A 56,386-nucleotide genomic window follows, 5' to 3' on the forward strand; every position below is an offset into this window, starting at 1 on the left:
TTCGGGGCCCCCTTTTGGGGGGCCGCCCGGGCCCCCGCCCGGGCGCCCCCGCGTCTGACCTCCCGTGATGAATCCGCTTAAAGTGCCGTCAGAACGAGAGTCGCTCAGCTCTCGCCATCCCCAGCCGCAAGTCGCCGTCCACCGCCGTGCCGAGCACTGCCGATTCGGCGAGCTCATCCGGCTCCGCGGTGAGGGGGTCGAGTTCGAGGAAGGTGAGGTCGGCCCGCTTGCCCACGGCGATGGAACCCGACTCGCCCCAGGCGCCGGCGGCCCGTGCCGCATGCGAGGTGTAGCCCTCGAGGGCCTGACGTGCGGTGAGCGCCTGCGACGGCAGGATGGGTTCGTCGTGGGTTCCTGCCCGGCGGCGGAGCTGGGCGTCGGCGATGATCGGCAGCGGCGGGAACGGGGCGATCGGCCAGTCCGAACCGAGCGCGAGCGTCGTGCCCAGATCGCGTAGGTCCCGGCATCGCCAGGCGCGCCGGGCGCGGACCGGTCCCAGACGGACGCTCCAGTTGTCGCTCTGGTCGGCGCGCGAGTAGTGGGTGCAGTGGGTCGGCTGCATCGAGGCGACGACGCCCGAACCGATGAAGCGTTCGACGACGGCGTCCGGCACCGTCTCGATGTGCTCGATGCGGTGAACCGCGCGTCCACGGACCACGGGCTTGAGGGCGAGGAGGGCATCGAGCACATGGCCGACGCCCGCATCGCCGATCGCGTGGGTCGCGGTCGGGATGCCGCGCTCCGCGAAGAACGCCACCGCCCTGGAGTATTCCGCGGGGTCCGGCCAGTAGGCAGCCGTGGATTCGCCGAGCGTGTCCTGTTCGTACAGCCAGGCCGTGCCGTTGTCGATGGTTCCGTCGATGAAGAGCTTGATGCCGGCGACCTCCCATCGTCTCCCGCCGATGCCGATTGTGGCAGCTAGGGCTGCCCAGGCGTCGGGGCCGGTTCCGGGGGAACACCATGGGGAACAGCGGAGACGAACCGGGAGCTCGCCGCGTTCCTCAAGCGCCCGGTACAGGGCCGCGGACTCCTCCGAGTGGTCCATGACGTGAACCCCCGTGAGGCCTGCTGCCGCAAACCCCTCAAGCACCTGGGCGAGACGATCGCCGCGCTGCTCAAGCGTCTCTGCCGGCAGATGGCGGGCCACGAGTTCGCACGCGGGGAACTCCAGGAGCAGCCCTGTCGGCCGCCCGTCCGCGTCACACACAACAGATGCCGCGCCGTCGAACGACCGAGGGCCATCGATGCCGGCGACCTCGAGCGCCCGCGAACTCGCAAGCGCGGAGTGGCCGTCGAACAGCCGGACGAACGCCGGCCTGCCGCCGAGGACGCCCTCGACCGCCTCGGCGGTGACGGGCACGCCCCCGAACGCGTTCGGGTCGAGGCCCCACGCCTGGATCCACTCGCCGGGGCCGAGCCGGGACGCCTCCGCCGCGAGCCGCCGTCGGACCTCGTCGAGATCCTGGACGCCGCTCAGGTCCGCGCCCGCAGTGATGTCGAGGCCGAACACTGGGTGCGCGTGCGCATCGACGAGCCCGGGCACTACGGTAGCCGACCCCAGGTCCAGGATCTCGGTACCGGCGGCCGCCCACGAGCCGGCGTCGTCGCGCGTTCCGAGCGCGGTGATCCGGCCGCCGCTGGTGGCGATGGCCTGCACTGGCCCGCGGTGCCCGGGTTCGAGGGTGTGGATGGTGTCGGCAAGGATGATGCGATCAGGCGTCATGGGCTTCAGTGCTCCCACTCTCAGTGCTTCCAATTCGTGCGTAGGCGGCCGGGCGGGCACGTCGCAGCCACCGCGCCAGGAGGAGGCCGACGGCGAAGACCACCGGCGCGATGGACATGAGGACCGCGTTGGTCACTGCGTCGGCGAATGTGAGGAGCTCGATGTTGACTCCGATGAGGACCACGGCCGCGAACAGCAGGACGGCGCTCGCAGCGGTCAGCGGCACGGTGAGCCGATTGCGGATCGCCTCGGGGTGGCGGCGGAAGTAGACGAGGGCGGCGATCGCGACCAGGCCCTGAAGGCCCACGATGCCGAAGATGCCCGGAGTGTTGACCCAGATGAGGAGCTGCTGGTACGGGTCCGCGCCGAGCGCCGCACACAGGCCGATCACGACGGCTGCCAGCACCGTCTGCACCTGTCCCGCGCGGTACGGGGACTTGTGCTTGCGGTGCGTGCGGCCGAGGAAGGCCGGGAGCACGCCGTCCTGGGCGAGCATGTAGACGTAGCGGTTGATCGCGTTGTGGAAGGCCAGCTGCGACGCGTAGACGCTCGTCACGATGAGGATGTACATCGCGACCTCTGCCCACGGCCCCACGTACTGGGCGATGGTCGCGAAGAACATGCCCTGCTGCTGGCTGTTGGCGGCGTCGACCGCGCCTGCATCCCCGTAGGCCTGGACGACGGTCCAGACGATGAACGCGTAGAACACCGACATGAAGCCGACCGCGATGAAGGTCGCCCGCGGGACGGCCCGGTCCGGGTCCTTCGCCTCGCGCCGGTACAGGACGGTCGACTCGAAGCCCATGAACGCGGCGAAGCAGATGCCGAGGATCGCAAGGACCCCCGGGCTGAACATGGCCTGCGGGGCGAACGAGCCTGCGGTAACGCCCGAGGCGCCGCCGTGCGCAAGGATCCCGACACCCATGACGGCGAGGATCGCCGTCTCGGCGGTGAGCAGGACCGCGAGGACCTTGGCGCCGACGTCGATCCCTCGGTATCCGAGGAACCACACCGCCACAATGGCGGCGAACGCGACGATCGGCCACGGGACGTTGAGCCCGAACACGAAGGAGAGCATCGCCTGGGTCTGGACGGCGAAGAGGCCGTAGACCCCGATCTGGAGGCAGTTGTACGAGACGACGGCGAGGATCGCCGCTGCGAGCCCGACGGTCTTGCCGAGGGCGATGGTGATGTAGGTGTAGAAGCCGCCCGCGGCCTTGGCGTGCTTGGTCATCGCCATGAAGCCGATTGCGAAGAGGGCGAGCACGATGCCGGCGGCGAGGTAGCCGACGGGGGCGCCTATGCCTCCGCGGCTGATCGCCACAGGGGCGACGCCAGCCATGACAGTGAGCGGTGCTGCTGCTGAGATGACGAGGAATGCGATGCCGAAAGTTCCGATGGCATTGCGTTTGAGGCCGTCGTTGGGCGCGGCTTCCGTTGCCGCTGTGGTGCCCGTGCTGGTCTCTGTATGGGCCATGGGGAGTCCTTGGGAGTGGGTCTGATGGGGGATGGTCGAGATCTCGGAGCCTAAAACGAAAGGCTTTCGGTTTAGTATGCGGCAAGGTGACGTGGAGCACAAGGGCGGCATGGGAGCAGGGCGGCATGTGGCACAGAGAGTGCCGGCTGAGCAGAGCGGGCCCGGTCAGGGGAGACGGGGTAGGGTCGAGGGAATACCCGACCAATCCAGCCGATGGGAGCTGACGTGGCCCGCCCCTCCGAGCCCCTCATCACGGTCGAGGCCGTCACCGACGCGGCGCTCGAGCTCGTGGACGAGAGCGGCGACTTCAGCCTCCCTCGGGTCGCGAGGCGGATCGGCGTGACGCAGTCGTCGATCTACCACCACGTGAAGGGGCGGGACGAGATCGTCGAGCTCATGCGTCGGCGCGTCATCGAGACGGCGGCACCGCGCGCCGTCGTCGGCGACCTCCCCTGGGACGACGCCCTGCGCACCCTCGTGCGCGCCTACCGCGACGGGTTCGCCCGGCACCCGCGGCTCGCTCCGCTCCTCGTTCAGCAGACGGTCCAGGACGACCTCGTGATCGGCCTCTACGAGGACATCGCGCTCACCCTCGAGCGAGCGGGCTTCGCTGGGGGCGAGGTGCTCGCGGCGATTTCCACCGTGGACGCCTTCGCGATCGGCGCCGCCCTTGATCTGGCCGCGCCCGACGTCGTGTGGGCGCCTCCCGGGGAGGGGTATCCGACGCTTGCACGGGCCCTCAGCCACGCCCCGGCCCCGGCGCAGCGCGCGGAGGACGCCTTCGAGTTCGGCCTCGACATTCTCGTCGAGGGGCTGCGGGCCCGACTCTCAGCCCGCCGGGGCTAAAGGCTCGGGGCCAACGAAAAGCACCGCCCCGAGAAGTCCTCGGGAGCGGTGCCTCAGGTGGATGCTGCGCCGGAAGGGGACTACGCCTGCTGGATCCGGACGGTGTTGCCCGCAGGGTCGCGGAGGGCGGCGTCGCGCACGCCCCACGGCTGGCTCATCGGCTCCTGCAGCACCTCGACGCCCGGCGCTGCGGCGGCCTTCTCGAACGTCGCGTCGAGGTCTTCGGCGCTGAAGTTGATGCCGCCGAGCTCGCCCTTCGCGAGCAGCGCGGAGATGGCCTCGCCGTCCTCCTTCGAGCGGCCGGCCTGCGGCTGCGAGAGGACGATCTGGATTTCGGGCTGATTCGGGGTGCTGAGGACAACCCAGCGGAAGCCTTCGCGGGCCACCTGGTTCTGGACCGTCAGGCCGAGGGTGTCGCGGTAGAAGGAGATGGCCGCGTCGGGATCATCGACGAGGACGTGAACGGTGCTGAGGGAGACTGTCATGGAACTGATGCTAGGCCGACGCCTTGACGAGCGCTTCTCCGAAACTGCTTGAATCCCGGCTGGCGCCCCCGGTCTTCCGGGGCCGCGACACGACCATGATGTGGCAGCTCGGGAGGACCCGCCAGTCCTCGTGGTCCCGCGCCCGGTACGCCGACGGCGATTCCCCGACGAGTTCCGTGAACCGCGACGAGAAGGAGCCCAGACTCGTACACCCGACCGCGAAGCAGATCTCGGTCACGCTCAGCTCCCCGTAGCGAAGGAGGGCCTTCGCCCGTTCGATGCGCCGCGTCATGAGATAGGCGTACGGCGTCTCCGAATACGCCTCCCGGAAGCGGCGGCTGAAGTGCGCAGTGGACATGAGCGCTGTGCGGGCGAGGGCCGAGACGTCGAGCGGCTGCGCGTACTCGCGGTCCATCCGGTCGCGGGCACGGCGCAGCCGCTTCAATTCGTCGAGATCAACAGCCATACGACCAGTGTGCCTGTGGGCCCGGGAGATTGACTACACGCCCAGATACACCGTCTTGCCCCACGTGTAGAACTCGATCGCCGTCCTGCCCTGCTCCCGGAACGTGTTGGTCGAGGAGTCTTTGATGCCGCCGAACGGCACGTTGAGGTCGAGGCCCGACGTGGGCCGGTTGACCTTCACGACGCCCGCCTGCGCCCGCTCCGCGAAGTCCGTCGCGAGCGCGAGCGAATCGGTGCAGATCCCCGCGGTGAGTCCGTAGCGGGAGGCGTTGACGGACGCGAGGCCGGCCTCGTAGTCGGGCACCTCGAGCACGACCACGACGGGGCCGAAGATCTCGTCGGTGACTACGGGGTCGTCCGCGTCGACGTCGGCGAGCACCGTCGGAAGGAAGAACAGGCCGCCTCGGGAGGGCTCGCCGTCATCCGTTCCCGTGAGGAGGCGCGCCCCGCGCTCGACGGCGCCGCGCACCGCCGCGGCGTCCTGGCGCAGCTGAGCCTCGCTCACCACGGCACCCATGCGCGCGCCGTCGAGCCCGTCACCCGGCGCGTAGGCCGCGGCCTGGTGGACGAGCGCGTCCACGAATTCGCCGCGTACGCCGGGGGTGACGTACACGCGGGACGTCGCGGTGCAGGCCTGGCCCGTGAGCCCGAATGCGCCTGCGGCGACCACCGCAGCAGCGGCTTGGGGAGCCGCGTCGTCGAGCACGAGCACAGCGTTCTTGCCACCCATCTCGAGCTGCACGCGGGCGCGCCGTGCATCGAGGATGCCGTTGAGGTGGAGTCCCACGGCGGTCGAGCCCGTGAACGACAGCCCGGCCACGCGCCCGTCCCGCGCGAGCGCTTCGCCGACCACACGGCCCTTCCCGTGCACCACGTTGAAGACACCAGCGGGGAGCCCGGCGTCATGGAGCGCTCGGGCGAGGTGAGTCGCCGAAAGCGGGGTGAGCTCGGCGGGCTTGAGGACGACGGCGTTCCCCGCAACGAGCGCAGGCGCGGCCTTCCACGCGGGGATGGCGAGTGGGAAGTTCCAAGGCGTGATGAGCGCGAAGACGCCGAGCGGCTCGCGGCGCGTGGTGACGGTGGTCCCGGGCAGAGAACTGGGCAGCACCTCGCCCGAGGCCGCCCATCCGAGGGAGCCGAAGAACCGCAGCACGTCGGTGGCACGCCTGACCTCGCCCGAGGCCTCGGCCAAGGTTTTGCCCTCCTCACGCACGAGGTCAGTGGCGATCCCCTCCGCCCGCTCCTCGAGCAGCGAGGCCGCCTTGATCAGAATCGCGCCGCGCGCCGGGGCGGGGAGGCTCGCCCATGCCGGCTGCGCGCGGACCGCGGCCGCCACGGCGGTGTCGGCGTCGGCGGCCGTGCCCGCGGGGGAAAGCGCCGCTATCTGGTCGAGGCGCGCGGGGTTCCGGCGCTCGACGCTTGGCTCGCCTGCCCAGGATCCGCCGATGAGGTGGTGGGCGAGCGCAGGCGGCGCCGCGGTACCGGGGTTTCGCGGGGTTTCCGTGGTGAAGGAGGTCATTGAGGTGTCCTTGGGTGTCGGGGGTCAGAGGCTTCGGATGAGTCCGCCGTCGCAGCGCAGGGCGACGCCGGTGATGTACGACGCCGGCGCGCTGCACAGGAATGCTGCCGCCGCCCCGAACTCCTCGGGTGCGCCGTAGCGGCGGGCGGGAATGGTCTTGCGGGACTCGAGCTGCACCTCGTCGAGGGAGATTCCCCGGCGCTTGGCCGCGGCCGCGTCGAGCTCGGCAACGCGGTCGGTCGCGATGCGGCCGGGGAGGAGCAGGTTGACGGTCACGGCGTCGAGGGCGACCTCGGCGGCGAGCGTCTTCAGGTATCCGGCGAGGGCGGCGCGGCCGGTGTTGGACATCGCGAGATTCGGCAGCGGCGCCACGATGCCGCTCGAGCCGACCGCGAGGATCCGGCCCCAGCGGCGCTGCCGCATGCCGGGGAGGACGCGGGAGACGAGGGCATGATGCGGGCGCACCAGCAGGTCGAACGCGCCCGCGAGGTCCTCGGCGGAGAGGCTGGCGGCCGCGCCCGGGCGTGGGCCGGGGCCGTTGAGCACTGCGATGTCGATCGGGCCCAGCTCCGCCTCGGCCTGGCCGACGGCCTCGCCGACCGCGTCCGGCTCGTGGAGGTCCACAGCGATGGCGACAGCCCCGGGAAGGGACGCCGCGACCTGCTCGGCGAGCTCCCGGCGTCGCCCGGTGATCGCGACGCGGGCCCCTTCGGCGGCGAGGGCCCGCGCGACGGCGAGGCCGAGGCCGCCCGTGGACGCCGCGACGAACGCGGCCTTTCCTGCAATTCCGAGGTCCATCAGCCGATTCTCACTGCCGTGTCGAGGAGCGTGAGCGCGCTCCGGGCGCCGTCCAGCTGCTCGCGCAGGATCGGCAGGAGCTCGTCCGGAAGCGGCGCGGACGGGGGGCGGACCGCGGCATCCGCGATGAGCCCGCGCTCGCGGAAGAGGGTCTTGCGGAGCGCGAGGGCGAGGCGTGGCTGCTGCTCGAGGTTGACCAGTGGCAGGAACGGCGCGAAGGTCCGCCGCGCGGCGGCCGGTCCGCCCTCCACAAAGGCCCGCACCGTCGCGACGAGCGCCTCGGGGCACGAGAACCCCGTCATCGCGCCGGCCGCGCCTGCCGCGAGTTCGTCGAGGAGCCCCTGGCCGCCGAGCCCGCCGAACACGGGAACCTCGAGTAACGCAGTCAGCCGCGCGATCGCGAGCGCCGTGGGCGGGGCCTCGGCCTTGACCGCGGCCACGAAGGGGGCGCGGCGCACGGCGTCGGCAAGCGTTGCAGCCGGGACGGCGACGCCGCTCGCGGCCGGGTAGTCCTGCACGACGACGGCGGCGCCCGTGGCCCGGTGGATCGCCTCGAGATGGGTGGCGAGGACGTCGGGATCCGGCGAGTTCGCCTGCACCATGACCGCTTTGAGCCGCCGGCCCAGGACCTGCTGCGCGGCGGTGGCCTCATCGATGGCCGGCCGGGTCGCGAGCGCGGCCACCCCGGCAACGATCGGCAGCGAGCTCGCCTCCGCTGCGGTCTCGAGGACGAGCGACTTCTCGGCGATGCTGAGCGCGGCCGCTTCACCGAAGACGCCGAGCACGGTGAGTCCGACGGCGCCGACGGCTTCGTAGTGCTCGACGAGCCCGGCAAGGCTGCCCGTGTCGACATCGCGGGCGCTTCCCGCAAACGGCGTCGGGACGACGCCCCACACACCCCGCTCGAGCGGTGCCGCGTGCTCCTGTCCGATCGTCATGAATCCTCCTATTCTCCGGGCCACACGGGCGGGCGCTTCTCCTGGAACGCGAGCACGCCCTCGGCCGAATCCTTGCTGTCGAGCGCCGCCATGAGGGCGGGAAGACGCATCGCGCGGGCCTCCGTGGCCGTCAGGTGCGCCGTGCGCGTGACCATCTGCTTCACGGCCCTGACCGATGTCGGCGCGCACGTCCTGATCTGGTCGAGCCACCGTTCGACGGCGGTGTCGAGCTCGTCGCCGGGGACGACCTCGTTGACGAGCCCCATGGCCGCCATCTCCGCAGCTCCCGCCATGCGCCCCGTGAGCAGCATCGACATGGCCTGCGTGTAGGGGACGCGGCGCACGAGCTGGTGGATGCCGCCGTCGAGCGCCAACCGCCCGACGCGCGGTTCCGTGAGGCCGAACCTCGCGTTCTCGGCCGCTACGACGATGTCCGCGCCGAGGACCATCTCCATGCCGCCGCCGAGAGCGTAGCCGTTGACCCTCGCGATCACCGGGACGTCGAGTGTCTGGCGGAGGCTCAGGCCGCCGAAACCGTTCGGATCGAGGTCCGCCCAGTACTCGAGCCCGGTCTTGTCCACGGCCGAGGCGGACATGTCCGCACCGACGCAGAACGCGCGCTCGCCGGTGCCCGTGACGACGACGGCGCGGACGGTGCGATCCGCCTCGACGCTCGCCCAGACCTCGTTGAGCCGCGCCGTCGTCGGGCCGTCGACGGCGTTGAGCACGTGCGGACGGTCGATCACGACCCAGGCGACACCCTCGCGAACGTCGAACCGCACGCCGTCGACCGACTCCTGCGCGTCGGCCCGGGCGTTCATCGCAGCACCCCGAGGTCCTGAAGGCGCGTGATCGTCTCGTCGTCGAAGCCGTTCTCGCGCAGGACCTCGGCGTTGTGCTCGCCGAGGCGGGGGGCGACGCGCCGCACTGACGCCGGGGTCTCGGAGAGGCGGATCGGTGCGTTGAGCATGCGCACGGTGCCTACGCTCGGGTGCTCGGCCTCGACGATCATGCCGTTCACCCGCGTCTGCTCGTCCGCGAGGGTCTGCTCGAGCGTGTGGACCGGGGCGTTCAGGAGCCCTTCGCGCTCTAGCCTGTCTGTCCAGTACGCCGTGCTGCGGGTGGCGAAGCGCTCACGGAAGATGGCCTGGAGCGCCGGCTTGTTCTCGAACTGGCGCTCGAGATCGGCGAACTCAGGCCGCTCGCTGAGATCCTCGTCGAGGCCGAGCGCGATCGAGATGTGCCGTAGCGGGTCGGCGGTGAAGCCGCCCACCATGCACACTGCGCCGTCCGTCGTCTCGAAGACGCCGCTCAGCGGCATCGCACCCCAGTTGACCTCGTACCCGCGGTTGAGCTGCATGCACGCTTCTTGCATCTGCAGGTGCAGCATCGAGTCGTACATCGTGACCTCGACCTTCTGGCCGACGCCCGTTTCGTCGCGGGTGCGGAGCGCGAGCAGGATGCCCTGGAGAAGGTGCATGCCCGTGATGTAGTCGCACAGCGTGGTCGGATAGATCGACGGAGGGAGGTCCTCGCGGTCCCTGCGCCACATGACACCCGAGTACGCCTGGGCGATCGCGTCCTGGCCGCCCTTGTGCGAATACGGCCCTTCTGTGCCGAACCCGGTGCCCGAGGCCCAGATGGCCCGGGGGTTGGTGCGGCGGACGTCCTCGTACCCGAAGCCCATGCGCTCCATCACGCCGGCGCGGAAGTTGCTCACCACCACGTCCGCGTCCGCGATGAGCCGAGCTATGACCTTGCGTCCCTCCTCTGTCCGGGTGTCGACGCTGATGCTGCGCTTGTTCCGGTTGATCGAGAGGAAGATCGGGTTGTCCTGCCCGTCCGGGTCCGGGAACGAGTTGCGGGAGATGTCTCCCGCGCCGGGCCGCTCGATCTTGATGACGTCGGCCCCGAAGTCCCCTAACAGCTGCGTGCAGCTCGGCCCCATGAAGACCTGAGTGAAGTCGACGATCTTGATGCCGGCGAGGGGGAGACCGGCTGCCGGGGCCGGGGCAGGAGGCTCCTGCGTGGCGGGTGCGGTGGCGATGCTCATGCCCCCACCCCCGCAAGGCTGGAGCCCGCGCCGGCGGGGATCACGCCGTCGAGCGTCGCGTTGGGGGACGGGATGTCGCCGGGGTCGGCGCCATGCTCCCGCATGCGGGTCTGGATCTCGCTGGCCTTGACGTCGCGCACGAGGTCGCCATTCGATGCGGCGAGTGCGGCGGCGACGCCCACCGCTTGGCCCATGGCCATGCACGGCGGGATCTCGCGCGACATCTTCTGCGCCTCAGGGGTGGCGGAATAGTGCCTGCCCGCGACGAGCAGCTGGTCGACCTCCCGCGGCAGGAACGAGCGGTAGGGGTAGTAGTAGTCCCGGCCGCGGGCCACGGTGTCGGCGAAGTGCCGGCGGGCGATTACATCGTCCTTCGTCATGACGTACTCGCCCTCGAGGAGGCGGGTCTGGCGGACCCCGAGCTGCGGCGCCGCATCGAGGAGGAAGGCGTTCCGGAAGCCGGGCAGGTTCTCCTTGATGTACGCGACCGCCTCCGTGATGCGGTCCCGGGCGGCGAACTCGGCTGCCGTGAGATCGGCCGGGTCGACGCCGTCGTAGCCGGACATGTGCGGCGCGTTGCACCAGACGACGCCCTCAAGCGGAGTCTTGAGCCACCACAGCTCCCAGGCGCCGCCGAGCAGGCGCTTGATGCGGCGGTTGATGGCACGCGCCTCCTTGGGATTCTCCTGCTCGAAGCGCTCGGCCTCGCCCGTGTCGACGCCGCCGAGACGGAAGACGAGCGTCGTGATGTAGGAATCGTGGGCGTGCTTCGCGCCAGCGCGGGAGGCGACGTCGATGTCGCCGGTCGTGTCGATGACGATGTCTGCGAGGTAAGCCTGCGGGCCCGCCTTGGTCTCGACGACGACGCCCTTGATGACGCCGCGGCCGTCGAGGCCCTCGTCCACGATGGGCCGCGAGAACCACGAGTGCAGCCGCAGGGTCACGCCCGCCTCGCGGACCAGGTCATTGGAGACGCGCTTCCAGCCGTCCGGGTCGAAGGCGGCCGCGTAGCAGATGGGCTTGGGGGTCGAGTGCGAGTGGAAGTCGAATGTGCCGTAGCGGCCCCACTTGTTCCACAGCTCCTGGGACGTGCGGCGGTCCTCGGCGGGCGGGACGACCGCGAGGCCGGCCGCCTGAAGGCGCTCGACGTATTCGGAGACGATGCCCGTCACGGTGATCTCGGTCCCGTTCACCATGTCGTCCAGCACGAGCACCATGCCGCCCGAGGCGAGGCCGCCGAGGTACGAGTACCGCTCGAGAAGCGTCACGCTCGCCCCGGAGCGGGCCGCGGTGACGGCGGCGGCCACACCGGCCGGCCCGCCTCCCACAACCAGCACCTGCGAGCGGTTGACGACGGGCGCGGCGAGCTCTTCAGAGCGGACACGCAGATCAAGGCTTTCCATGGTTTTCCTTACTTGCCGACGAAGAGGCCGGACGAGCGACGGGCGAGGACGTAGAAGATGACGCTGAGTGCGGAGAGGACCGCGACGTAGGTCGGGAAGACCCAGTTGGCATGCAGGGACTGGAACCATACGAGCAGGTACGACGCCGTGCCGCCGAAGAGGGCGACGCCGATGCCGTAGCCGAGGGCCACCCCGGTGCCGCGGACAGGCTTGGGCATGAGCGACGTGCTGACCACGTTGTAGATCGTCATATTCAGGACCAGGACCACCGATCCGCCGAGGAGGACGGCCGCGAAGCCGCCGATCCCGGGCTGCACGTAGAGCAGCATGAGGAACACCGAGGGGATCGCGAGGAGCCGCGTCACGATGAACCAGCGGGACATCGCCGTGCCGTCCGTGAGCCGCCCGACCACCCAGCTGCCGACCACGAGGACGACGGCGAGTGCCGTGGTCAGCGCGAAGACGGCAGTGGGGTTCTCCTTGAAGTTGCTGCGCGCCGCCGTCGGGAGTCCCGTGTTCCACGCGTAGTTGTAGGCCTGGGCCGCGCCGACCACGAACACGATCGCGAGGACGCCGAGCCAGTGCCGGCGGAGTCCCGCCCACACGCTTCCGGTGGAGTTCTCGGCGATCTCTTCAGGCCGCATCGTCTCGGGCAGCGTGCGCCGCAGGTACAGGACCACGAATCCGAAGACGGCGCCGATCACGAAAGGAACCCGCCAACCCCACGCAGCCATCGCCGCCCCGTTGAGGGTGAGGCTGCACAGGAAGCTCACGAGCGAGGCCATGAGGATGCCGAGGTTCACATAGAGGCTCATCATGCCCGCGACCATGCCCTCGCGCCCCTCCGGGGCGAGTTCGACAGCGTGCGAGGTCGAGAGCGGAGCCTCGATGCCGGTCGAGATCCCCTGGACGATCCGGGAGACGACGAGGATGACCCCGGCGGCCGGGCCGATCACGGCATAGCTCGGCGTGACGGCGATGACCAGCGTCGTCGCCGCCATGAGCAGGATCGAGAGCAGCATCACCCGGCGGCGGCCGATGCGGTCGGCGAATACGCCGAGGAGCACGCCGCCGAGGGGCCGGAACGCGAAGCCGACGGCGAAGACGGCCAGCGCGTTGAGGGTCGCCGAGAGTGGGTCCCGGTCGGGGAAGAAGTTGGGGCCGATGAAGGCCGAGAGGAGGCCGAAGACCATCCAGTCGTACCATTCGAGGGCGTTTCCGAGTCCTAGGCCGAGGAGGCCGCGGCGGACTTGGGGGGAGAAGCGCCGTGGGTTGGTGGGGTCGACTTTGACCGCGTTTTCGAGCATGGGAGGTCCTTTGCCGGGCCCTGGCGGGCGCGCGAGGGTATGACGCATCGCCGGGCGACGCGAGGGGGATGGGTGGCGGGACGTGCTCTCGGCGGGGCGCTTACCACGCGCGCGGAGCGCTGACCCAGATAGCTACGCAGACCTCTTCGTAGCTGTTTGCATACCAGTGGGGGATTTCGGAGGAGTAGGTGATGGAGTCGCCTTCGCTGAGGCTGTAGCGCACTCCGTCGAGGTAGACATCCTTCCTGCCCGAGATGACGAGGCAGAATTCCTCGCCGCCGTGATGGAAGGGGGTGCTGCTCGTGTCATGTCCCGGGGGCGTGACGATCCACTGGACCTCGAGCGCGCCGTCCGTGCTCGGGGTCAGGAGCTCGTGGACGGCTTCGCCGACCGATTCACGGGTGATGCCCCGCAGATTGCGCCGCTCGGAGCGCCGGACGACGGGCGAGGACGTCTCGGGCTGGCCCGCGAAGAACCTGCCCACGGGAAGGTCCAGTCCGTGGGCGAGCTGCGCCAAGGTGGTGAACGACGGGTTCGCGAGGCCCCGCTCGATCTGGCTCACGATCGCCTGGCTCAGGCCAGTGGCCTCGGAGAGCTGGGCGAGGGTCATCCCGAGTTCCTTGCGGCGAGCGCGGACCTTCGCACCGACGGACGCCAGCAAGGCGCTCGTTGTCGCTGAGGCAGGCGCCGGTGTGGTGGCTGCCGCGCTCTCCGTGGTCATCGTGGTTCCTTTTGGTTGGTGACCTGACTCACACAACTATAGTGAAGATCTTCAGTGGATCAAGAGATCTGCAGCATTATTCTGAATTTCTTCACTGCATGCGCTCTTCCGCACCCGAGACGCGCTCTTGCGCACCCGAAGAGCCCTGCCGCTCGAGGGCCGCCGTCAGCTGGGCGACCTGTCTCGTGAGCGCCTCGACTTTCGCCTCGAGCGTCTCGTCGACGGCCTCGACCTCGGCCTCCACCTCCGCCTCGACCTCGGCGACGGTCTCGGAAGTGATGTTCTCGACAAGCCACGCTGCGATGGACGCAGTCACGACGCCGAGCACGGCGATTCCGGCGATCATGAGCACGGCCGCGACGCACCTCCCCACGAACGTCACGGGATAGTGGTCGCCGTACCCGACGGTCGTGATGGTCTCGAGAGCCCACCAGATGGCGTCGCCGAAGGACCTGATGTTGGACCCGGGGTCGTTCTGCTCGACGTCCTCGACCGCGAGCGCGCCGCAGTAGACGAGCATTCCCGCGGCGCCGAAGACGTAGAGGAGCAGCCGCCCGCGCAGCGCGTCGCCCGCCCGGTTCTGCAGCACCCGCAGGAACGTCACGAGCCGGAGCAGCCGCAGGGGACGGAGCGCCGGAAGCGCGAGGATGGCGAGCTCGTGCAGATTGCGGATGAACCACCGGCCCCGGTTGGGGGCGAGGGCGAGTTGGACGAAGTAGTCCACGATGAACACGGCCCAGGACGCGAAGACGAGGACATCGGCCCAGATGCCCTCCCTCTCGGGCAGGTTCGCGATGACCTGAACCGAGTACGCCACGAGGAAAACGACGGCCGCGCCGATCATGGGCCACTCGGACAGCCTCCGCCACCGCTCCAGAGTCATGGCCGCAGGGTACTCCTGCGGGGGCCGGATGGCTCGTTGTGGAATGGCTGGCCGAGCGAAGCTGCGGTCCGGCCGGAGGGAGAACCGGCTGACCCTATCCAAGGTGGTGCACCCGTCCTAAGGTTCCCGTATGAGCGGCGTGGACGCTGAGCTGTTCACTCGTCTCCTCGCGCTCCGGGCAGCGTTGAGGACCCATGAACGCTGGAGTCCCGCACGCATCGCCTTCCATCAGATTGAGGGCTTCCAGCGGCTCAGGGCTTTCGCCGTCGCCCGCTCGCCGTTCTACCGCATGCGCTACGAGGGCCTCGAGCGCGCCCCGCTCGGCGCCCTGCCACCGGTGACGAAGGACGAGCTCATGGACCACTTCGACGAGGCAGTCACCGCGCCGAGCCTGCGCCTCGTCGACATCGAGGCCCACCTCCGCGAGCTGGTGGAGCAGGACGCCGACCCGTCACTGGCGTGGCGCGGCCGGTGGTGGACGGCGGCGAGCGCAGGGACGACTGGGCGGCGTGGGATCTTCGTCTGGGACCACCGCGAATGGGCGTCCGTCATCGCCTCCTACACCCGCGCGTTGACCTGGGCAGGGCTCCCCGGCCGGGTGAGCAGGCCGGTGCGCGCGGCGATCCTGATGACGAGGCGCCCGAGCCATCAGTCCGCGGTCATCAGCGCGACGTTCAATTCGATGCTGTTCCCGACCCTGCGCCTCGATGCCGGCGACAGCCTCCGGGATCTCGCCGCGCGCCTCGGAGCCTTCCATCCCGATCTCCTCATCGGCTACCCGTCGGCGCTCCGCCCCCTTGCGGCCGAGCAGCTGGCAGGGCGCCTCGGCATCGAGCCCCGCGCGGTGCTCTGCGCGGCCGAGGTACTGGACCCGTCGGCGTCGGGGGACATCGAGGCGGCGTGGGGGAGCCCTCCCGTGGACATCTACGGCACGACCGAGACCGCGGGCATCGCGTCCACGTGCGCGAGCGGCCGCCGGCACGTCTACGAGGACCTCGTGATCGTCGAGTCCGTCGACGCCGACTACCGACCTGTGCCCCCCGGCACCACCGGGGAGCGACTCCTCGCCACGGTCCTTTTCTCACGGACGCTCCCGCTCATCCGCTACGAGATCTCCGACCGGGTCCGGCTCGACGGGAGCGGCTGCCCGTGCGGCCGCTCGTTCACCCTGCTGGAGGGAGTCGAGGGACGGGCCGAGGACATCCTTCGCCTCCCCGGGGCCCTGGGCACCGTGCTGGTCCACCCCAACGTGTTCCACGACGTCCTCGAGGAAGTGCCCCTGACGGGCTGGCAGGTGGTCCAGCGCGACGACGGTATCGACGTCCTCGTCGCAGGGGCGCCGCTCGGAACCGATCTGCAGGGCCTGCGCGATTCGATTGCGCAGGCCCTGACGGCACACGGCGTCGTCCGCACCCCGGTTCGGGTCTTCCCGGTGTTCGAGGTGCCGCGCACACCGCTGGGAAAGGCGAAGCTCGTGCGGGGCCTCCACCCGGGATCCGGTCCGTGACGCTATCGTTGCCGCGTGACCCACGACGGGCTTTTGCTCTCCCCGCACGACTACACCGCCGCCGTCGACCGGCTCGAGGTGCTGACCGTGCGCTTCGCCTCGGCTGCGGAGCGCATCTCCGACTGGGACGCGCCGGTGCCGGCCTGCCCGGGGTGGACGGCGCGCAGGCTCCTGGTCCATCTGGGGCTCATCCACGCCTGGGCGGGATCGTCCGTCGGCGCGGACGCCGCGCCCGCGGACCCGCATTTCGAGGCCGGCGAGGCGCTGCTGCCCGACTGGTATCGGGCGCGGGCGGCGGAGCTCGTCGCGACGCTGCGGTCGGTGACGCCGGACGCGAAGGCCTGGACCCTGTGGGGCGACCCTGTCGCCGCGTTCTGGGCGCGCAGGCAGGTGCACGAGACGACGATTCACACGTTCGATCTCGCCCAGTCCCTCTCCGCGGGAGCGGGTCAGCCGCAGGCCGACCTCTGGTCCCTGCCCGAGGACGTCGCGCTCGACGGGATCCGCGAGGTCGTCGAAGGCTTCTATCCGCGGCAGGTGCGGCTGGGCCGCTCGGCGGGCCTGCCCGGCGTCGTCCGGCTCGAGGTGCGGGCGGACGACGGCGGGCGGCTCGCAACGCTGGATGTTCCCGCCCTCGGTGGTTCCGCGGGCGGCCCCCTGCTCGGCACCCTCGCGGGCACGGCCGCCGAGCTGTACCTCGGGCTGTGGGGCCGCGCGCCACTGCCCGCGGCCACGCCCGAGCTCGTGCGGACCGTTCACGACGCGCACCTGACCCCGTAGTCTGGGCCCATGGTCCGCAGACCCGAGCTCATCGTCTTCGACGTCAACGAGACCCTCTCCGACATGGAGCCGATGGGGGACCGGTTCGCCGAGCTCGGAGCGCCCGCGGACCTCGCCAAGCTCTGGTTCGCGACGCTCCTCCGTGACGGCTTCGCGTTGACGGCCGCGGGCGACAACCCCGAATTCGCCGAGGTCGGCGCGGAAGTGCTCCGGGGCCTCCTGCGGGACCACACGCTCGACCGTCCGCTCGAGGACGCGGTGCGGCACGTCATGTCCGGAATGCTGCGGTTGGGCGTCCACCCGGACGTTGCCGACGGCGTGCGAGCCCTCCACGACGACGGCTTCCGGCTCGTGACGCTCACAAACGGCGGGACGTCCGTCGCCGAGCGGCTCCTCGAGGGCGCCGGCGTGCGGGACGCCTTCGAGGCACTCCTCTCGGTCGCGGACGCGCCGCTGTGGAAGCCCGCGGCCGCTTCCTACGAGTACGCCGCCGCGGCGTGCGGGGTCCCTGCGGAGGACATGATGCTCGTGGCCGTGCATCCGTGGGACATCCACGGGGCTTCGCGGGCCGGCCTGCAGGGCGCCTGGGTGAACCGCACGGGCGCTGCCTATCCCTCCTACTTCGCGGACCCAGACGTGGTCGCGCCCGGCATCGATGGAGTCGCAGAGGCGCTGAGGAGGCGATGAACGAGTAGAGAACCGGCTCTGGAAACTGTCCGACTGTGCATGGAAGGTCTCCCGTCATGACCACTCCCGCAACATCTCGAGGCACCCACGGCTACGGCTGGGTGCCCGACGTCCCAGACCAGCGTGACCACCTCTTCGCGGCACCGCCCGCCGTCCTCGGCGCCCTCCCGGCGTCGACCGACCTCACCGCCCAGTGCCCGCCCGTCTACGACCAGGGCCAGCTCGGCTCCTGCACGGCGAACGCGATCGCCGGTGCGCTCGAGTTCGACGCCGACAAGGAGGGCATTGCGGGGTACACGACCCCCTCGCGCCTCTTCATCTACTACAACGAGCGCGTCATCGAGAACAGTGTCCCGAGCGATTCGGGCGCCCAGATCCGGGATGGGATCAAGTCTGTCGGCGCCCAGGGCGCGTGCCCGGAGACCGAATGGCCCTACGACATCGCCAAGTTCGCGGACCAGCCGAGCCAGCAGTGCTACACGGACGCGAAGCAGCACAGGGCAGTCTCGTACCAGCGCGTGGCCCGCAGCCTCCCCCAGATGCAGGGCTGCCTCGCTGCGGGCTATCCGTTCGTGTTCGGATTCACGGTCTACGAATCGTTCGAGAGCCAGGAAGTCGCCCAGAGCGGTGTGGCCCCGATGCCCGCACCGAACGAGCGGGTCCTGGGCGGCCACGCCGTCGTCGCGGTCGGCTACGACAACGCGAGCCAGCGCTTCCGGGTCCGCAACTCCTGGGGGACAGGGTGGGGCCAGGCCGGCTACTTCACCATGCCGTACCAGTACCTCCTCTCGACGGGACTCTCGAGCGACTTCTGGACCATTCGCATGGTCAGCTGACGCGGTCGAAGGTCCGGCGAGCGCGATTTCCCGTGCTGTTTGATTGATCAAACAGGGGTGGGGTCTGCAGAATTGGCAGACGGTCCGATGCGTCGATCACCCACAGGAAGCGACCAATCACATGCCCGAGAAGCTGCAGCCCTTCCTCCACGACCTCGAAATCGTCCTCCGTGCCCCCACCCAGGCCTGGTCCGGCCGGGATGGGCAGATCAGGGCCGCGGCCCCCGGGAACGCGACCGTTCAAGGAGTCATGCACTCCGACGTGCGCGTCCTGAGCGAGGCGGTCCTCGAGGTCGGCGGGCACGAGCCCGAGCCCGCGGGGTCGTGGCACGACGACGACGGCGGCCTCGTCGTCGTCGGCCTGCCCCGCGCCCTCGCTGCCGCCTGGGGCGATCCAGCGGCCCGGATCCGCCGTTCTCGGCGCGTCAAGGCCGGAGCGATGGAGGAGGAGATCGAGTTCGCCTCCGCGACCGAGGAACCCGTCTCTGCCGACGTGACCGTCCGGCTCGCGGCTGACCTCGCGCCCATGGAGGCGGTGAAGTCCGGCCTCCCCACTCAGCCCGTCGACGCTTCCCCCGCCGACGCCGGCGTGGCCTGGTCCGCGGGGGAGGTGAGCGCCGTCGTCGAAGCCCCCGGCGCCGTCATCGACCTCTCGGATCCGGGCCGCCCCGTCCTGCGGTGGTCGCTCACCGCTTCCGCCGGCACCCCGGCCCGCGTCTCGTGGCGGGTCACCGCGGAGGACAGCATCGCCGTCGTGGCCGGAGCACGCGGACCTGCGCCGACCGGCTGGCGCGGGCTGCGCCGCCCCACCGATGTGCGCCTGGCGCGCTTCCTCGAGCAGTCGCTCCGCGACCTCGACGGACTCCGCATGGCACTCCCCGGCCTCGAGCGCAGCGAGTTCCTTGCAGCGGGTGCACCCTGGTTCTTCACACTGTTCGGCCGGGACTCGCTGTGGGCCGCGCGCTTCCTCCTGCCGCTCGGCACCGAGCTCGCAGAAGGCACGCTCACGGTGCTCGCCTCGTTCCAGGGCGAGAAGGTCGACACGGACTCGCAGGAGGCGCCGGGCAAGATCATGCACGAGCTGCGGCGTGCCGCGCTCACCCTGCACGGCGAGGCGATCAGCCTCCCGCCCACGTACTACGGGACCGTGGACGCGACCCCGCTGTGGGTCTGCCTCCTCCACGACGCGTGGCGGGCCGGGATGCCGGTCGACGCCGTCGAGCGCCTCCTGCCGCACGCCGAACGCGCTCTCGCGTGGGTCGCGGACGGGGTGCTCGACGGGTACCTCAACTACCTCGACACGAGCGGGCACGGCCTCGCGAACCAGGGCTGGAAGGACTCGAGGGACTCCGTGCAGTTCCGCAACGGGCAGCTCGTCACGGGGCCCGTCTCGCTCTGCGAGGTGCAGGCGTATGCGCATGAGGCGCTCGTGCACGGCGCCGAGCTGCTCGAGGCGTTCGGGCGCGTGGGCGCCGGCGCCGCCGGTGCGGCACCTTCACAGCTCCGCGACGCCGCGGCCGCGCTCGCGGAGCGTTTCCGGGCGGACTTCTGGCTCGAGGACGACCGCGGGCCGTACGTCGCCATCGCACTGGACGGGTCGGGGAAGCCCGTGGACACGGTGACCTCGAACATGGGGCACCTCCTCGGTACGGGGCTCCTCGACGGGGAGGAGGAGGCGCTCGTCGCGCGCCGCCTCCTGGACCCCGAGCTGGATTCCGGCTACGGCCTGCGGACCCTTGCGACCTCGAGCGCCGGCTATTGGCCGCTCAAGTACCACGGTGGGTCGGTCTGGGCGCACGATACCGCGATCGCAATCCGCGGACTCGCCCGCTCGGGCCATCGGGACGCCGCCGCCCAACTGGCCGAGGGGCTGCTCAAGGCGGCCGAGTCGTTCGGCTACCGCATGCCCGAGCTGCATTCGGGCGACCCCGCGGACACCTCGACCCGCGCGCTGCCGTATCCCTCGGCGTGCCGCCCGCAGGCGTGGTCCGCGGCGTCGGCCGTGGTGATCGCGGAGGTCCTCGGCGAACTGGGCTAGGGGCTAGTAGGCCTGCCACTGGGGCTTGTGCTCCAGCGCGTGCTGGTAGTACTCGCGGTGCTCGAGGCGGGAGGCGGCGCCTTCGTCGACGAGGACCGTCGTGTGGGGGTGGAGCTGGAGGGACGACGCCGGGCAGGCGGCGGCGAGGGGGCCTTCGACGGCGGCGGCGATCGCACTTGCCTTTCCCTCGCCGAGGCCGATGAGCAGGATGTGGCGGGCTTCCCGGATGGTGCCGAGGCCCTGGGTGAGGACGTGCCGGGGGACGTCCTCGGGGGTGGGGAAGAAGCGGGCGTTGTCGCGGCGGGTCTGTTCGGTGAGGGTCTTGATGCGGGTGCGGGAGGCGAGGGAGGACATGGGCTCGTTGAAGCCGATGTGCCCGTCGGTGCCGATGCCCAGGATCTGGACGTCGACGCCGCCGGCGCCCGCGATGGCGGCCTCGTAGCGCGCGGCTTCGGCCTCGGGGTCGGGGGCCTGGCCGTCGAGGCTGTGGACTGCGTGGGCGGGGAGGTCGACGCTGTCGGTGAATTCCCGGCGGATGACCGAGCGGTAGGACTCGGGGTGCTCGGCGGGCAGGCCGAGGTACTCGTCGAGGGTGAAGGCCTGGGCGCGGGCGAAGGACAGCCCGGCCTCGCAGTGGCGGCGGATGAGCTCGCTGTAGGTCCCGAGCGGGGTCGAGCCGGTCGCGAGGCCGAGCACGGGGCTGTCGTTCTCGAGGGAGGCCTGGACGATGTCGGCCGCCGTGCGGGCGACGGCCTCGTCGTCGGGCAGGATGACGATCTCCACGGGCTGCCTACTTCGCGGGTTCGGTCTCGGAGCTGACCTCGTCATCTTCCCGCCCCGGCGTCCGGAGATTCCAGCGCTTGATGACGAATGAGAACAGGAAGTAGTAGATGAAGCCGTACATGATGCCGATCGGGATCAGGAGCCACGCGTTGTGGGCCTTGCCGAAGTTGAGGATGTAGTCCACGAGCCCCGCGGAGAACGTGAACCCGTCGTGGATGCCGAGCAGGTTCACGAGCGCGAGCGACGTGCCCGTGAGGAAGGCGTGGATCACGTACAGCGGGAACGCGACGAACATGAACGAGTACTCGAGCGGTTCGGTGATGCCCGTGAGGAACGCAGTGAGGGCGGTCGAGAGCATGATGCCGCCCACGATCTTCTTCTGCGACGGCTTCGCGTGGCGCCAGATGGCGAGGGCCGCGGCGGGGAGGCCGAACATCATGATCGGGAAGAACCCGGTCATGAACACGCCCGCGCTCGGATCTCCGGCGAAGAAGCGGTTGAGGTCCCCGCGGACGAGCTGCCCCGAGGCGTTGGTGTAGTCGCCGATGAGGAACCAGACCACCGAGTTGAGGATGTGGTGGAGACCTGCGGGGATCAGCATGCGGTTCGCGAAGCCGTAGACGCCGCCGCCGATGACGGTGTTGGAGGCGACGGCCTGCCCCACCCACGAGAGGGCCGCGTTGAACAGCGGGTACAGGAAAGAGAGGACGACGCCGACCACGAGGCTCGTGACGGACGTCAGGATCGGGACGAGGCGACGGCCGGAGAAGAATCCGAGGAAGTCGGGCAGCTTCGTCCGGTAGAAGCGAGCCCACAGTGCCGCGGAGAAGAGACCCACGATGATGCCGGCGAGCACCCCGTAGTTGATGACTGCGGGCTGCCCGGTGGGGTCCTTCTGACCGGCCAGGACCACGGGCGACATCGCCTTGAACACCCCGTCGATCACCATGTACCCGACCACGGCGGCGAGGGCCGTCGAGCCGTCAGACTTCTTGGCCCAGCCGATCGCGATGCCGACCGCGAAGATGAGCGGCAGCCACGTGAAGACCGCGTTTCCCGCGGCGGAGATGACCGCCGCGCCAGCGGAGAAGCCGGGGATCGCGCCGAGCAGGTCGGCCTGGCCGAGGCGGAGGAGGATGCCTGCCGCCGGCAGCACCGCGATGGGGAGCATGAGGCAGCGGCCGAGGCGCTGGAGGGTGGCGAAGGCCGCATTCGGCTTCTTCTCGGTGGGCATCACAGCCGGATCAGACGTAGACATTGCATGCACCTTTGCGTGAAGTGACGAGGGCTGGGAACCGGCCGGAACGGCAGGTAATGTCTGGTTATGACCAGTTCAGTTTGAGGTGTGTCCGCCGAGGTGTCAAGGGGATGTCAGAGCCGCACTTCCATTCCCAGCGCGTAGCGGTCGGAGCGATACCACGAGCGGGTGTGCTCGATCGCGCGTTCCCCCGAGGACGAGGTGCGGTCGAAGACGAGCACAGGGGCCCCGGTCCCCGTCCCGAGGAGGACGCCCACGTCCGCGGGCGCCCCTTCGGCGCGCACCGTCTGGCGCGCGCGGTCGATCTGGCACCCGAAGCGGGTCGCGAGGGCCGCGTACACGGACCCCGAGAGGTCGATCTCGAGGAGCCCGCCCGCGTGTTCTGCGTTGTACCACGCGTCGTCCACGCTCACAGGGCGCCCGTCGGCAAGGCGGAGGCGCCGGAGGTGGATCGCCTCGGCCCCCGCTGCCAAGCCGAGCGCTCGCACGGACTCGGGGGGCGCCGTCGTCCGCTCCGCGACGAGGACTACGGTGCTCGGCGTGAGCCCCTGCGCCTCCATCTCCTGGGTGAACGACGCGAGGTGTAGCGTCGACTGGACCGTCGCGTCGGCGACGAACGTCCCCTTGCCCGCAACCCGGATGAGGTGGCCCTCCGCGACCAGACGGCCGATCGCCGCCCGCACGGTGATGCGGCTGACACCGAAGTCCTCCATGAGCGTCCGCTCGCTCGGGAGGCGTTCGCCGGGCATGAGGTCGTCCTTCGCGAGGCGGAGGATGATCGATCGCAGCTGCTCGTGTTTGGGCACCTGGCTGTTGACGAGTGGCAAGCGAGCCTCCGCTCCGGCAGGGGGCTGGTCCGATCCAGTTAGAACCAGAATACGGTACGGCCCCCTCCGCCCACGAGAGCCGGACTCAGCGGGCGGCCAAGACCTGCTCCCGAAGGATGTCGGCGTGACCGCAGTGCTGGGCGAGCTCGCGGAGCATGTGGAGGAACACCCAGCGCAGGGGCAGGGGGCCGCGGCGGTTCCCGCGCACGACGTCGTCGAGCCCCAACGACGCGACCGCGCGCCTCGAATCCGCACACGCCCTCCGGTAGGCGGCCAGCACAGTCTCGATCGTGTCGCAGTCCTCGAGGACGAACGATTCGTCCGGAGTCGCCGGAATCCCGATCTCCGCCCGGGACCTGCACGTGACGGCCTCGTCGAACCACACCCGCTCAATGAACTCCCCGTGCTTGACGAGGCCGAGCAGCGTGGTCCTCGACGGCACGAGCGAAGCGCGGGCCTCGGCCTCGGTGAGACCGACCAGGCACCTTTCGAGCGCGGCGCGGTGCTCGTCGAGGAACGCGTCGAACTGGGCACGAAGGTCGGCGTCGAAGACATGGGGTTCCATGGACGGCATAGTGCTCATGGCGCGAGTGTACGGCGATCGGCGAGACCCGGGCACGGTCAGCGGCGGGCCCAGCGAGGGGCGTGCTCGGGAAGCGGCCCGATCCCCACGAGCCGCGCGGGGACCACGCGGAGCGCGGGCAGGGCATCGAGCACCCGCAGGGGGAGGGGCGTCTGGCCCGAAACCGTCCAGTCCGGCTTGCGAGCGGCATCCCCGTCGCGAGCGGCGCCGTCGTCCAGCACCTTGCCCACCACGGCCCTGTGGGCGAACTGCTGGAACCCCTGGATGAGGACGGTCGGCCACCAGCGTCGCCGCTGCACGCTCTGCAGCACCGCCTCGGGCACGGGGCCGCCGCCTGCGAGTGCAGGACGCAGGATGCGTGCAGCCGCGACTGCGTCCTGAACCGCAAGATTGATCCCGACCCCTCCGACCGGGCTCATCGCATGGGCGGCGTCCCCTATCGCAAGGAACCCCGGGAGGTGCCAGCGGGCGAGGCGGTCGAGCCGCACGTCGAGCAGCTTGACGTCGTCGAACGACGCCGGGGCCTCCTCGAGGCGGCCGGCGAGCCACGGCTGGGCCTGGGCCAGGCGCTCCCGGAAGGAAGCAATCCCCTCCGAGCGGAGCACGGCATCGGAACCCTTGCGGATCACGTAGCCGCACTGCCAGTAGTCGCCCCGGTCGATCATGATCATGAACTGCCCGCGGTGAATCCTCCCGAGCGCGCCTTCCGGATCCGAGGGTTCGCGGGGGACCCGGAACCACCACACGTCCATCGGCACGCCGAACGCCGTGGGCGCGAGGCCGGCCGCAGCGCGGACCGCCGACCCGCGGCCGTCGCACGCCACCACGAGATCGGCCTCGAGCTCGTGCGCCGTCCCACCGTCCGGGCCACGCTCGGCAGCTTCCGAGCGGTCCTGCCACACGACGCCGGTGACGCGCCGGCTGCCTGCGCCGCCGTCGTCTGCCACGTTCCCTGGAGGCCGCTCGTGAAGGAGGCCCGTGACCTCGGCCTGCCGCAGGAGCCGGAAGCTCGGCTCACTGCCCGCAGCCTCGGCGAGCAGTTCGAGGAGGTCCCACTGCGGGACGAGCGCGATGTAGTTGTGGGGCCCGCGGAGCCGGGACAGGTCGCCGATCTGGGCGGGGCCGGAGTCGAGATCAGCGCCCACCGAGTCGATGCGGCGCTGGGGGAGCGCCTCGAACGCGGACCCGAGGCCGAGCTCGTCGAGCAGCGTGAGCGTCGAGGGATGCACCGTGTCGCCGCGGAAGTCGTGCAGGAAATCGGCGTGCTTCTCGAGGACCGTCACCTCGACCCCGCCCCGCGCGAGCAGGAGGCCCAGGAACATGCCGGCGGGGCCACCACCGGCGATGGCGACTCGCGTGCGGTCGATCGCAGCCATGGCCCCAAGCCTAGCGATGGCCCTCCCGACGATGCCCCTCCCGACGAGAGCTCCCTACGAGAGCGCGACCCGACGATGCCCCTCCCGACGATGTCCCTCCCGACGATGCCCCTCCCTACGAGAGCGCGACCCCGGTTCCGCTGCGGCGGTCTGTTCTTCCGTCGTCCCCAAAATTTCTGCCGTCGTCCCCAGAATCAAAACCGATCTCCCCACTTCTCAAGCCGAGTTCCCCGGGATTTGCGCCACGCCAGACGCGACCCGCCGGCCGCGGCCGCGACACGCCGGAGGACATCACCGTCAGGGGCGTAGAAGCTGGGGAGGACGGCGCAGAAGCTGGGGACGGCGGCGCAGAAGCTGGGGAGGACGGCGCGGGGGCTGGGGACGGCGGCGCAGAAGCTGGGGACGCCGGCGCAGGGAAGCACCGAAGCCGCCCCGGAACGCAGCGAACGCCGCACCTTCCACGCCCGTCCTGGTTGGACGGTCGCGGCCGATGCGGCGTTCGCCGTGAGTGTGTGGCAGTCGAGCAGTCCGGTGGTTTACCGGGCCACTCGACTGACCGTTCGTGGCCTTACTGGGCCGGGAGCTGGAGAACCTGGCCCGGGAAGATCAGGTTCGGGTTGGCGATGACGCTTGCGTTGGCGTCAGCGAGGCTCTCCCAGCCGCCGGTCACGCCGAGCTGCTGGGCGATGGCGCTCAGGGTGTCGCCGGCCTTGACCGTGTAGGTCTGGCCCGAGACGGGAACCTGAGCGACGTGGCGAGGAGCGGCCTGGACCGGGGCGGCCTGGACCGGAGCAGCCTGCGGGGCGACGGCGGCCTTGGGCGCAGCCTGCACAGGAGCAGCCTGGACCGGAGCGGTCTGGGCCGGGGTCACCTGGATGGGCGTCGGGTTGGCACCGGCGGTGCCGGAGAGCCCGAGCTTCGCGGAGCAGGCAGGCCATGCGCCCCAACCCTGGCTCGCGAGGACGCGCTCGGCCACGGAGATCTGGGTCGCCTTGGATGCCTGGTTCGGCATCCCGGTGCCGCCGTAGGCCTGCCAGGTGCTCAGCGTGAACTGGAGGCCACCGTAGTAGCCGTTGCCGGTGTTGATGGCCCAATTGCCGCCAGACTCGCACTGGGCGATCGCGTCCCAAGTGGACGTGCTGGCCGCATTGGCAGCAGGGGCCGCGAGGGCGGCGCCGCCAATGGCAGCACCGGAGATGGCGGCGAGGGCGAGAGAACGACGTGCAGCAGTTTTGAAGGTCTTCTTCATGGGTTCTCAGATGCTCGGGACTCCACCGACACTCATTCCGTCCCCGGAAGTCTTCGCGCGCCGCCGGTCCCTGACAGTTCGAGGTCAGGACGATGGTGACTGCGCAAACGGCGGCGAACGGTGGACGGCAGTACCCGGCATATGCAGCCGACGGCGCGTTATGCCTCGGCGTTGTGCCCGCTGGATCGGGCGGTCCGTTACCGAACCTTGACCTACCCTAGAGTACAAATCCTTCGTTGCCAAATCGTGATCGAGGGTTCACCCGATCAGGCTTCGGACGTCATCTGCTGTAAGTGCAGAGGCGAACATCGCGTCATCGTCCAGGACGGAGGTGAAGAGGGCCGCCTTCTTCTCCTTGAGCTGCATGACCTTTTCCTCGATGGTCCCCTTCGCGACGAGGCGATACGTCATGACGGCACGCTCCTGCCCGATGCGGTGCGCGCGGTCCACGGCCTGCGCCTCGGCAGCGGGATTCCACCACGGATCGAGGAGGAAGCAGTAGTCGGCCTCCGTCAGGTTGAGCCCGAAGCCGCCGGCCTTCAGCGAGATGAGGAAGACGGGGGCGTCGCCTTCCTTGAACGAGCGGACGACGTCGCCGCGCCGTTTCGTCGACCCGTCCAGGTAGGCGTAGGGGAGACCGGCCGCGTCGAGACGTTCAGCGGCTTTCCGGAGGAATGACGTGAATTGGCTGAACACGAGGGCGCGATGGCCCTCGGCGATGATGTCGTCGAGCTGCTCGAGCAGGACGTCGAGCTTGGCAGGGGAGACCCCTTCGAGGGCCGGATCGACGAGCGCAGGGTCGAGTGCCATGAGACGCAGGAGCGTGAGCGAGCGGAAGACGATGAAACGGTTGCGGTCGAGGTCCTCGACTAGGCCGAGCACCTTCTCGCGTTCACGCTGGAGGTACTGCTCGTAGAGTCGCCGGTGCCGCGGTGCGAGGTCGACGTCGAGCCGCTGCTCGATCTTCTCCGGGAGCTCGGACGCCACGGCCTCCTTCGTGCGGCGGAGCATGAGCGGCCGGACCCGGCGCCGCAGCTGGGCGAGGCGCTTGGCATCGCCGTTCTTCTCGATCGGACGCGCGTAGTCCTGCGCGAAGACGCTTGAGCCCGGGAACAGCCCCGGCGCGACGATCGCGAACAGCGACCACAGCTCCATCAGGTTGTTCTCGAGCGGTGTCCCGGTCAGGGCAAGCTTGAACGGGGTCTCGAGGTCCCGCGCGAACTGATGCGCCTTCGTCGCGCGGTTCTTGAGGAACTGGGCCTCGTCCATGATGAGACCGTCCCACGGGAGCGAGGAGTAGGCGTCAGCGTCGAGACGGAACAGGGCGTAGCTCGTGACCACGACGTCGGCCCCGGCCACGGCTTCCGCGAGGGGCAGGCCCGCCGTCCCCTCGGTGTCCGTGATCGCGACGGTCCGGAGCGATGGCGCGAAGCGCTCGGCTTCAGCTGCCCAGTTGGGGACAACCGAGGTCGGCGCGACGACGAGGAACGGTGCCGCGCCGTCGTCGGACGCCCGCCCGGCGGCCCCAACCCGCTCCCGCGAGCCGGCCTCCCGCGCGTGGAGCAGCAGTGCGAGCGTCTGCAGCGTCTTCCCGAGGCCCATGTCGTCGGCGAGTATGCCGCCGAGGCCGTGGCGCCACAGGAACGCGAGCCACTCGAACCCCTCGTGCTGGTACGGACGCAGCTCGGCGGCGAGGCCCTTCGGGACGGGGACCGGGTCGAGGGCCCCGGGTTCGAGGAGCCCCCGGACAGTCTCCCGCCAGCGTGGCGGCTCGACCGTCTCGCCTGCGAGCTCGGCGATCTCGTCCCACAGGCCGGCTTGGTACAGGCTCAGCCGCGGGGGCTTCGGCGCCCCGCCTTCGGCCTTCCATTCCCGCAGTTCGTGCGAGGCCTCGATGATCTCCTTGAGGCGCAGGATCTCCGGTGTATCGATCCGGAACCACGACTTGTCCGGAAGCATGATCTTGGTGCGTCCGCGGGCGAGCGCCACGAAGACGTCCTGGAACGCGACCTGCCGTCCCTCGACAGTGATCATGAGCCCCAGGTCGAACCAGTCCCGCTTGTCGCTCTCGACCGCGCTCAGCACGAGCTCGGGCGCCCCGTCGAGCCGCCGGTAGTCCGGCTTCTCACCCCGCAGGACGACCTCGAGCCCCTCGATTTTCCTCAGCTCTGGAAGAGTCCGCTCCGCGAAGTCGGCCGCGTCGAGATCCGCGAGGGTCGCGTCACCGAGCGCCCTATGGCCTCCCTGCCCGCGTGGGCCCAGCGCGCTGTCCGCGAGGGCGTCCGCCACGCGGCCGACGACGCCGGCCTCCGCGGTCTCGTCCCTCGCGTGCCGCTCGCCGGGTGCCGAGTAGAGCGGGAGCTGCCGCACGTCGTCGCCCGTCCGGTACTCCCAGTGCCACGCGAGACGCAGGCGGTCCCGCGGCTCGAACGTCGCCGTGAGCACGAGCACCGGCGGCTCGACCGGCGGAAGCTCCACGCTGCCGTCGCCGCTCGCGACGGCGAGGGTCCGCGCCAGGTCTGGGTACAGCTCGCCGAAGAACATGTCCCGATCCTCGTCCGGAACCAGGATCGGCTCGCGCTGCCGGAGGAGCGCGCGCTCGCGATCGGTGAGCAGATGCGAGGCCGGGGCGAGCACGATGAGCTCGTCCTTCCCGTTCCGCACCGCGGCGTACGCCCCGTGGTCGCCGATCGGGCCGGCCGACGACGCCGGAACCTCCTCGCCGTCGAAGGCGAGGGACGGCGCGACGGACAGTGCGCCGTCGTCCGCCGCCCGCACGTCGACGCTCACCTCCGCCACGCCCGCCACGTAGACCTGCACCGAGTTCTTCGAACCCACGAGCTCGATACCAGCCGCGGCGGCATCCTTCAGGACGGTCCACCAGAGGGGGCTGTTGAAGTCGTCCACGTAGATCCAGGGGTCGTTGGGACGCCAGTAGTTGCCGCCGTCCGCAAGCTGGAGCGGTTGGATCTGCTGGAGGACCCGGAACTGGGCGGGTTCGAAGGTTCCCGCCTGGTCCCGGCGCCCGAACGTCGACCAGCTGAGGCCCCCACGGTTCCATCGCCCGCTCCGCGGGTCCTTGCTCACTGGACGGACAGCGAGCTTGAAGCCCTCACGGTGCTGCCTCGCGTATTCGAGCCCGTACCTCTTCCGCTTCTGCGCGTCGAGGTCCCGCAGTTCGAACTGGAGTCCCAGCCGCGTCCGCTGGCCTGCACCAGCCGTGGAACCTGCCGGCGCGAGGATCTCGGCCAGCGCGGTGCGCCACGCGGGCTGCTTGGTCCGGGAGGCGGGGACGGGCGTCGCGACGCCCATGCGGGCGCGGACGGTCTGCTCGTTGGCGGCGAGGACGGCGGCGAGCATGTGCTTGCAGTCGCTTCCGACGGGGCACGTGCACCAGCCCCCCTCGTACAGGTCGCGTCCGGGGGCCTGGCGGATGCGCACGACGCACTCGTAGGGCTCGGATTCGCTGCCCTGGACCTCCGCTCTGAGCTCCCCGCGCTCCGCGTTCCAGTCGAAGCTCAGAACGTGCCCGCCTCGCGAGTACGCCGTCGCGCGGGCCAGAGTGGAGGGGCCGACGGCGCGCACCAGTCCGTGGACGTCGACCATCGGCAGGTCTGCTGGCCGTGTTCCGCTGCTCGCCCGCCCGTCCGGGGCGAGCTCGTCCGGAGCTGGCTCGTCAGCGGGGGAGAAGGGCACGATGCAATCCTCCCACGCGCCCTCGACACTCCTGGGCCCGCGTCCGGAAGCGCGGCTATCGCACCGAGGCCTCGGCCAGCGGCGCCCCCGTGCCGAGCCCGCGCACCGTCCACCCGGCCTCATGCCAGGCGTCCCGGTCGAGGACGTTCCGCGCGTCGACCACGACGGGCCGCGCAACGATCTCGGCGAGAGCGTCCGGGCTCAGCGCCCGGTACTCCGCCCACTCCGTCAGGAGCAGCACGAGCTCCGCGCCCTCGCAGGCGGCCGTGAGCTCTTCCTCGAACTGGAGCTGCGGGTACCGCATCCCGGCGTTGTTGATCGCCTTGGGATCGGTGACGACGACGTGCGCGCCCGACTCCACGAGCCGCAGCGCTACGTCGAGCGCGGGGGAGTCCCGGATGTCGTCGGTGTCGGGCTTGAAGGCCGCGCCGAGGATGGCGATCCGCCGCCCGCCGACCGACCCGCCGCACAGCTCGGCGGCGATCTCTGCCACCCGCGCCCGCTGTCCCACGTTGATCGAGTCGACGAGGCCCATCCACTCGTCCACGGAGTTCACGTCGAGCTCGCGGGCCTGGGCCCGGAACGAGCGGATGTCCTTCGGGAGGCAACCGCCGCCGAACCCCAGTCCGGCGGCGAGGTAGCGATGGCCGATCCGGGGGTCGAGGCCCATCGCGGCGGCGAGCTGCGTGACGTCGGCGCCCGCCGCGTCGCACAGTTCGGCCATCGCGTTGATGTACGAGAGCTTCGTAGCGAGGTACGCATTGGCGGCCGACTTGATGAGCTCGGCGGTCGCGAAGCTGCACACGATGCGCGGCACGCCGGCGTGCAGGAGCGGCGCGTAGACCTCGTCGAGGTCGCGGAGCACAGCGGGGGCTGCAGGGTCGGCGTCGTCCACCCCGTACACGAGGCGGTCCGGCACGAGCGAGTCCTTGACCGCCGTACCCTGCCGCAGGAACTCGGGGTTCCATGCGAGCTCGACGCCGGCCTCGGCGAGCCAGGCCCGCACCCGGTGGACGGTCCCCACCGGGACAGTGGACTTGCCGACGACGACGGAGCCCGCCTTCGCGCGGGCCGCGAGCGAGCGGGTGGCGGCCTCGAGGTACGTCAGGTCAGCGAGCTCGCTGGTCTTCGACTGGGGCGTGCCCACGCACAGGAAGTGCACCTCGCACGCCGCGACGAGGTCCATGTCGGTCGTGAAGGTGAGGCGTCCGTTCGCACGGCCGTCGGCGAGGAGCTCCTCGAGGCCGGGCTCGAAGAACGGTGCGAAGCCGCGAGCGAGGTGCCCCACCTTCTCGGCATCGGTATCGACGCCCACCACCTCGTGGCCCATCGAGGCGAGGGTGGCGGCGTGGACGGCACCGAGGTAGCCGCATCCGATGACCGAGATCTTCATGGGGTTCCTTTCGAGGAAGTTGGTGGGCTCAGCGCACGGCCAGCGACGCACGGGCCGCGATGACCTCGTCGTAGTGGCGCACGAGCTGAGCGGAGATCGAGGACCACGTGCGGCCCTGGACGCTGCGCAGGGCGGCCTCGGCGAACGCGGCTCGCTTCGCGTCGTCGCCGATGAGGTCCTGCACATACGAACGCAGCTCGTCCAGCCTGCCCGGGGTGTAGAGCCAGCCGGTCTTCGAGTTCTCGACGAGATCGAGCGGGCCGCCGCGCCCGGTCGCAACCACCGGCACACCGGAGGCCATGGCCTCCTGGATGGTCTGGCAGAACGTCTCGAACTCGCCGGGGTGGACGAACAGGTCGAAGCTCGCGACCATCCGGGCCAGGTCCTCGCCGCCCTGGAAGCCTGCGAAGTGCGCGGTCGGCAGCTGGGCCTCGAGGGTCGGGCGGAGCGGTCCGTCCCCGACGATCACGAGTTGCGTGTCCGGGAGGTCCGCGAGGACCCGGAGGTCCTCGACCTGCTTCTCGGCGGCGAGCCGGCCCACGTAGCCGATGATCCGGCGGGTCCCGCCGCCGGCTGCGCCCTCGGCGGGGCCTGCCACTGCGGCCCGCCACGCGTCGTCGCGCTTCGCCGGGTTGAAGCGTTGGGTGTCGACGCCGCGGCGCCAGAGCTCGACGTCGAAGATGCCGCGCCCACGCAGCTGGTTGAGGGCGAAGGTCGACGGCGCGAGGGTGCGGTCAGCGAGCAGGTGAATCCTCTCGACGCGCTCCCATGCCCAGTTCTCGAGGAAGGGCACGCCGTACCGGGCCGCGTAGCTGGGGACCTCGGTCTGGTAGATGGCCACTGTGGGGATGCCGAGGCTGTGGGCGGCACGGACGGCGCGCCAGCCGAGCTCGAACGGCGAGGCGAGGTGCACGACGTCGGGCGCGAACCGCTTGAGGATGCGGCGCACTTTGGGGACGGCGCCGAAGGCGACGCGGACCTTCGAGTAGCCGACCATCGGCATCGACGGCAGGCGATGCACGAGTGCCCCCGAGACGTACTCCGGCCCAATCCCCGAGTCCCCGGCTGGGGCAATCACGAGGACCTCGTCTCCGCGCTCCTGGAGGTGCTCCAGGACCCGCAGAACCGAATGGACTACTCCGTTCATCTGGGGCAGGAACGATTCGGCGACTATCGCAATCCTCACGCTCCCACGGTTCCGCTCGTGCCTGACGCGCTGGCGGAAACGGCGTGACAGCGAGGGGAAGGCTTGGTTAACGCGAGGCTTCGCACCCCCGGAATTACGGCTTCCCCAGCTTTTGCGCCGGGTTCCCCACCTTTTCCGCCGGCTTCCCCACCTTTTGCGTCGGCTTCCCCAGCTTTTGCGCCGGGTTCCCCACCTTTTCCGTCGGCTTCCCCAGCTTCGCATGGGGCCAAGGCCTCATCAGGCCAGAGTTTCCAGGATCTGACGCAAGGTGAGTCCTGATTGGCTCCTCGAAGCAGAACAGTAGCTGCGGAGATCGGCAGGGAAGCTGGGGAGATCGGGCGAGAAGCTGGGGAGATCGGCAGGGAAGCTGGGGAGTTCGGTACAGAAGCTGGGGAGATCGGTACAGAAGCTGGGGAGTTCGGCGGGAGAAACTGGGGAGTCCGGCGGGCAACCCGGGCAACCCCGCTACCCCCTCAGGACGACGGGAGGCTGGCCTTCTTGGGCGCAGCCGCGGCCAAGGCGGCAACGACGACGGCAAGCGCCCCGAGTCCCCAGCCGATCCCGGTCCCGGCCGCAACCGCGCCGACGAGGAGAGGCCCCCCGGCGTCGCCGAGTTCACGGCCGAGCTCGGCGCTGCCCATCGTGCGCCCCATGCGCTCGGCCGGTGTCGCGTCGGCGAGGTGCGCGAACGCGAGTGGGGTTGCGAACCCGATCCCGCCGCCGATGAGGAGCGCCGCGAGGTACACGGCCACCGCGGCTGCGAGCTCGCCCGCGAGGGGCAGGACGGAGGCCACTGCGGCGCCGAGGGCGATCACCAGGAGGCCGCCGGCCATGCCCGGGCGGTCCCGGATGCGGCCCGCGTCGCGCAGTCGACCGATACGCGGTTGGACGAGCGAGGACGCAACGGCGAGGACGGTCACGACGGCGACGCTCGCGAAGGTTCCGAGGCCTGCCCGGGCCGCGAGCGCGGGGAGGAAGCCGACGGCCGCGCCGAGCGAACCCGTCGCGCCGGCGAGCACGAGCGTCGGGCCGAGGAATGAGCGGTCGGTGAGCTGACGCGCGAGGTCCGCCGAGGTGTAGCGGGGCCGCGGGAGGGGCTCAAGCCGCGGCACGGCGACGGCGACCCACACGGCGACGACGACCGCGAGGGCCGCGAGCACCCCGAAGAGCGCGGGGAAGCCTCCGACGAGGAGGGCGCCGGCCCCGAGCAGCGGCCCGAATGCGTACCCGAGTCCCTTCCATGACCCGTAGCGCCCGAAGTACCGGCCGGTGTCCTTCCCTGCGAGTCGCGCGACGCTCGCCGACGAGGCGGGCGAGAAGGCCGAGGCGGCCGCTCCCTGCCCCAAGCGGGCGAGGGCGAGGACGAGGGGCTGGCCCGACCACAGGCCCACGAGGGACGCGACGGCGAACCCGAGGAGCCCGCCCACGATCACGGGCTTGGGTCCGATCCGGTCCGAGAGCGAACCGAAGACGGGCTTGAGGAACACCTCGGCCACGTCGTAGAGGGCAAGGAGGACGCCGAGGACGAGCAGGTTGAGGCCGAGGTCTCCCGATGCCCCTCCGCCGCCGTACCCGCCGAGGCTCTCCGCTCCCAGCGCGGTCGCGATGCTGTGGGCACCGAACGCCGTCGTGAAACCCGCCGCGTAGAGGGGCACGACGGCGCTGCTCGCCGGGGCGGAATCAGTGCGGGGGAGCCTCACCCGACTGAGTTTAGGCGGCTGCGTCCTGTGACATGTGCCACACCTCCCGCCCGCGAGAAATGATCGGACCCCTCCCGTGGTTGGGCTTGGCATGACCATCGAACACACCGACGAACAGACCGAAATGGTCCATCCGGCAGCCCTCGCAGACCTCTTCACTCCCGTAGACCTCGGGCCACTCCGCGTTCCGAACCGCTTCGCGATGGCGCCGATGACGCGCGAGTTCTCGCCCGAGGGCACCGTCACGGACGACGTCGTCTCGTACTACGCGCGGCGGGCGGCGGCCGGCGTCGGCCTCCTCATCACGGAGGGCGTGTACGTGTCCGAGGACTCCGGGCCCAGCACCCGCGTCCCCCGGCTCTTCGGCGAGCCTCAGCTCGCGGCCTGGAAGCGGCTCGTTGCTGCTGTCCACGCCGAGGGCGGCCTCATCGCTCCTCAGCTGTGGCACCTCGGCGCCGAGCGGGGCGACCATGCCGAGTTCAACCCCGGGCTTCCGACCCTGAGCCCTTCGGGCATCTCCTCGACGGGCGTGGCTCGCGGGCGCGCGGCGACGGTCGCGGAACTCGATCGCATCCGGGACGACTTCGCCCGCGCTGCAGCGTCGGCCCAGGAGGTCGGGTTCGATGCCGTCGAATTGCACGGTGCCCACGGCTACCTCCTCGACCAGTTCCTCTGGGAGGGAACGAACCGCCGCGAGGACCTCTACGGCGGCTCGCTCGAGGCCCGCACCCGCTTCCCCGTCGAGGTCGCTGCCGCCGTTCGTGCCGCCGTCGGCCCCGATCTCCCCGTCATCTTCCGCTTCTCCCAGTGGAAGTCCGGCGACTACACGGCCCGGATCGCCAAGACGCCGGCCGAGCTCGAGGCGCTCCTCGGGGCCCTCGCAGAGGCTGGGGTCTCCGTGTTCCACGCCTCGACGCGCCGCCACTGGGAGCCCGCGTTCCCCGAGGTCGCGGGTCCCGACGGCCAGCTCGGCCTCGCGGGGTGGGCGAAGAAGGTCACCGGCCTACCGTCGATCGCTGTCGGCTCGGTCGGCCTGAACCAGGCATTCCAGGTCGCGTTCCAAGACGGCGGCCGCGCTGAGACCACGGGCCTCGAGCCGCTCCTCGAGCAGTTCGGTCGGGGCGAGTTCGACCTCATGGCCGTGGGGCGCGTGCTCCTGAGCGACCCGTCCTGGGTTGCGAAGGTCCGCGAAGGCCGCTTCGACGAGATCCGCCCCTTCCATGCCGAGGATCGCGAGAGCCTCAGCTAGCACTCTCGTCCCGGCACTCCCAGCTGACCGTCGCCTCCCGTCGCTCCGTGCGTCGGGGGGCGACTCCCGTCGGGGGGCGACTTCTGCAGCGGACGGTGTGCCTGAGCGGCGTCGGGCGCGGTCCGTGGCACAGTGGGACCCGATGAAATTGCGCTCCGACCAGTCCGGGATCCGCGGCCTGCCGATGCCTCTGTGGCTCCAAGGAGCCGCGGAAGCCCTGCAGGCTGTCCTCATTTCGGCCGTGGCCGCGCTCATCCCCATTGCTGCCGTCTGGCTCACGGGCGGCTTCGGCCCGATGCAGCCCGCGGACGCGGCCCGACTCGGCGGGCAGGCATGGCTCCTGGTCCATGGGGTCCCGCTCTATCTCAGCGATGCGTCGCAGGCGCCCGGCGGCGGAGCCGCACCTTCACCGCCCACTGTCCTGAGCCTCGTCCCCCTCGGGTTCGCCCTCATGCCGTTCCTGCTCTCGTGGCGCGCCGGCAGGCGGCTCGCCCGCGCGTCGTACGCCGACAGCCTGTGGCAGGGCCTCCTCGGCGCGGCGGCGCTCTACGCCCTTGCGGGCTTCGCCACCGCATTCGTGTGCAGCACGAGTGCCATCAGCGCAAGCGTTGCTCTTGCGGCGTCGGTCCCGCTCATCCCGGTGGGCCTGGGGCTCTTGGTCGGCGCGCGGCGTGAGGCAGGCTCGTGGAGCCGCCTCATCGGCGTCGACGCCGCCCAGTGGCTGTCGCGCACAGGCCAGTACTCGCGCTGGGCCGGAAGCTATTTCTGGGCCGTGGTCCGGGCCGGGTTCGTTTCCGCCGTCGCCGCCTTCGGGCTCGCCTCCGCGCTCCTGGCCCTTGACATCGCGATCCGCTGGGCGGATGTCGCCACGGTGTACGAGGCGCTCGGCGCGGGCGGCGTGGGCGGTGGCGCGCTGACAGTGGCACAGCTGGGCTACCTGCCGAATCTCGCCGTCTGGTCGATGGGCTGGTCCTCGGGCGCGGGCATCATGCTCGGCACTGGCTCGAAGGCGGGCGCCCTTGCGACGGCGGTCGGCCCGCTCCCTCCAATCCCGGTCCTCGCCGGGCTGCCGACGTCGTCCGTGCCCCTGGCTGCTGCCGCCGTCGTGCTCCCGGTCCTCGCCGGCGTGCTCGGCGGCTGGTGGTTCCAACGGGCAGGGGAGGACCACTTCGGCGAATGGATCTCCATCAAGGTTCCGGCCCGCTGGTTCTCCACCTCTGTGTCGGCCCTCGTCGTCGGGGCCCTCATCGGGGCGGTTGCCGGCCTCTTCGGAGCCGCGGCGGCGTGGCTTTCGGGCGGGTCCGCGGGAATCGGCCGCTACAGCGTTGTCGGGCCGAATCCGCTCTCGATGCTCGTGTGGCTCGGGATCGAGGTCGCCGTGGGCGCGATCGTGGGCTATGCGCTGGCTCCCTGGCTCGAGCGCGGCCAGCTCGCCCGCGCCCAGGCCCAATCCGTCGACGCATGAGCGCCGAAGGATGAAGGCTGCCGAGGGGCCCCGGGATCTCGCCTATCGTGGACCCATGCGCATCGTCGTCCTCGTCTCCGGCACAGGTTCGAACCTCCAGGCGGTCATCGACGCCGTCACGCACGGGGAGCTCGACGTCGAGATCGCCGCGGTCGGCGCGGACCGCGAGGGCACGTACGGCGTCGAGCGTTCCGAGGACGCAGGCCTGGAGACGTTCGTGGTCAACTTCAACTCGTTCCCGACGCGTGCCGAGTGGGACGCCGCCCTCACCGAGCGGGTCGCCTCCTACGCCCCCGACGTCGTCGTCTCCTCCGGGTTCATGCGGATTGTGAGCGCGGACTTCATCGAGCGCTTCGGCGGCCGCTACCTCAACACCCACCCCGCGCTGCTCCCTGCCTTCCCCGGCGCACACGGCGTCCGCGACGCGCTCGCCTACGGGGTCAAGGTCACCGGCTGCACGGTCCACTGGGCCGACGCCGGCGTCGACACGGGGCCGATCATCGCCCAGGAGGCCGTCGTAGTCGAGGCGGACGACACCGAGGAGTCCCTTCACGAGCGGATCAAGGTCGCCGAGCGGAAGCTGCTCATCGACGTCCTGCGCAGACTAGCGGTGGGTGAGATCGCGGCGCCCTCATCCGATGGGGGGATGCGGACTTCAGCCTTCTGACGGGTGCCGCTGCGGGCGTGCGGGCGTCATGCTCAAGGTATGAGAACGAATCCCTCCGAGCCTGCTGTTCGCGTGCGCGGGCTCCGCAAGGAGTACGGTGGCCTGGCCGCCGTCGCCGGAATCGACCTGGACATCGAATGGGGCGAGACCTTCGCCCTCCTCGGCCCGAACGGCGCTGGCAAGTCAACAACTGTCGAGATCCTCGAGGGCTACCGTCACCGCACCGCGGGCGACGTGACCGTGCTCGGCGTCGATCCCGCCCATGCCAAGCTCGATTGGAAGTCCCGTCTGGGGATCGTCCTGCAGTCCTCGGGTGAGAGCGGCCAATACACGGTCCGCGAACAGCTCTCGCACTTCGCGCGGTTCTACCCCAACCCCCGCAGGGTCGACGACGTGATTGCCGCCGTCGGACTCGAGAAGCAGGCCAAGACCCGGATCAGCAGGCTCTCGGGGGGCCAGCAGCGCCGCGTGGACGTCGCCCTGGCGATCATCGGCCGCCCCGAGCTCCTGTTCCTCGACGAGCCGACCACGGGCTTCGACCCTGAGGCCCGCCGCGAGTTCTGGAGCCTCATCGAGGAGCTCAAGACCGAGGGAACCACGATCCTGCTCACGACCCACTACCTCGATGAGGCCGCGCGCCTCGGCGACCGCGGCGGGGTGATCCTGGGGGGTCGGCTCGTCGCCGTCGGCCGCATCGACGAGCTCGGCGGCGCGGAAGCCCGCGTCCCGTTGGTGAGGTGGCGTGACGACGACGGAGCGTTGCGTGAAGAGCGGACCGAGCGGCCCGCGGAGCTCGTCGTGGAGCTCGCGCGGAGGTTCGCCGGGGAGCCGCGGGAACTCGAAGTGATCCGCCCGAACCTCGAGGACGTCTATCTGGCCCTCGTCCACGCGGCAGGGTCAGCGGCGGGCGCCGGAGCGGCGAACGGGGAGCCCGCGTCCAACCCGGTCCACTCGTCCAGCCCTGTCCACGCGTCCAACCCCGAAAAGGAGGCCGAGCCGGCATGAGCGTCGTCTCGCACGGGATCGCCCGCACGGGCTACGAGACCAAGGGGTACTTCCGGTCCCCGGACACGGTGTTCTTCACGTTCCTGTTCCCCATGCTCATGCTGGGGATCTTCGCGGCCGCATTCAGCTCGCGCGGCGACATCAGCCTTGGCCCCGGGTCGCCGGACCACGTCTCGGTCGCGGCGTACTATCTTCCGGGCATGCTCGCGGCGGGGATCCTGCTCTCGGGCGTCCAGAACCTCGCGGTCGACATCGCGGGGGAGAAGGGCGACGGCACGCTCAAGCGGCTCGGCGGGACCCCGCTCTCGCCCATCTCGTACTTCCTCGGCAAGCTCGGGAGGGTCTTCGTGACCGGCGTCCTGCAGGCCGCCATGCTCCTCGCCGTCGCACGCCTGGCGTTCGGCGTCGCGCTTCCCACTGCGTGGGATGCCTGGGGGCGATTCGCATGGATCTTCGTGCTCGGCACGGTGACCTCGGCACTCCTCGGCATCGCGCTCTCGGCCCTGCCGAGGAGCAGCCGGAGCGCGACCGCTGTGGTCGTCCCGATTGTCCTCGTCCTGCAGTTCATCTCGGGCGTCTACCTCCAGTTCTCGATGCTTCCTGACTGGATGCAGAACCTCGCGAGCGTGTTCCCGCTCAAGTGGATCGCCCAAGGCATGCGCTCGGTGTTCCTGCCCGACGGGTTCAAGGTGCTGGAGCAGCATCAGGGCTGGGAACTCGGCTGGGTGGCCCTGTGGCTGGCGGTGTGGCTCGTCGTGGGCCTCGTGCTGAGCCGCCTGACGTTCCGCTGGATCCGGCGGGACGCGTGAGGCGTCCCGCCGGATCCAGCGGTGGCAAATCGTCTGTCTGGATGACTGCTGGGGTCTAGATCCCAGCGCCAGGATCGGCGCCCTCGGTCCCGGCAGCGTTCGTGCCGGAGCCGAAGACCTCGCCCGACTGGGGAGCGGAGTCCACCTCGCCCCGCCAGGCGCCGGTCTCGGTGCCCCGCGACTCGATGAACTCCTTGAACTTCTTGAGGTCGGAACGCACCTGGAGGTCGTCCGCCCCGAAGAACGCGCCGATCTTCTCGATCGCCGAATCCGGGTCCCACTTGAACTCGACGTTGACCCGCGTGGTCTCGGGCCCGAGCGACTCGAACGTCACGACGCCGGCGTGCTCGACGCCGTCGACGCTGTTCCAGGCAATCCGCTGGTCGGGCTGCTGCTCCGTGACGACCGTGTCGAACTCACGGGTCTGGCCCCCGACCTTGGTGGTCCAGTGGAGGTGCCTGTCGTCCTTCTGGACGACGGATTCGACGCCTCCCATGAACTCCGGGAAGGACTCGAACTGGGTCCACTGGTTGTAGGCCCGGGAAACGGGGACGCTGACGTCGACGGACTGATGGACTGTGGCCATGGGCACTCTCCTTAGCCTCGGCTGCATCGGAACCGGGGACCGCGGTCGGGTCCCCTTGAGGAGTGGGGCGGGGGCCATTGCTTGACCTGACCCGTGCCAGGCTGGCACGCGTCCACGGTATGCACGGGCCGTCGACGCGGTCAACGGCCCGTGCTGCCCGCTCAGCGTCGCTTGGAGCTGCCGCTGGCCTTGACCACCTTGATGGGCCTGCGGCGCTTGCGGTCGAGCATCAGGGCGACGCCGATGGCCGCGAGCCACGAGTCCTTCGCCATGGCGACGCCGGCCTGGGTCGGCCTGATGCCGTCAGCCTCGGTGAGCCCCGGCGTCTTCGCGTAGACGGCGACGAGGCCCGCACCGAAGGCACTGAGCCCGAGCCCCGCGAGCCTCGTCGGCACGAAGGGGAGCACGAGGGCGCCCCCGAGGGCGATCTCGCCCGCGGCGAGGGCCTTGCCGAACGTCGCTGGCGGAAGCTGCTTGACCTGCGGGATGGCGTTGGCCGCCATCCCTTGGAGAGCAGCTGATGTTTCCTCGTCGAGCGAGAGCTTCGAGACCCCCGAATTGATGAGATAGGCCCCCGTGACGAGGCGGAGGATGGCGTGGCTCGGCGAAAATCCCATGGTGTCTCCTTCGTTCCCGGCTTGTGGCATGCGCCTCCAGCCTATGGAGGCGCGGCAGGATTGTCAGCCGGGGGTGCCCGGCTGCCCGATCAGGCGATCCGTCGTCGTCGCAGCGCCGCGCGGATGCCGAGGACGACGACGACGGGCGCCGCAAGCCACGGACCGGCCACGATGAGCGGATCCATCCACATGTGCGAGACGTCCGAGCGGTTCTGCCGGAAGCGCGACGAGACGGGGTGGTGCCCCGCCTCGGCGAGGATCCCGGTCTCGGTCACGGGGTTGTCGGGCTGCCTGCTCACGAGCGACCGCGCGTGGGCCTCCCAGGCGTCGACCCGGTCCCCGGCGATGAGCAGAAGCCAGTGGGCGGCGCGGCCCTCGCTGTATCGCTTGTACGCGAACCTGCGGATTGCGCCGGAGAGCCCCTTGAGGGGCACGGAGGTCCCGAAGACCGGCGTGACGAACTTGTGCTCGAGCGAGCGTTCGCGGGATTCGCCCCCCGGTTGGCGCTCCGGGAAGTCCCAATGGGCCCCCGTCGCGCCTGGGTCGTACTTCTCCCGCGGGACCGAGGGCCTGTCGCGTGGGTCCAGGTCTGCTCCCCAGCCGGGGATTCTGGCCCGAAGCTCGTCGGGCGAAGGATTCTTGTACGGCTTCTCTGCTGTGTAGGGCATGGCGGAATGCCTCTCAGGCGGCTTGCGGGAGGATGAGCGGCTTGATGCAGCCGTCGAGTTTCGAGGAGAAGATGTGGTAGCCCTCGGCGATGTGCTCGAGCGGGATCCGGTGCGTCACGAGCTCGCTGGGCTTGAGGTAGCCGTTCTGGATGTGCTCGAAGAGCCTCGGCCACTGTCGCTTGACTGGGCACTGGTTGGCGCGGATCGTGAGGCCCTTGTTCATCGCGTCGCCGAACTTGACCGCGCTGAAGATCGGCCCGTAGGCGCCCACGACTGAGACGGTTCCGCCCTTCCGGACGGAGTCGATGGCCCAGTTGAGCGCGATTGGCGAGCCGCCTTGGAGCTTGAGCTTGGCCGCGGCCACGTGCTGGAGCAGGTTGCCGTCAGCCTCGGCACCCACGGCGTCGATGACGACGTCCGCCCCGAGGTACTCGGTGTCCTTCTTGAGCTGGAGCACGATGTCGTCGTATTCGGTGAAGTTGTAAGTCTCCGCTTGGGCGAACGTGCGCGCCTTTTCGAGGCGGTAGTCGAGATGGTCGACGACGACGACGCGGCCGGCACCCATGAGCCAGGAGGATTTCGCGGCGAAGAGCCCCACGGGACCTGCCCCGAACACGACGACGGTATCGCCTTCGCTGATGTCGGCGAGCTGTGCGCCGAAATAGCCGGTCGGGCACGCGTCGGTGAGGAGGACTGCGTCCTCGTCGTCCATCCAGTCTGGGATCAGGGAGGGCCCGACGTCGGCGAAGGGGACGCGCACGAACTGGCCCTGGCCGCCGTCGTACCCGCCGCACGTGTGCGAGTAGCCGTAGATGCCGCCCACAGCCGTCGCATTCGGATTCACATTGTGGCAATTGGAATACAGGCCGCGCGCACAGAAATAGCACGACCCGCAATAGACATTGAAGGGGACCATGACGCGGTCGCCCTTCTTCAGGTTCTGCACGGATGGCCCGACTTCTTCCACGACCCCGATGAATTCGTGGCCGAAGGTCATTCCCACTCGGGTGTCGGGCATCATTCCGTGGTATAGGTGCAGGTCGGATCCGCAGATTGCGGCGAGGGTCACCCGGACGATTGCGTCATTCGGGTGCTCGATCTTGGGGATATCCTTTTCCTCCACTCGGACCTTGTAGGGTCCGCGATAGACCATTGCTTGCATGGCAGCCGCCTTCCTCGCGCATTCTCGGCTGGTTCCGGCCAGAGAGTCATCCCCCTTCCGGGCGGGGGGAAACATGCGCGCTCCCTCGGCGCGGTCCATCCTCGGCGCCCCTCGATAGAATGGGCCCCGAACTGCCCCCACACCGCGCCCCATGTCGCTGCCCAGACAGCGTTCTGGCGCGCGCGAGAGAGACGAGTGACCGTGATCCAGCTTGACCGTGTTCCCATCCGTCGCGCCCTGATCTCCGTCTACGACAAGACCGGCCTCGAGGATCTCGCGAAGGGCCTCCATACGGCCGGCGTCCGGATCGTCTCGACGGGTTCGACCGCGAAGAGGATCGCCGCCGCCGGCATTCCGGTCCAGGAGGTCGAGGAGGTCACCGGCTCGCCCGAGATGCTCGACGGCCGCGTCAAGACGCTGCACCCGCGCGTGCACGGGGGGATCCTCGCAGACCGGCGCGTCCCGGCCCACATGGAGACGCTCGAACAGATGGGCATCGAGGCGTTCGACCTCGTCGTCGTCAACCTCTACCCGTTCGTCGAGACCGTCCGCTCGGGGGCAGAGCTCGACGCCGTCGTCGAGCAGATCGACATCGGCGGCCCGGCGATGGTGCGGTCGGCAGCGAAGAACCACGCCGCCGTCGCCGTCGTCGTCGACCCTTCGTTCTACGGCGAGGTCGTGACGGCCGCTGCCGAGGGCGGCTTCGACCTCAAGACCCGCCGGCGGCTCGCGGCGAAGGCGTTCGCCCACACGGCGGCGTACGACACCGCGGTCGCGACCTGGACGGCGGGCCAGTTCCTCGACGAGGACGCCGAGGGCACCGTGAAATGGCCTGCCTACGCGGGCCTTGCGCTCGAGCGCTCCGAGGTGCTCCGGTACGGCGAGAACCCGCACCAGCAGGCGGCCCTCTACGTCGACAAGGCTGCGCCCTCCGGCATCGCCCAGGCCGACCAGCTCCACGGCAAGGCGATGAGCTACAACAACTTCGTGGATGCGGATGCGGCGCTCCGTGCCGCGTTCGACTTCGCAGAGCCCGCGGTGGCGATCATCAAGCACGCCAACCCGTGCGGGATCGCCGTGGGAACGCCCGGTGCCGAGGACCCGATCGCCGACGCCCACCGAAAGGCGCACGCGTGCGACCCGGTGTCGGCCTACGGCGGCGTCGTCGCGGCCAACCGGACCGTCACGAAGGGCATGGCCGAGACGCTGTCCGGGATCTTCACCGAGGTCGTCGTGGCGCCTGACTTCGAGCCCGAGGCCGTGGAGATCCTCTCCAAGAAGAAGAACATCCGCCTCCTCGCGCTTCCTGAGGGCTACGACCGCTATCCGACCGAGTTCCGCCAGCTCTCGGGCGGCATGCTCGTGCAGTCATCCGACCGTCTCGACGCGGCGGGCGACGACCCGGCCAACTGGACCCTCGCGAGCGGTGAGGCCGCCGACGAGTCCACCCTCGCCGATCTCGCCTTCGCCTGGCGCGCCTCCCGGGCGGCGAAGTCGAACGCGATCCTCCTCGCGAAGGACGGCGCGTCGGTCGGCGTCGGCATGGGGCAGGTCAACCGCGTCGACTCGTGCCGGCTCGCCGTCGAACGCGCCAACTCCCTGGGCGTCTCCGTGCAGTCCGAGGTGGACTCTGCCGGTGGAGCCTCGGGCGGCGACGCAGCCTCGGCGCCGGAGCGGTCTCGCGGTGCAGTCGCCGCCTCGGACGCGTTCTTCCCGTTCGCGGACGGCCTGCAGATCCTGATCGACGCCGGCGTCAAGGCCGTCGTCCAGCCGGGCGGTTCGGTGCGCGACGAAGAGGTCATCGCCGCCGCGAAGGCCGCCGGTGTGACGATGTACTTCACGGGCTCCCGGCACTTCTTCCACTGAGCGGTCCTCACCAGGAGGACCGGGCTCATCCAGGCCAGGGCCGGGCTCGTCCAGTAGTCGCCTTCTTCTGGATGAGCCGCCCTTCCCTGGACGGCCTCCTCAGTGGTGCTGAATTCAGTGGTGCTGGATTCAGTGGTGCTGGACGGCGGTGATCCACTGGCCCGCGTTTGCGGTGGCCGTCGAGTTGATCGTCGCCGCGTTGATCGCGAACGCGAGATTCACGGCGATGACTGGGGCGACGTTGATGGTGAAGTCGCCGAAGAGAGTGTGGCGTTCGACGAGGAGTTCGGCTTCTTCACAGGCCAGTTCGGCGGGCGTGATGCGTGACATTGTTTCTCTCCTTGCTTGAGATGGGGCATTCGGCTCGAAATGGGGCATTCGGCTCGAAATGGGGCATTGGCTCGAAATGGGGCATTGGAAGGTGAAGCAGGGCACCCGGCGCCGGGCGGGGAACCGACGCCGGGCACGTCGAGGGGCGGCAGGCTGAACCTGAGTCGCGCACCCAGTGGATTCAGAAGTGGTAGCCCAACCCGATGCGGCGGGGCACTGCGGCGTGACGCGGGACGGTATGGATGACGGGCGGTGCCGTCCGCTTGGCCAGGACCCCCAACAGCCAGCGGCTGAGGGGGCGTCCCAGCGTCCGCGCCATGCGCCCGAGGATCAGGACCGAACCTAGGGCGGGCAGGCCCAGCAGAACCATCGAGAGCAGTGACATGACTGCCTCGACGGGTTCGCCGAGGGTCAGGAACAGTGCGAGGTTGCTCGCATGCGTGGCGACGGCACCTGCCGCCTCCATGAGGATCACCGGCAGACCGATCACAAGCCAGACGAGCACGACAGCCAGGAACGGCACGACGATGAGCACCCAAGCCGTGACGATCCACCTCGCGACCGGGCGCAGCTCCCGGACGCGCGGGTCGACGGGCCGTCCCGGGATGAGGCTCCGGAGCACGGGGCCGACGCGGGCGAACAGGTCGGGGACGCCCGCGAGATCGGCGAGGACGAAGTACCCGTCGAGCCGGATGGTCGGCGGGAGCTGCTGGGCCATCTGGAGCTGGGTGAGGATGACAACGAGGAGCAGGAGCGGGCTGCCTGTCACGAAGTAGCCGGCGCCTGCGCACAGGACCCACCAGACGTTGAAGTACAGCCCCCCGAGATCGGTCCGGATGCGGCCCGACCGGCCGAGACGGTAGGCGTCGGTGACGTCCGTGAAGAACGCCGGGAACACGAGGTAGAGGCCGGCGCCGATGACGCCCGGGGTAGCGCCGCCGTACCGGCAGGCTGCCGCATGGCCCATCTCGTGGACGAGAGCCCCGACCACGAGCAGCACGAACAGCGAGAGGAGCATGCTCGGGGTCAGGAGGACCGCCGAGAGTGCGGCCATGGCGTTGCTGCTGAAGAACAGGCGGATGTCGAGCGCGACGAGGGCGAGGCACGCGAGGACGACAACGGGCCCGGCGTAGAGCGGGCTCACGATCCGCGCGACCCGGTTGACGACCCTGCGCGACAGGATCGTGGTCTTGCCAGAGAGCGCGAGGAGGGGAGCGGACGACGGCGGTGGGGCCGCCAGGGCTGTCCCTGGCCGCTCGAGCAGCCCGAGGGGTTCGAGCTTTCCCTCGGCGAGCAGCGTGAGGCCATCCACATCGAGCTCGCGCCCGAAGCTCTCGCTCACCCTCTGAGCGAGTTCCTCCGAGACGAGCGGCTTCGCGGCCTCAGCGACAATGTGGTGGAGCAGCTCCGTGAGCTGTACGACCTGCCCGTCTGCCCGACGGACGAGATACGTGCTGTGGTCGAGGCCGGATCCGTTCACGAGTCCGAGCAGTTCGACGCCCTGCGCGCGCTGCCAGCGTTGAGCGGGGGAGGCGAGGTCTGCCGTCATCGTCATCTCGGATCCTCTTCGGTCGCTCCGGGGTGTTGGCGCAGCGCGGTGCTTTCAGCGAGAAACCAGTGCTCTCAGCGTGAAGCCAGCTGGCCTCCGAGCCGGGCGCGGTCGTGCTGGGGCCGGCCGCGCCCACGGCCCTGTGGTGTGATGCCGGTTAGTGCTGCGAAACGCTGACGTACTGCCAGGCGCCGCTGTTCGCCTCGGAGTGGATCGTGAAGAGGTTCAACGCGACCGAGGAGTTGTATGCGTTGACAGAGGCGACATTGAACGTCCAAAGCGTGTCCCGGTCGGGGAGCAGCTCGACGGTTTCGGCGGCGAGTTCTGCGGCGGTGAGCTTGGTCATGAAACTCAACTCCTTGGTAATGCCTTCTGAGGAAGCGATCGGAATTGACCGCTGACGAGAGTCAAGCGAAGTCGCGTTATTCCGGCGTTATCGCCGCGTTATCGGCACCACGTGGGCAAACGTGGGACATCGGGGCTCCTCAGCCGGATGCCCGGGCTTCCTCGACCAGTTGCCGGTGGGCATTCAGCATGCTCGGCTGCCGGGCCGGCAGGGGAGCGGGGAGCCCGAGAACGTCGAAGGAGCCGCCGGTCAGCGCCGCCTTGAGCCGGTCCGAGGGCTCGAGGCCGAGCTCGTCACGGAGCCGGGATCGGAATTCTTCGAGGGTCCGGTAGGCCCCGGCCGTGTCGCCTGCCTGGACCTGCGCACGGATGACCAATGCTTGGGCGGACTCGCGAAGCGGCTCGATGGCGGCGGCCTGCCGGGCGGCGACAACGGCCGCGTCGGCCTCGTCGCGGGCGAGGTGCTGGCGGGCTGTCGCCTCGAGGGTTGCGACGCGGAGGGCCCGCAGGCGTTCCTGCTCGAAGATGACCCAGTCGTCGTACCATCCTGGAAGCAGTTCCGCGCCGAAGAGCAGCTCTTCGAAGTCTGGTTCCGGGGCGGCCCCGGCGCGGACGAGTTCCGCACGCTCGCGGAAGCGCCTCACGTCCACGGTGACAGTCGGCCCAAGGCCAATCGGCTCGAGGCTGTCGGACAGAAGCCCGGGCAGTTGATGCCGGACTTTGAAGACCGTGGAGCGCAGGCTGCCCGCGGCCTGCTGCTCGCCGCTCTCGGGCCACAGCAGGCCTGCTAGATACGATCGCGGCCGCTGGCCCATGAGGGCGAGTGCCGTGATCAGCCGCTCCTGTCTGATTCCGACGGCGACTGGGAGGCCGTTGCCCAAGAGCTGCCAGCACCCCAAGAGGCGTAATTCCCACTCCATCGCGCCCCCTCGATAGCCGATACTCGCGGGAGGTCGCCTGTGTTCAAAGGACGGTCCCCCGCGGTGAACGCCTGCTGAAACGAACACCAGCATGACGAGGGAGAGATAATCCAGTCAATGGATTTAGTGGGGTTGACCGGAACTTTCGGGGAACTCCGAGCCGACTACCGGCAGCGTGCGGGAGGGCGTCACATCGACTGGTCGGAACCCGTTTCCCTGTGGTCCACGACGGACCGGGCGCCAAGCCAATCGCTCACGCTCTTGACAGCTTCCTCCGGGTTTCCGGTCACCTTCATCACGGAAGGCTCCCATGCGCCGTCGGACGCAAGGATGCGGATGCGGAGGTCGCCCTCAGCCCCTGACTCCTTCCACACGCGGAGGACGAGGGTCCCGAGCTCCTCGAGCTCCGAGTCGTGCTCGTCCGTCCCGTTGGCGGACGCAGAATGCTGTGCCATCTTCTCCTCATCTGTGCCGTGCGCCCCCCGGCGCGCGTAATGCAAGGCCGGAGCCTCTTCCTGCAGTCTAGGGGCTTTCGGCCCAATTCCCCGGAAGCCGCCCGATGACGTGATGACGGGCGGTTTCCGGCGCTCCGGACGCTTCACGATCCCCGCCCGTCCTTGGGCTCCGGTAAGTTAAGGATGTTGACATAGCAGCACGGATGCACACTGCGGCGAACGCTGAAGCGAGCCGGCGTCGCGGTCTGCCGACCTTCAGGGAGGCGCCACCCATGGCCACGATCATCTATACCCACACGGACGAGGCGCCGATGCTGGCGACGCACTCGTTCCTTCCGATCATCCAGGCCTTCGCCTCGACGGCGGGCGTCGATGTGCAGATTCGGGACATCTCTCTGTCCGGCCGCATCATCGCCGCCTTCGGCGACTACCTCGCTGAGGAGCAGCGCACGTCGGACGCCCTCGCAGAGCTCGGCGAGCTCGCGAAGAAGCCCGAGGCGAACATCATCAAGCTTCCGAACATCAGTGCCTCCGTGCCGCAGCTCAAGGCGGCGATCGCTGAGCTGCAGTCGCAGGGCTACGCGGTCCCGGACTACCCCGACAACCCGTCGTCGGACGAGGAGACGGACATCCGTTCGCGCTACGACCGGATCAAGGGCTCTGCTGTGAACCCCGTGCTCCGCGAGGGCAACTCGGACCGCCGGGCGCCGCTCTCGGTGAAGAACTACGCCCGGAAGAACCCGCACTCCATGGGCGCGTGGTCGCCGAACTCGAAGACGAACGTCGCGACCATGGAAGAGGCCGACTTCCGCCACAACGAGCAGTCCGTCGTGATGCCGCAGGACGATACCCTCACGATCCAGCTTGTGCTCGAGGATGGCACGGTCAAGGACCTCAAGAAGGGCCTCAAGGTCCTCGCCGGAGAGGTGGTCGACGGCACGTTCATGAGCGCTGCTGCGCTCGACGAGTTCCTCGCCGCGCAGGTCGCCCGGGCCAAGGAGCTCGGCGTCCTCTTCTCGGCTCACCTCAAGGCCACCATGATGAAGGTTTCCGACCCGATCATCTTCGGCCACGTCGTCAAGGCGTACTTCAGCGAACTGTTCGAGACCTACGGCAAGCAGCTCGCCGCCGCCGGCCTCAGCCCGAACAACGGCCTCGCTTCGATCCTCAACGGCCTGGACGAGCTCCCCGAGGACGTCCGGGCGGGCGTCAAGGGGCTCGTCGAGAAGGGCTTCGAAGAGGGCCCGGCCCTCGCGATGGTGAACTCGGACAAGGGCATCTCGAACCTCCATGTCCCCTCGGACGTCATCGTGGACGCGTCCATGCCGGCCATGATCCGCTTGGGCGGCCACATGTGGGGCCCGGACGGCCGGGAACACGACACCCTCGCCGTCCTCCCGGATTCGTCCTACGCGGGCGTCTACCAGGTCGTCATCGACGACTGCCGCGCGAACGGTGCCTACGATCCGACGACGATGGGCACCGTCCCGAACGTCGGCCTCATGGCGCAGGCCGCCGAGGAGTACGGCAGCCACGACAAGACGTTCGAGATCCCGGCCGCGGGCCGTGTCCAGATCGTCGACAGTGCAGGGAACGTCCTCATCGAGCACGCCGTCGAGCCGGGCGACATCTGGCGGGCGTGCCAGACCAAGGACGTCCCGATCCGCGACTGGGTCAAGCTTGCGGTGACTCGTGCCCGCGCATCGAAGACGCCGGCGGTCTTCTGGCTCGACGAGACGCGCGCCCACGACCGGAACCTCATCACGAAGGTCCGTGAGTACCTCAAGGAGCACGACACGGACGGCCTCCAGATCGAGATCATGGCGCCGAAGGACGCGACCGCGTTCTCGCTCGAGCGCATTCGCCGCGGTGAGGACACCATCTCCGTGACCGGCAACGTCCTCCGCGACTACCTCACCGACCTGTTCCCGATCCTCGAGCTCGGAACGAGTGCCAAGATGCTCTCGATCGTCCCGCTCATCAACGGCGGCGGACTCTTCGAAACCGGAGCCGGTGGCTCGGCCCCGAAGCACGTCCAGCAGCTCCTCGAGGAGAACTACCTCCGCTGGGACAGCCTGGGCGAGTTCCTCGCGCTCGCGGTGAGCTTCGAGCACCTCGCCACTTCGACGGGGAATTCCCAGGCGCAGGTTCTGGCCGAGACGCTCGACCGTGCGACCGGAACCTTCCTGCTGGAGAACAAGTCCCCGGGCCGGAAGCTCGGCACGATCGACAACCGTGGCAGCCACTATTATCTCGCTCAGTATTGGGCCAAGGAGCTCACGGAGCAGACCGACGACGCCGCCCTGGCGGCCGCGTTCGGTCCCGTCGCCCGCGCGCTCGTCGAGCAGGAGGACGCCATCCTGGCCGAGCTCCTGGGGGTCCAGGGGCATCCCGTCGAGATCGGTGGCTACTACCGCCCGGACGAGGAGAAGACGTACGCCGTGATGCGTCCTTCGCGGACGCTCAACGGCGTCATCGACTCGCTCCGCGACTGAGCCCCAGCGGGCCTTTCCGGCGCCCCGCACCGCTCCCGGTGCGGGGCGCCGTCGTCTGTTCGGCGCGGTCTGTTCGGCGCGGTCTGCTCGGCGCGGTCTGCTCGGCGCGGTCTGTCTGGCGGGGCCAGTCTGCTGAGAGACGCGGTAGCGGTCCCTTGGGGACGAAAGGTGGGGCGCCGTCGCCAGCCCGTCCCCCAGCGACGGACTGACGACGGCAGTCGTTCGGAGTTCAACCAGCTTCAGAACCCGGTCGACGGCGTGTCCCGCAATTTGCGGGTGTGTCGTCGGCTGAGGCCTCCCGAGAGTGGTGAAACTCCTTCGGTGTGCACCCCGAGGTGCGGGCCCGGCGGCCAGCTCTGGCCGAGCTGTCCGTCCGGAACCGCACCTCGGGGATGCCCTTAGGAGAGGGCTGCCCTGGGCATCCGCCGAGCGGCAGTGCCACCCGCGACGCGCAGGCCGCCCATCGCGAGGCCGACCCCGATTCCGAGGAGGAGCATCGCAACCGCGAGCAGGAGCGAGAGATCAGTCGGCGTGGTGCCAGCACCGCTGATGAACGAGCTCAGGCCGAGGCACGGTGAGCCCGTGCCCGTCCCTGTTCCAGCCGAGGCGTTGGAGCCAGTCCCTGCTGCAGCCGAGGTGCCGGTCCCAGTGCCCGTGCCAGCGGAGGCGTTGGCACCAGTCGAGGCGCCCGTGCCCGCCGTGCTGGCAGATCCCGTCAGCGACCCGCTGCCAGCGCCCGTCGCCGGGCCGTTTCCGGCACCTGCTGCGACTGCAACGTTGCCGTTGAGAGCAGGCGCGGTGCCGGTGCCCGTGGTGCTGCTGCCGGTTCCGAGATCGGCCGAGCCTGCGGCAAGCGGGCCACTAGCGGTGCCGAGATCGGCCGGGCCTGCGGCCGAGGAACCGTTCGCGGTGCCCAGATCGGCTGAACCAGCGCCGAGATCCGCTGAACCAGAGCCGAGATCGGTCGAGCCGGTGCCGGTTCCGGTGCCTGCCCCGTTGCCCGTGCCGGTACCCGTCGGGGCACCAGGCTGGGCCGCGTTGAGCAGGAGCGTCGCGTTGCCGCCATCAGCGGTTCCGAGGGCCGGAAGGCCAGCCGAAACCACACCCGAGGCAGGAACTGGCGCGTTCACGGCGACGGTGAGCGCAAGCGGGTTGCTGGCCAGAGGGCTGACCCCCGTGCCAACTCCGCCAAGCCCGCTGACTCCGCCGAGTCCGACGGGCAGCGTGCCGAGCCCCAAGCCGGTCACCGGCGAGATTCCGCTCCCCGAGGAGGTGCCGAGGCCTGAGAGGACGCCGGACGGAACCCCGAGGGCAGCCTCAGGCGCGGACGGCGTGGTCGGGACGGTCGAGGCGCCGGACGTCACAACGGCCGGAGCGCCGATCGTCACCGTCGGCGCAGTGCTCGCGGTCGTCGCCTGGCCGTCTGTGCCCACGAGGCTGGCCGCGACGGGTGCCGTCGCGACGGCGGCGGGAGAGGTCGCGGCGGTCGCCGTGCTGCCGGTGGTCGAGCCCGTGTCGGCACTCGGGCTGTTGACGGCGGCCGGGGCGCCGATCGTCACGGAGGGCGCTGCGGACACGTTGAGCGCCGGGGAGTTGAGCGCCGGCGTGGTCGGCACCGCCGCTCCCGCACCATCAGCGGCCGTGTTGTCCGCGGTGCCCCCCACTGTCCCGATCGGGACGGTGACGGCTGGTGTCGTCACAAGCGCGGGGTCATCGATGCCGGTGGGGTTGGGCACCCCGATGGCGGGGACGGTGACGTTGAGCGCCGAGGTGCTCGGCAGCGTCGTCGGCGTCGTAGAAGCCGGCTCGTCGGAATCCGTCAGATTGGGCAATGACACGGCGGGCACTGACACGGCGGGCACTGACACGGCGGGCGCCGACGCGGCGGGCGCGGAGGCTGCCGGCAGCGCCCCCGTGGCCGGGGTGGCTGAGCCGGCGGTCGGGGCGGCCACGCCGCCGATCTGGACGGCCACGGGGACCGATGCATTCACAAGGGGGTTGGTTGTGACGGTCGTGCTGTCTGCCAGCGCGGCCGCCTCGCCGAGGCCCATGAGGCCTCCGGCAACAACGGCGCCGAGGATCACTCGGCGGGCAAGCTTGTTCACAGTTCACTCCTGAAATCTGAAATGGTGCGCGCGACGGCGCGCGGGGACGGTTGTGTCTGCCGTGCAGCGGGCAGACCCGTCCCGTTCAGTCGGGAGTGGAGCCTGGATCGAAGGCGGGGGAGGCGGGCAGGAAGCTGCGAGAGCGACGCGCTCTGCCCACAACGAGGAAGAGTGGGGCCAGCAGGAATCCCGCGGCAAGCGTCGCGGTTCCGGCAGCGGGCGACGTCGGCCCGCTCGCACCGCCGGTACCCGAACCGGCGGGTGGGGTGAAAGGCGTGTCCGGCTGCGGCACGGGAGGTTCGCCAAGAGGTGCCCGCATACCGCCATTGACGCTCTGCCCGACGAGGCCGCTCGCCGACCAGAGCGTCGACCAGTCGAGTGTTCCCGCTGCCGTGGAGTCTTCGCTGAGGCCAGTCGACACCCCGAAGGCGCGATCCTGAGGAGCCGATACCTCGGTCTTGGCCGTCTGACCCGCGGCTGCTTGGGTTGCAGCGGCCTGCTCGGGAGCCGCGTCGGACGCAGCTGTGGGAACGTCGGCCGCCTGGACGTCGGAGCCCGCGGTCGGTTCGGGGCCCCCCAAGAGCGCAGGAGGCGAGACGGGGACGGGAAGCGTCACGGGGACCGGTGCCGCCGCAGTGTCAGAGAGGGCGCCGCCCACCTTCGTGACGGTCCCGCCAAGCCCCGAGGCGGCGTCCGAGACAACGGGGGTGAGAGGCTCGAGCGGGCCCTGCAGAACGGGGGCCACAGCAGCGGGTGCGGCCGCCACGGCAGAGCCGACCGCCGTCGTCGGGCTGCCGATCGCCGAGGCGAGAGCGCCCTGGAGCGCCGGCACAGCGGGGCCAGCTTGGGCAGCCGGCGGGAGAGCCGCCGCGACCTCTTTGACGGCTACGGAGACGGTCTGTGTTGGGGAACCCGCAACGGGCGGCGCAGTGACGTGCGAGGAGATGACGTGCGAGGACACGGGAATCGGCGGGGCTGGGTCCGACGAAGCGGACGCAGAAGATCCCCCCAGAAGCAGCCACCCCACACCGAGCCCCGCAGCAACAGCCGCGTGGCGCGCGAGGCGGAGGACGCGAATTCGCGCCTTCGGTGCCAACCGCATGTCCCCTCCTCCCCAGCGTGAAGGACTCGGTTGAAACGCTCGCAGTGGTAGTCATGTTATGTGACAGGCTTGACTGGGGGAAGACCCAGCTGCACAAATCTGCGGGATGCAGCTCAGCGGGCCACGCGCTCGTCGTTGGGGTAGCGGATCCCCAGCTGCTGGCGCACGCCGTCGAACAGGCGCATCGTGTTCAGGGTGTGCGCCCACGGCATAGTAGGGCTCTCGGGGTCCCCCTGCTGCACGCAGCGCGTCACCTCGCGCAACTCGTAGACGTAGCCCCGGCCGACGACGTCGAACTTCTCCGAGCGCGGCGGGTCCCACCCGCGCCGCACGGTGAGCTCGGTCGGATTGTTGATGCCGCCGACGGTCGTCAGGACGCCCTCCGTGCCGGCCACCGTGGCGACCCTGGGCCCGTGCGCGCGGAGCGAGGACGTGAGCGTGGCGAGCTGCCCTCCCGTGTAGCCGAGGGCGAGCACGTTCTGCTCGTCCACCCCGTCGGCGTTGAGCGCGCCGAGCGCCGTGAGCGAGTCGGGGAACCCGAGGGTCCCGAGCGGCCACAGCAGCGGGTACACCGTGAGGTCGAGGAGGGCCCCACCGCCGGCTGCGACAGCCCAGATGCGGTGGGCCGGGTCCCTCGGTGCAGGGAAGCCGAGGTCCGCCGAGACCCATCGGACGTCCCCGAGCTCGCCTGACCCGGCGATCTCGAAGGCCCGCTGGATCGAGGGGAGGAACCGCGACCACACGGCCTCCATGAGGAACACGCCTCGCTCGCGGGCCAGGTCCACGAGCTCCTGGGCCTCGTGCGCGTTGATCGTGAACGCCTTTTCGACGAGGACGTTCTTGCCCGCCGCGATGACCGCCTTCGCGACCTCGTAATGCTGGGCGTGCGGTGTCGCAACGTAGACGACGTCGATGTCGGGGTCCCGTGCGAGCGCGACGTAGCCGGGGATCCCGCCGTTGTCTGCGTAGTGCCGCCGGAAGCCGAATTCGGAGGCGAATTCCTCGGCATTGCTTGCGAAGCGCGAGCTGACCGCGAGCAGGGTCGCGTCCGGTAGCATCGCGAGGTCGCGGACGACGGTGCGCGCGATCCCTCCCGTCGCGACGACGCCCCAGTTCAGGGATCGACCGGTGGGGGCAAGCGGGTCGGTGCTGTCCTGGAGCGAGAGCCACGTACGTTCGATATGGCGCGTCATGCGTCCCATCCTTGCACGGTGGCGGGGCCTCGCATGGGGCGCGGACGACGGCGGTGCTCACGTCCAGTACGGGCGTGCGCCTCGGGCTCCGGCGCGGAGGAGGGCGCCGTCGAACTCCAACGACGACTCTGGAATCCCTGCGGCCTGCCACTCGGTGAAGAGGCGGTGCGGGCCCGGATCGGGGAGGGGCCAGAGCCAGAGGGCCAGCTGGGCTGTCCGCTCCCGGTCGCCCCCAGAACCGCTGCTGTGCACTCGGCGGAGGACCGCCTGCGGAGCGCGCGGCGGCGGGAAGGGCTCTGCCGGCTGCGTGTCGGCGAGGGTTTTGCTGCCGTCCGGGTACAGGATTCCGAATCTCGGGCCGCCGGACCCGGGGCGCCCCGTCCACGCCCGGTCGTGGGCGCCCGCTTCCCATTCGCTGCTTGACTCGTTGGTGCGCCGGCGCACGCAGCGGATTTCGAACGTCGCCCCATTGTGGAAGACCCTCGCGGATTCGACCGCGAGGGTCACGCGGCCGGTCTGGGCGAGGATGGCGCCGAGCGGAACCACGGCCGGCATCTCGAGCGACGGCGGAGCCAGCCACTCTGGCGGTCGGGGCTGCAGTGGACGTTCGGGAGCGGCATCCGGTGCCGGCGGGAAGAAGCCCATGGCCCCATGGTGCCAGCCCAGCCCGCTCGCGGGCAGGCGTGGGCCCAGGTCAGCGGGCCGCGTTGGCCTCTCGGTGCGCTCGCGCAAGCTCCTGGTAGTGCGCCGCGTTCTGGCGCACCCCTGCTACTTCCTCGTCGGTCAGCTCGCGGCGCACCTTCGCGGGAACCCCGGCCACGAGCGACCGAGGTGGGACCACCGTCCCCTCGAGGACCACGGCGCCGGCGGCGACGAGCGAGCCTGTGCCGATGACCGCGCCGTTCATGATCGTCGCGCTCATGCCGACGAGCACGTCGTCCTCCACCGTGCACCCGTGGACGACGGCGTTGTGGCCGACTGAGACCCCGGAGCCCAGGGTGCAGGGGAAGCCGGCGTCGGCGTGCAGGACGACGTTGTCCTGGAGGTTGCTCCCGCTTCCGACCCGTATGGTCGCGGTGTCGGCACGCACCGACACGCCGTAGAAGGCGCTCGAGTCCTCGGACAGGTGGGCATCGCCGATGATGCTCGCCGTCGGCGCGACGAACACGCTTGGGTGGATGTTGGGGCTCGAGCCCCCGAAGTCGATGACAGGCATGCGCCCAGACTATCGGCGCATGCCCAAAGTCAGCTCAGCCGAAGACGACGGTGCGCGTCCCGTCG

The 56,386-nt window shown here is 70.0% G+C and carries 51 protein-coding genes (1 of these 51 cut by a window edge); 13 read left to right on the forward strand and 38 right to left on the reverse strand.

Annotation, left to right across the window (positions count from 1 at the left end; translation table 11 throughout):
* Positions 1–88 precede the first annotated feature (88 nt).
* Both E6A21_RS05760 and E6A21_RS05765 read right to left on the reverse strand, forming a co-directional pair.
* Positions 89–1,723, reverse strand: a complete 1,635-nt coding sequence (locus tag E6A21_RS05760; RefSeq protein ID WP_138443194.1) for an amidohydrolase — start codon at positions 1,721–1,723, stop codon at positions 89–91.
* Positions 1,713–3,200 (reverse strand): APC family permease, encoded by a 1,488-nt coding sequence (locus tag E6A21_RS05765; RefSeq protein ID WP_138443195.1) that lies wholly within the window; start codon positions 3,198–3,200, stop codon positions 1,713–1,715. Before E6A21_RS05765 ends, E6A21_RS05760 begins: the two co-directional genes overlap by 11 nt.
* 213 nt (positions 3,201–3,413) lie before the next feature.
* Here E6A21_RS05765 and E6A21_RS05770 point away from each other — a divergent pair, with 213 nt between their 5' ends.
* Entirely contained in the window at positions 3,414–4,046 is a 633-nt protein-coding gene (locus tag E6A21_RS05770; RefSeq protein ID WP_246036224.1) for a TetR/AcrR family transcriptional regulator C-terminal domain-containing protein, read from the forward strand.
* Positions 4,047–4,126: 80 nt separating this feature from the next.
* On the opposite strand, the gene E6A21_RS05775 is transcribed toward E6A21_RS05770, so the two are convergent.
* The 11 genes from E6A21_RS05775 to E6A21_RS05825 all read right to left on the reverse strand — a co-directional run bounded on the left by E6A21_RS05775 (position 4,127) and on the right by E6A21_RS05825 (position 14,618).
* On the reverse strand, positions 4,127–4,531 hold the full coding sequence (locus E6A21_RS05775) for a VOC family protein (RefSeq protein ID WP_138443196.1): 405 nt from the start codon (positions 4,529–4,531) through the stop codon (positions 4,127–4,129).
* A gap of 10 nt (positions 4,532–4,541) precedes the next feature.
* Positions 4,542–4,997, reverse strand: a complete 456-nt coding sequence (locus E6A21_RS05780) for a helix-turn-helix domain-containing protein (RefSeq protein WP_138443197.1) — start codon at positions 4,995–4,997, stop codon at positions 4,542–4,544.
* 33 nt (positions 4,998–5,030) lie between these two features.
* Positions 5,031–6,515 (reverse strand): aldehyde dehydrogenase family protein, encoded by a 1,485-nt coding sequence (locus tag E6A21_RS05785; RefSeq protein WP_138443198.1) that lies wholly within the window; start codon positions 6,513–6,515, stop codon positions 5,031–5,033.
* Positions 6,516–6,539: 24 nt separating this feature from the next.
* Positions 6,540–7,313: an SDR family oxidoreductase gene (locus E6A21_RS05790; RefSeq protein WP_138443199.1), complete on the reverse strand. Its 774-nt coding sequence runs from the start codon at positions 7,311–7,313 to the stop codon at positions 6,540–6,542.
* A complete protein-coding gene (locus E6A21_RS05795; protein WP_138443200.1) occupies positions 7,313–8,251 on the reverse strand; it encodes a dihydrodipicolinate synthase family protein in 939 nt (312 codons plus the stop codon). Before E6A21_RS05795 ends, E6A21_RS05790 begins: the two co-directional genes overlap by 1 nt.
* A gap of 8 nt (positions 8,252–8,259) precedes the next feature.
* A complete protein-coding gene (locus E6A21_RS05800) occupies positions 8,260–9,072 on the reverse strand; it encodes an enoyl-CoA hydratase-related protein (protein WP_138443201.1) in 813 nt (270 codons plus the stop codon).
* Positions 9,069–10,304: a CaiB/BaiF CoA transferase family protein gene (locus tag E6A21_RS05805; protein ID WP_138443202.1), complete on the reverse strand. Its 1,236-nt coding sequence runs from the start codon at positions 10,302–10,304 to the stop codon at positions 9,069–9,071. The genes E6A21_RS05800 and E6A21_RS05805 overlap by 4 nt, the downstream gene beginning before the upstream one ends.
* On the reverse strand, positions 10,301–11,707 hold the full coding sequence (locus tag E6A21_RS05810; RefSeq protein WP_138443203.1) for an FAD-dependent oxidoreductase: 1,407 nt from the start codon (positions 11,705–11,707) through the stop codon (positions 10,301–10,303). Before E6A21_RS05810 ends, E6A21_RS05805 begins: the two co-directional genes overlap by 4 nt.
* Positions 11,708–11,715: 8 nt before the next feature.
* A complete protein-coding gene (locus tag E6A21_RS05815) occupies positions 11,716–13,014 on the reverse strand; it encodes an MFS transporter (RefSeq protein ID WP_138443204.1) in 1,299 nt (432 codons plus the stop codon).
* A gap of 100 nt (positions 13,015–13,114) precedes the next feature.
* Positions 13,115–13,735, reverse strand: a complete 621-nt coding sequence (locus E6A21_RS05820) for a helix-turn-helix domain-containing protein (RefSeq protein WP_138443205.1) — start codon at positions 13,733–13,735, stop codon at positions 13,115–13,117.
* 91 nt (positions 13,736–13,826) lie between these two features.
* Positions 13,827–14,618 carry a potassium channel family protein gene (locus tag E6A21_RS05825; RefSeq protein ID WP_138443206.1) on the reverse strand — a complete coding sequence of 264 codons (792 nt, stop codon included), beginning with the start codon at positions 14,616–14,618 and terminating at the stop codon, positions 13,827–13,829.
* 130 nt (positions 14,619–14,748) lie between these two features.
* On the opposite strand from E6A21_RS05825, the gene E6A21_RS05830 reads away from it, so the two are divergent.
* The 5 genes from E6A21_RS05830 (at position 14,749) to E6A21_RS05850 (ending at position 20,466) form a co-directional block, all read left to right on the forward strand.
* Entirely contained in the window at positions 14,749–16,125 is a 1,377-nt protein-coding gene (locus tag E6A21_RS05830; RefSeq protein ID WP_246036225.1) for a phenylacetate--CoA ligase family protein, read from the forward strand.
* 15 nt (positions 16,126–16,140) lie between these two features.
* Positions 16,141–16,905 carry a maleylpyruvate isomerase N-terminal domain-containing protein gene (locus E6A21_RS05835; protein WP_138443207.1) on the forward strand — a complete coding sequence of 255 codons (765 nt, stop codon included), beginning with the start codon at positions 16,141–16,143 and terminating at the stop codon, positions 16,903–16,905.
* Positions 16,906–16,914: 9 nt separating this feature from the next.
* Positions 16,915–17,592 (forward strand): haloacid dehalogenase type II, encoded by a 678-nt coding sequence (locus E6A21_RS05840; protein WP_138443208.1) that lies wholly within the window; start codon positions 16,915–16,917, stop codon positions 17,590–17,592.
* 56 nt (positions 17,593–17,648) lie between these two features.
* On the forward strand, positions 17,649–18,428 hold the full coding sequence (locus E6A21_RS05845; RefSeq protein WP_138443209.1) for a C1 family peptidase: 780 nt from the start codon (positions 17,649–17,651) through the stop codon (positions 18,426–18,428).
* Positions 18,429–18,549: 121 nt separating this feature from the next.
* Complete coding sequence (locus E6A21_RS05850; protein ID WP_138443210.1) at positions 18,550–20,466, forward strand: glycogen debranching N-terminal domain-containing protein; 1,917 nt, start codon at positions 18,550–18,552, stop codon at positions 20,464–20,466.
* A 3-nt stretch (positions 20,467–20,469) separates the two neighbouring features.
* On the opposite strand, the gene nagB is transcribed toward E6A21_RS05850, so the two are convergent.
* The 10 genes from nagB to E6A21_RS05900 form a co-directional block, all read right to left on the reverse strand.
* Positions 20,470–21,249 carry a glucosamine-6-phosphate deaminase gene (gene nagB / locus E6A21_RS05855; protein WP_138443211.1) on the reverse strand — a complete coding sequence of 260 codons (780 nt, stop codon included), beginning with the start codon at positions 21,247–21,249 and terminating at the stop codon, positions 20,470–20,472.
* A gap of 7 nt (positions 21,250–21,256) precedes the next feature.
* Positions 21,257–22,507, reverse strand: coding sequence for a PTS transporter subunit EIIC (locus E6A21_RS05860; RefSeq protein ID WP_138443212.1), 1,251 nt, complete (start codon positions 22,505–22,507; stop codon positions 21,257–21,259).
* Positions 22,508–22,620: 113 nt separating this feature from the next.
* Positions 22,621–23,334 (reverse strand): GntR family transcriptional regulator, encoded by a 714-nt coding sequence (locus E6A21_RS05865; protein WP_138443213.1) that lies wholly within the window; start codon positions 23,332–23,334, stop codon positions 22,621–22,623.
* A gap of 85 nt (positions 23,335–23,419) precedes the next feature.
* Positions 23,420–23,917: a DinB family protein gene (locus E6A21_RS05870; protein ID WP_212745880.1), complete on the reverse strand. Its 498-nt coding sequence runs from the start codon at positions 23,915–23,917 to the stop codon at positions 23,420–23,422.
* A 38-nt stretch (positions 23,918–23,955) separates the two neighbouring features.
* Positions 23,956–25,293 carry an FAD-dependent oxidoreductase gene (locus E6A21_RS05875; protein WP_138443214.1) on the reverse strand — a complete coding sequence of 446 codons (1,338 nt, stop codon included), beginning with the start codon at positions 25,291–25,293 and terminating at the stop codon, positions 23,956–23,958.
* 568 nt (positions 25,294–25,861) lie between these two features.
* Positions 25,862–26,542, reverse strand: coding sequence for a LysM peptidoglycan-binding domain-containing protein (locus E6A21_RS05880; protein WP_138443215.1), 681 nt, complete (start codon positions 26,540–26,542; stop codon positions 25,862–25,864).
* Positions 26,543–26,800: 258 nt separating this feature from the next.
* On the reverse strand, positions 26,801–30,238 hold the full coding sequence (locus tag E6A21_RS05885; protein WP_171041283.1) for a DEAD/DEAH box helicase: 3,438 nt from the start codon (positions 30,236–30,238) through the stop codon (positions 26,801–26,803).
* A 55-nt stretch (positions 30,239–30,293) separates the two neighbouring features.
* Positions 30,294–31,631: a UDP-glucose dehydrogenase family protein gene (locus E6A21_RS05890; RefSeq protein WP_138443217.1), complete on the reverse strand. Its 1,338-nt coding sequence runs from the start codon at positions 31,629–31,631 to the stop codon at positions 30,294–30,296.
* 28 nt (positions 31,632–31,659) lie between these two features.
* Positions 31,660–32,817, reverse strand: coding sequence for a glycosyltransferase family 4 protein (locus E6A21_RS05895; protein ID WP_138443218.1), 1,158 nt, complete (start codon positions 32,815–32,817; stop codon positions 31,660–31,662).
* A gap of 473 nt (positions 32,818–33,290) precedes the next feature.
* Positions 33,291–34,517, reverse strand: a complete 1,227-nt coding sequence (locus E6A21_RS05900) for an MFS transporter (RefSeq protein WP_246036226.1) — start codon at positions 34,515–34,517, stop codon at positions 33,291–33,293.
* Between the two features lie 91 nt (positions 34,518–34,608).
* On the opposite strand from E6A21_RS05900, the gene E6A21_RS05905 reads away from it, so the two are divergent.
* The 5 genes from E6A21_RS05905 (at position 34,609) to E6A21_RS05925 (ending at position 39,712) form a co-directional block, all read left to right on the forward strand.
* A complete protein-coding gene (locus tag E6A21_RS05905; protein WP_246036227.1) occupies positions 34,609–35,766 on the forward strand; it encodes an NADH:flavin oxidoreductase in 1,158 nt (385 codons plus the stop codon).
* A gap of 142 nt (positions 35,767–35,908) precedes the next feature.
* Positions 35,909–37,231 carry a cell division protein PerM gene (locus tag E6A21_RS05910; RefSeq protein WP_138443220.1) on the forward strand — a complete coding sequence of 441 codons (1,323 nt, stop codon included), beginning with the start codon at positions 35,909–35,911 and terminating at the stop codon, positions 37,229–37,231.
* A 55-nt stretch (positions 37,232–37,286) separates the two neighbouring features.
* A complete protein-coding gene (purN, locus tag E6A21_RS05915; protein WP_138443221.1) occupies positions 37,287–37,898 on the forward strand; it encodes a phosphoribosylglycinamide formyltransferase in 612 nt (203 codons plus the stop codon).
* A gap of 39 nt (positions 37,899–37,937) precedes the next feature.
* Positions 37,938–38,903 carry an ABC transporter ATP-binding protein gene (locus E6A21_RS05920; protein ID WP_138443222.1) on the forward strand — a complete coding sequence of 322 codons (966 nt, stop codon included), beginning with the start codon at positions 37,938–37,940 and terminating at the stop codon, positions 38,901–38,903.
* Complete coding sequence (locus E6A21_RS05925; protein ID WP_138443223.1) at positions 38,900–39,712, forward strand: ABC transporter permease; 813 nt, start codon at positions 38,900–38,902, stop codon at positions 39,710–39,712. Before E6A21_RS05920 ends, E6A21_RS05925 begins: the two co-directional genes overlap by 4 nt.
* A 55-nt stretch (positions 39,713–39,767) precedes the next feature.
* Here E6A21_RS05925 and E6A21_RS05930 read toward each other — a convergent pair whose 3' ends face one another.
* The 4 genes from E6A21_RS05930 to E6A21_RS05945 form a co-directional block, all read right to left on the reverse strand.
* Positions 39,768–40,298, reverse strand: coding sequence for an SRPBCC family protein (locus tag E6A21_RS05930; RefSeq protein ID WP_138443224.1), 531 nt, complete (start codon positions 40,296–40,298; stop codon positions 39,768–39,770).
* Between the two features lie 161 nt (positions 40,299–40,459).
* On the reverse strand, positions 40,460–40,915 hold the full coding sequence (locus tag E6A21_RS05935; RefSeq protein WP_138443225.1) for a DoxX family membrane protein: 456 nt from the start codon (positions 40,913–40,915) through the stop codon (positions 40,460–40,462).
* An 89-nt stretch (positions 40,916–41,004) separates the two neighbouring features.
* A complete protein-coding gene (locus E6A21_RS05940; protein ID WP_138443226.1) occupies positions 41,005–41,583 on the reverse strand; it encodes a hypothetical protein in 579 nt (192 codons plus the stop codon).
* A 13-nt stretch (positions 41,584–41,596) separates the two neighbouring features.
* A complete protein-coding gene (locus tag E6A21_RS05945) occupies positions 41,597–42,745 on the reverse strand; it encodes a zinc-dependent alcohol dehydrogenase (RefSeq protein ID WP_138443227.1) in 1,149 nt (382 codons plus the stop codon).
* A gap of 195 nt (positions 42,746–42,940) precedes the next feature.
* Between E6A21_RS05945 and purH the strand changes: the two genes are divergently transcribed.
* Entirely contained in the window at positions 42,941–44,611 is a 1,671-nt protein-coding gene (gene purH, locus E6A21_RS05950; RefSeq protein WP_138443228.1) for a bifunctional phosphoribosylaminoimidazolecarboxamide formyltransferase/IMP cyclohydrolase, read from the forward strand.
* 129 nt (positions 44,612–44,740) lie between these two features.
* Here purH and E6A21_RS05955 read toward each other — a convergent pair whose 3' ends face one another.
* The 5 genes from E6A21_RS05955 to E6A21_RS05975 form a co-directional block, all read right to left on the reverse strand.
* Positions 44,741–44,941: a hypothetical protein gene (locus E6A21_RS05955; RefSeq protein ID WP_138443229.1), complete on the reverse strand. Its 201-nt coding sequence runs from the start codon at positions 44,939–44,941 to the stop codon at positions 44,741–44,743.
* Positions 44,942–45,122: 181 nt separating this feature from the next.
* Entirely contained in the window at positions 45,123–46,496 is a 1,374-nt protein-coding gene (locus E6A21_RS05960) for a hypothetical protein (RefSeq protein ID WP_138443230.1), read from the reverse strand.
* A 151-nt stretch (positions 46,497–46,647) separates the two neighbouring features.
* On the reverse strand, positions 46,648–46,836 hold the full coding sequence (locus E6A21_RS05965; protein WP_138443231.1) for a hypothetical protein: 189 nt from the start codon (positions 46,834–46,836) through the stop codon (positions 46,648–46,650).
* A gap of 139 nt (positions 46,837–46,975) precedes the next feature.
* On the reverse strand, positions 46,976–47,755 hold the full coding sequence (locus E6A21_RS05970; protein ID WP_171041284.1) for an AfsR/SARP family transcriptional regulator: 780 nt from the start codon (positions 47,753–47,755) through the stop codon (positions 46,976–46,978).
* 188 nt (positions 47,756–47,943) lie between these two features.
* The gene (locus E6A21_RS05975) at positions 47,944–48,210 is read right to left on the reverse strand and encodes a hypothetical protein (protein ID WP_138443233.1); all 267 of its coding nucleotides are present in this window, start codon (positions 48,208–48,210) and stop codon (positions 47,944–47,946) included.
* A gap of 272 nt (positions 48,211–48,482) precedes the next feature.
* Here E6A21_RS05975 and E6A21_RS05980 point away from each other — a divergent pair, with 272 nt between their 5' ends.
* Positions 48,483–50,705: an NADP-dependent isocitrate dehydrogenase gene (locus E6A21_RS05980; RefSeq protein WP_138443234.1), complete on the forward strand. Its 2,223-nt coding sequence runs from the start codon at positions 48,483–48,485 to the stop codon at positions 50,703–50,705.
* Between the two features lie 398 nt (positions 50,706–51,103).
* On the opposite strand, the gene E6A21_RS05985 is transcribed toward E6A21_RS05980, so the two are convergent.
* From E6A21_RS05985 to purU, 6 genes are all read right to left on the reverse strand, one after another.
* Positions 51,104–52,810 (reverse strand): hypothetical protein, encoded by a 1,707-nt coding sequence (locus tag E6A21_RS05985; protein ID WP_138443235.1) that lies wholly within the window; start codon positions 52,808–52,810, stop codon positions 51,104–51,106.
* A gap of 85 nt (positions 52,811–52,895) precedes the next feature.
* Positions 52,896–53,912, reverse strand: coding sequence for a hypothetical protein (locus E6A21_RS05990; protein WP_138443236.1), 1,017 nt, complete (start codon positions 53,910–53,912; stop codon positions 52,896–52,898).
* Positions 53,913–54,025: 113 nt separating this feature from the next.
* Positions 54,026–55,105 (reverse strand): Gfo/Idh/MocA family protein, encoded by a 1,080-nt coding sequence (locus E6A21_RS05995; RefSeq protein ID WP_138443237.1) that lies wholly within the window; start codon positions 55,103–55,105, stop codon positions 54,026–54,028.
* A 57-nt stretch (positions 55,106–55,162) separates the two neighbouring features.
* Positions 55,163–55,750 carry a hypothetical protein gene (locus E6A21_RS06000; RefSeq protein WP_138443238.1) on the reverse strand — a complete coding sequence of 196 codons (588 nt, stop codon included), beginning with the start codon at positions 55,748–55,750 and terminating at the stop codon, positions 55,163–55,165.
* 49 nt (positions 55,751–55,799) lie between these two features.
* On the reverse strand, positions 55,800–56,321 hold the full coding sequence (locus tag E6A21_RS06005) for a gamma carbonic anhydrase family protein (protein ID WP_138443239.1): 522 nt from the start codon (positions 56,319–56,321) through the stop codon (positions 55,800–55,802).
* Positions 56,322–56,355: 34 nt separating this feature from the next.
* Positions 56,356–56,386: the end of a formyltetrahydrofolate deformylase gene (gene purU / locus E6A21_RS06010; RefSeq protein WP_171041274.1), read on the reverse strand. 818 nt of this gene lie beyond the right edge of the window; 31 of the gene's 849 nt are visible here — the last part of the coding sequence; its start codon lies beyond the right edge, outside the window; its stop codon occupies positions 56,356–56,358.

The sequence above is a fragment of the Sinomonas susongensis genome, from assembly GCF_005877005.1.
GTDB classification, from domain to species: Bacteria; Actinomycetota; Actinomycetes; order Actinomycetales; family Micrococcaceae; genus Sinomonas; species Sinomonas susongensis.

Excerpts from the sequence above, each read along its gene's own strand:
- E6A21_RS05800 (WP_138443201.1), bottom strand. The coding sequence starts at position 9,072 with ATGAACGCCCGGGCCGACGCGCAGGAGTCGGTCGACGGCGTGCGGTTC.
- E6A21_RS06000 (WP_138443238.1), bottom strand. The coding sequence starts at position 55,750 with ATGGGCTTCTTCCCGCCGGCACCGGATGCCGCTCCCGAACGTCCACTG.
- E6A21_RS05935 (WP_138443225.1), bottom strand. The coding sequence starts at position 40,915 with ATGGGATTTTCGCCGAGCCACGCCATCCTCCGCCTCGTCACGGGGGCC.
- E6A21_RS05845 (WP_138443209.1), top strand. The coding sequence starts at position 17,649 with ATGACCACTCCCGCAACATCTCGAGGCACCCACGGCTACGGCTGGGTG.
- E6A21_RS05790 (WP_138443199.1), bottom strand. The coding sequence starts at position 7,313 with ATGGACCTCGGAATTGCAGGAAAGGCCGCGTTCGTCGCGGCGTCCACG.
- E6A21_RS05995 (WP_138443237.1), bottom strand. The coding sequence starts at position 55,105 with ATGACGCGCCATATCGAACGTACGTGGCTCTCGCTCCAGGACAGCACC.
- E6A21_RS05920 (WP_138443222.1), top strand. The coding sequence starts at position 37,938 with ATGAGAACGAATCCCTCCGAGCCTGCTGTTCGCGTGCGCGGGCTCCGC.
- E6A21_RS05875 (WP_138443214.1), bottom strand. The coding sequence starts at position 25,293 with ATGGCTGCGATCGACCGCACGCGAGTCGCCATCGCCGGTGGTGGCCCC.
- E6A21_RS05850 (WP_138443210.1), top strand. The coding sequence starts at position 18,550 with ATGCCCGAGAAGCTGCAGCCCTTCCTCCACGACCTCGAAATCGTCCTC.
- E6A21_RS05765 (WP_138443195.1), bottom strand. The coding sequence starts at position 3,200 with ATGGCCCATACAGAGACCAGCACGGGCACCACAGCGGCAACGGAAGCC.
- E6A21_RS06005 (WP_138443239.1), bottom strand. The coding sequence starts at position 56,321 with ATGCCTGTCATCGACTTCGGGGGCTCGAGCCCCAACATCCACCCAAGC.
- E6A21_RS05770 (WP_246036224.1), top strand. The coding sequence starts at position 3,414 with ATGGGAGCTGACGTGGCCCGCCCCTCCGAGCCCCTCATCACGGTCGAG.
- E6A21_RS05840 (WP_138443208.1), top strand. The coding sequence starts at position 16,915 with ATGGTCCGCAGACCCGAGCTCATCGTCTTCGACGTCAACGAGACCCTC.
- E6A21_RS05780 (WP_138443197.1), bottom strand. The coding sequence starts at position 4,997 with ATGGCTGTTGATCTCGACGAATTGAAGCGGCTGCGCCGTGCCCGCGAC.
- E6A21_RS05825 (WP_138443206.1), bottom strand. The coding sequence starts at position 14,618 with ATGACTCTGGAGCGGTGGCGGAGGCTGTCCGAGTGGCCCATGATCGGC.
- E6A21_RS05795 (WP_138443200.1), bottom strand. The coding sequence starts at position 8,251 with ATGACGATCGGACAGGAGCACGCGGCACCGCTCGAGCGGGGTGTGTGG.
- E6A21_RS05860 (WP_138443212.1), bottom strand. The coding sequence starts at position 22,507 with ATGTCTACGTCTGATCCGGCTGTGATGCCCACCGAGAAGAAGCCGAAT.
- E6A21_RS05930 (WP_138443224.1), bottom strand. The coding sequence starts at position 40,298 with ATGGCCACAGTCCATCAGTCCGTCGACGTCAGCGTCCCCGTTTCCCGG.
- E6A21_RS05960 (WP_138443230.1), bottom strand. The coding sequence starts at position 46,496 with ATGACGATGACGGCAGACCTCGCCTCCCCCGCTCAACGCTGGCAGCGC.
- E6A21_RS05870 (WP_212745880.1), bottom strand. The coding sequence starts at position 23,917 with ATGAGCACTATGCCGTCCATGGAACCCCATGTCTTCGACGCCGACCTT.
- E6A21_RS05940 (WP_138443226.1), bottom strand. The coding sequence starts at position 41,583 with ATGCCCTACACAGCAGAGAAGCCGTACAAGAATCCTTCGCCCGACGAG.
- E6A21_RS05965 (WP_138443231.1), bottom strand. The coding sequence starts at position 46,836 with ATGACCAAGCTCACCGCCGCAGAACTCGCCGCCGAAACCGTCGAGCTG.
- E6A21_RS05925 (WP_138443223.1), top strand. The coding sequence starts at position 38,900 with ATGAGCGTCGTCTCGCACGGGATCGCCCGCACGGGCTACGAGACCAAG.
- E6A21_RS05890 (WP_138443217.1), bottom strand. The coding sequence starts at position 31,631 with ATGAAGATCTCGGTCATCGGATGCGGCTACCTCGGTGCCGTCCACGCC.
- E6A21_RS05905 (WP_246036227.1), top strand. The coding sequence starts at position 34,609 with ATGACCATCGAACACACCGACGAACAGACCGAAATGGTCCATCCGGCA.
- E6A21_RS05785 (WP_138443198.1), bottom strand. The coding sequence starts at position 6,515 with ATGACCTCCTTCACCACGGAAACCCCGCGAAACCCCGGTACCGCGGCG.
- E6A21_RS05975 (WP_138443233.1), bottom strand. The coding sequence starts at position 48,210 with ATGGCACAGCATTCTGCGTCCGCCAACGGGACGGACGAGCACGACTCG.
- E6A21_RS05990 (WP_138443236.1), bottom strand. The coding sequence starts at position 53,912 with ATGCGGTTGGCACCGAAGGCGCGAATTCGCGTCCTCCGCCTCGCGCGC.
- E6A21_RS05815 (WP_138443204.1), bottom strand. The coding sequence starts at position 13,014 with ATGCTCGAAAACGCGGTCAAAGTCGACCCCACCAACCCACGGCGCTTC.
- E6A21_RS05760 (WP_138443194.1), bottom strand. The coding sequence starts at position 1,723 with ATGACGCCTGATCGCATCATCCTTGCCGACACCATCCACACCCTCGAA.
- purN (WP_138443221.1), top strand. The coding sequence starts at position 37,287 with ATGCGCATCGTCGTCCTCGTCTCCGGCACAGGTTCGAACCTCCAGGCG.
- E6A21_RS05880 (WP_138443215.1), bottom strand. The coding sequence starts at position 26,542 with ATGAAGAAGACCTTCAAAACTGCTGCACGTCGTTCTCTCGCCCTCGCC.
- E6A21_RS05805 (WP_138443202.1), bottom strand. The coding sequence starts at position 10,304 with ATGAGCATCGCCACCGCACCCGCCACGCAGGAGCCTCCTGCCCCGGCC.
- E6A21_RS05955 (WP_138443229.1), bottom strand. The coding sequence starts at position 44,941 with ATGTCACGCATCACGCCCGCCGAACTGGCCTGTGAAGAAGCCGAACTC.
- E6A21_RS05910 (WP_138443220.1), top strand. The coding sequence starts at position 35,909 with ATGAAATTGCGCTCCGACCAGTCCGGGATCCGCGGCCTGCCGATGCCT.
- E6A21_RS05980 (WP_138443234.1), top strand. The coding sequence starts at position 48,483 with ATGGCCACGATCATCTATACCCACACGGACGAGGCGCCGATGCTGGCG.
- E6A21_RS05970 (WP_171041284.1), bottom strand. The coding sequence starts at position 47,755 with ATGGAGTGGGAATTACGCCTCTTGGGGTGCTGGCAGCTCTTGGGCAAC.
- E6A21_RS05945 (WP_138443227.1), bottom strand. The coding sequence starts at position 42,745 with ATGCAAGCAATGGTCTATCGCGGACCCTACAAGGTCCGAGTGGAGGAA.
- E6A21_RS05810 (WP_138443203.1), bottom strand. The coding sequence starts at position 11,707 with ATGGAAAGCCTTGATCTGCGTGTCCGCTCTGAAGAGCTCGCCGCGCCC.
- E6A21_RS05820 (WP_138443205.1), bottom strand. The coding sequence starts at position 13,735 with ATGACCACGGAGAGCGCGGCAGCCACCACACCGGCGCCTGCCTCAGCG.
- E6A21_RS05830 (WP_246036225.1), top strand. The coding sequence starts at position 14,749 with ATGAGCGGCGTGGACGCTGAGCTGTTCACTCGTCTCCTCGCGCTCCGG.
- E6A21_RS05775 (WP_138443196.1), bottom strand. The coding sequence starts at position 4,531 with ATGACAGTCTCCCTCAGCACCGTTCACGTCCTCGTCGATGATCCCGAC.